This window comes from Dactylosporangium sp. NPDC006015, assembly GCF_040614215.1.
Taxonomy (GTDB): domain Bacteria; phylum Actinomycetota; class Actinomycetes; order Mycobacteriales; family Micromonosporaceae; genus Dactylosporangium; species Dactylosporangium maewongense.
On record NZ_JBEXUD010000013.1, the window covers coordinates 223,526 to 268,420 of the forward strand.

39 protein-coding genes (1 of these 39 running past the window's edge) are annotated in these 44,895 nt (G+C 73.3%); 16 read left to right on the forward strand and 23 right to left on the reverse strand.

Translation table 11 applies throughout. The features are described 5' to 3' along the window. Window positions 1-2,110: the 5' portion of a formate C-acetyltransferase gene (pflB, locus tag ABZ321_RS24830; protein WP_354895084.1), read on the reverse strand. The gene continues 155 nt to the left of window position 1, outside the view; only the first 2,110 of its 2,265 coding nucleotides appear in the window; it begins with the start codon at window positions 2,108-2,110; the stop codon falls past the left edge of the window. A gap of 233 nt (window positions 2,111-2,343) precedes the next feature. On the opposite strand from pflB, the gene ABZ321_RS24835 reads away from it, so the two are divergent. The 6 genes from ABZ321_RS24835 (at window position 2,344) to ABZ321_RS24860 (ending at window position 7,905) form a co-directional block, all read left to right on the forward strand. Beyond that, a complete protein-coding gene (locus ABZ321_RS24835) occupies window positions 2,344-3,117 on the forward strand; it encodes a thioredoxin domain-containing protein (RefSeq protein WP_354895087.1) in 774 nt (257 codons plus the stop codon). Further along, window positions 3,114-3,731: a vitamin K epoxide reductase family protein gene (locus ABZ321_RS24840; RefSeq protein WP_344505774.1), complete on the forward strand. Its 618-nt coding sequence runs from the start codon at window positions 3,114-3,116 to the stop codon at window positions 3,729-3,731. The genes ABZ321_RS24835 and ABZ321_RS24840 overlap by 4 nt, the downstream gene beginning before the upstream one ends. A 30-nt stretch (window positions 3,732-3,761) precedes the next feature. Continuing rightward, window positions 3,762-4,031, forward strand: coding sequence for a hypothetical protein (locus ABZ321_RS24845; RefSeq protein WP_354895090.1), 270 nt, complete (start codon window positions 3,762-3,764; stop codon window positions 4,029-4,031). Window positions 4,032-4,092: 61 nt separating this feature from the next. Then, on the forward strand, window positions 4,093-4,710 hold the full coding sequence (locus ABZ321_RS24850) for a CBS domain-containing protein (RefSeq protein ID WP_344505776.1): 618 nt from the start codon (window positions 4,093-4,095) through the stop codon (window positions 4,708-4,710). Between the two features lie 159 nt (window positions 4,711-4,869). After that, window positions 4,870-6,177 carry an RICIN domain-containing protein gene (locus ABZ321_RS24855; protein WP_354895094.1) on the forward strand — a complete coding sequence of 436 codons (1,308 nt, stop codon included), beginning with the start codon at window positions 4,870-4,872 and terminating at the stop codon, window positions 6,175-6,177. A gap of 186 nt (window positions 6,178-6,363) precedes the next feature. Beyond that, window positions 6,364-7,905, forward strand: coding sequence for a S8 family serine peptidase (locus ABZ321_RS24860; protein WP_354895097.1), 1,542 nt, complete (start codon window positions 6,364-6,366; stop codon window positions 7,903-7,905). 55 nt (window positions 7,906-7,960) lie between these two features. On the opposite strand, the gene ABZ321_RS24865 is transcribed toward ABZ321_RS24860, so the two are convergent. After that, window positions 7,961-8,656, reverse strand: a complete 696-nt coding sequence (locus tag ABZ321_RS24865; protein ID WP_344505779.1) for a CBS domain-containing protein — start codon at window positions 8,654-8,656, stop codon at window positions 7,961-7,963. A gap of 187 nt (window positions 8,657-8,843) precedes the next feature. Between ABZ321_RS24865 and ABZ321_RS24870 the strand changes: the two genes are divergently transcribed. From ABZ321_RS24870 to ABZ321_RS24885, 4 genes are all read left to right on the forward strand, one after another. Further along, window positions 8,844-9,290, forward strand: a complete 447-nt coding sequence (locus ABZ321_RS24870; protein ID WP_354895100.1) for a CBS domain-containing protein — start codon at window positions 8,844-8,846, stop codon at window positions 9,288-9,290. After that, the gene (gene ppdK / locus ABZ321_RS24875; protein ID WP_354895103.1) at window positions 9,271-11,934 is read left to right on the forward strand and encodes a pyruvate, phosphate dikinase; all 2,664 of its coding nucleotides are present in this window, start codon (window positions 9,271-9,273) and stop codon (window positions 11,932-11,934) included. The genes ABZ321_RS24870 and ppdK overlap by 20 nt, the downstream gene beginning before the upstream one ends. Before the next feature lie 10 nt (window positions 11,935-11,944). Further along, window positions 11,945-12,796: a universal stress protein gene (locus ABZ321_RS24880; RefSeq protein WP_344505782.1), complete on the forward strand. Its 852-nt coding sequence runs from the start codon at window positions 11,945-11,947 to the stop codon at window positions 12,794-12,796. Between the two features lie 84 nt (window positions 12,797-12,880). Beyond that, complete coding sequence (locus ABZ321_RS24885; RefSeq protein ID WP_354895106.1) at window positions 12,881-15,736, forward strand: cation-transporting P-type ATPase; 2,856 nt, start codon at window positions 12,881-12,883, stop codon at window positions 15,734-15,736. Between the two features lie 42 nt (window positions 15,737-15,778). Here ABZ321_RS24885 and ABZ321_RS24890 read toward each other — a convergent pair whose 3' ends face one another. Then, entirely contained in the window at window positions 15,779-16,258 is a 480-nt protein-coding gene (locus ABZ321_RS24890; RefSeq protein ID WP_344505784.1) for an ArsI/CadI family heavy metal resistance metalloenzyme, read from the reverse strand. Window positions 16,259-16,577: 319 nt separating this feature from the next. On the opposite strand from ABZ321_RS24890, the gene ABZ321_RS24895 reads away from it, so the two are divergent. Beyond that, on the forward strand, window positions 16,578-17,828 hold the full coding sequence (locus ABZ321_RS24895) for an MFS transporter (protein WP_354895109.1): 1,251 nt from the start codon (window positions 16,578-16,580) through the stop codon (window positions 17,826-17,828). 32 nt (window positions 17,829-17,860) lie between these two features. On the opposite strand, the gene ABZ321_RS24900 is transcribed toward ABZ321_RS24895, so the two are convergent. The 5 genes from ABZ321_RS24900 to ABZ321_RS24920 all read right to left on the reverse strand — a co-directional run bounded on the left by ABZ321_RS24900 (window position 17,861) and on the right by ABZ321_RS24920 (window position 24,402). Then, on the reverse strand, window positions 17,861-19,285 hold the full coding sequence (locus ABZ321_RS24900) for a hypothetical protein (RefSeq protein ID WP_354895112.1): 1,425 nt from the start codon (window positions 19,283-19,285) through the stop codon (window positions 17,861-17,863). Beyond that, window positions 19,282-19,779, reverse strand: a complete 498-nt coding sequence (locus tag ABZ321_RS24905; RefSeq protein ID WP_344505787.1) for a SigE family RNA polymerase sigma factor — start codon at window positions 19,777-19,779, stop codon at window positions 19,282-19,284. Before ABZ321_RS24905 ends, ABZ321_RS24900 begins: the two co-directional genes overlap by 4 nt. Before the next feature lie 129 nt (window positions 19,780-19,908). Further along, window positions 19,909-20,895 carry a nitroreductase gene (locus tag ABZ321_RS24910; RefSeq protein WP_344505788.1) on the reverse strand — a complete coding sequence of 329 codons (987 nt, stop codon included), beginning with the start codon at window positions 20,893-20,895 and terminating at the stop codon, window positions 19,909-19,911. After that, window positions 20,892-23,294, reverse strand: coding sequence for a phosphoketolase family protein (locus ABZ321_RS24915; protein WP_354895116.1), 2,403 nt, complete (start codon window positions 23,292-23,294; stop codon window positions 20,892-20,894). The genes ABZ321_RS24910 and ABZ321_RS24915 overlap by 4 nt, the downstream gene beginning before the upstream one ends. A gap of 124 nt (window positions 23,295-23,418) precedes the next feature. Then, window positions 23,419-24,402, reverse strand: coding sequence for a nitroreductase (locus ABZ321_RS24920; RefSeq protein ID WP_344505790.1), 984 nt, complete (start codon window positions 24,400-24,402; stop codon window positions 23,419-23,421). A gap of 155 nt (window positions 24,403-24,557) precedes the next feature. Here ABZ321_RS24920 and ABZ321_RS24925 point away from each other — a divergent pair, with 155 nt between their 5' ends. Next, window positions 24,558-24,731, forward strand: a complete 174-nt coding sequence (locus ABZ321_RS24925) for a hypothetical protein (RefSeq protein WP_354895119.1) — start codon at window positions 24,558-24,560, stop codon at window positions 24,729-24,731. Window positions 24,732-24,785: 54 nt separating this feature from the next. On the opposite strand, the gene adhE is transcribed toward ABZ321_RS24925, so the two are convergent. Genes adhE through ABZ321_RS24940 form a run of 3 tightly spaced genes read right to left on the reverse strand, consistent with a single transcriptional unit; the run spans window position 24,786 to window position 29,041 of the window. Further along, the gene (gene adhE / locus ABZ321_RS24930) at window positions 24,786-27,437 is read right to left on the reverse strand and encodes a bifunctional acetaldehyde-CoA/alcohol dehydrogenase (RefSeq protein WP_354895121.1); all 2,652 of its coding nucleotides are present in this window, start codon (window positions 27,435-27,437) and stop codon (window positions 24,786-24,788) included. Window positions 27,438-27,494: 57 nt separating this feature from the next. Next, window positions 27,495-28,352, reverse strand: a complete 858-nt coding sequence (locus ABZ321_RS24935; RefSeq protein ID WP_354895124.1) for a universal stress protein — start codon at window positions 28,350-28,352, stop codon at window positions 27,495-27,497. 5 nt (window positions 28,353-28,357) lie between these two features. After that, a complete protein-coding gene (locus ABZ321_RS24940; protein ID WP_354895127.1) occupies window positions 28,358-29,041 on the reverse strand; it encodes a CBS domain-containing protein in 684 nt (227 codons plus the stop codon). A 218-nt stretch (window positions 29,042-29,259) separates the two neighbouring features. Here ABZ321_RS24940 and ABZ321_RS24945 point away from each other — a divergent pair, with 218 nt between their 5' ends. Together ABZ321_RS24945 and ABZ321_RS24950 are read left to right on the forward strand one after the other, a co-directional pair. Beyond that, a complete protein-coding gene (locus ABZ321_RS24945; RefSeq protein ID WP_354895130.1) occupies window positions 29,260-30,471 on the forward strand; it encodes an HDOD domain-containing protein in 1,212 nt (403 codons plus the stop codon). A 42-nt stretch (window positions 30,472-30,513) separates the two neighbouring features. Next, window positions 30,514-31,014 (forward strand): hemerythrin domain-containing protein, encoded by a 501-nt coding sequence (locus ABZ321_RS24950; RefSeq protein ID WP_354895133.1) that lies wholly within the window; start codon window positions 30,514-30,516, stop codon window positions 31,012-31,014. 19 nt (window positions 31,015-31,033) lie between these two features. Here ABZ321_RS24950 and ABZ321_RS24955 read toward each other — a convergent pair whose 3' ends face one another. The 11 genes from ABZ321_RS24955 to epsC all read right to left on the reverse strand — a co-directional run bounded on the left by ABZ321_RS24955 (window position 31,034) and on the right by epsC (window position 43,410). Beyond that, a complete protein-coding gene (locus ABZ321_RS24955; protein ID WP_354895135.1) occupies window positions 31,034-31,606 on the reverse strand; it encodes a hypothetical protein in 573 nt (190 codons plus the stop codon). A 23-nt stretch (window positions 31,607-31,629) separates the two neighbouring features. Continuing rightward, window positions 31,630-32,769, reverse strand: a complete 1,140-nt coding sequence (locus tag ABZ321_RS24960) for a hypothetical protein (RefSeq protein ID WP_354895138.1) — start codon at window positions 32,767-32,769, stop codon at window positions 31,630-31,632. Then, the gene (locus ABZ321_RS24965; RefSeq protein WP_354895141.1) at window positions 32,756-33,307 is read right to left on the reverse strand and encodes a SigE family RNA polymerase sigma factor; all 552 of its coding nucleotides are present in this window, start codon (window positions 33,305-33,307) and stop codon (window positions 32,756-32,758) included. Before ABZ321_RS24965 ends, ABZ321_RS24960 begins: the two co-directional genes overlap by 14 nt. Before the next feature lie 58 nt (window positions 33,308-33,365). Beyond that, window positions 33,366-33,698 carry a LuxR family transcriptional regulator gene (locus ABZ321_RS24970; protein WP_344505799.1) on the reverse strand — a complete coding sequence of 111 codons (333 nt, stop codon included), beginning with the start codon at window positions 33,696-33,698 and terminating at the stop codon, window positions 33,366-33,368. A 12-nt stretch (window positions 33,699-33,710) separates the two neighbouring features. After that, window positions 33,711-34,943, reverse strand: a complete 1,233-nt coding sequence (locus ABZ321_RS24975) for an MFS transporter (protein WP_344505800.1) — start codon at window positions 34,941-34,943, stop codon at window positions 33,711-33,713. A 29-nt stretch (window positions 34,944-34,972) separates the two neighbouring features. After that, window positions 34,973-35,731 (reverse strand): respiratory nitrate reductase subunit gamma, encoded by a 759-nt coding sequence (narI, locus tag ABZ321_RS24980; RefSeq protein ID WP_354895145.1) that lies wholly within the window; start codon window positions 35,729-35,731, stop codon window positions 34,973-34,975. After that, the gene (gene narJ, locus ABZ321_RS24985) at window positions 35,728-36,348 is read right to left on the reverse strand and encodes a nitrate reductase molybdenum cofactor assembly chaperone (RefSeq protein WP_354895147.1); all 621 of its coding nucleotides are present in this window, start codon (window positions 36,346-36,348) and stop codon (window positions 35,728-35,730) included. Before narJ ends, narI begins: the two co-directional genes overlap by 4 nt. Beyond that, entirely contained in the window at window positions 36,345-37,991 is a 1,647-nt protein-coding gene (gene narH / locus ABZ321_RS24990; RefSeq protein ID WP_354895150.1) for a nitrate reductase subunit beta, read from the reverse strand. The genes narJ and narH overlap by 4 nt, the downstream gene beginning before the upstream one ends. A 31-nt stretch (window positions 37,992-38,022) precedes the next feature. After that, entirely contained in the window at window positions 38,023-41,685 is a 3,663-nt protein-coding gene (locus ABZ321_RS24995) for a nitrate reductase subunit alpha (protein ID WP_354895152.1), read from the reverse strand. A 235-nt stretch (window positions 41,686-41,920) separates the two neighbouring features. Beyond that, entirely contained in the window at window positions 41,921-42,892 is a 972-nt protein-coding gene (gene cysK / locus ABZ321_RS25000) for a cysteine synthase A (protein ID WP_354895155.1), read from the reverse strand. Beyond that, a complete protein-coding gene (gene epsC / locus ABZ321_RS25005) occupies window positions 42,889-43,410 on the reverse strand; it encodes a serine O-acetyltransferase EpsC (RefSeq protein ID WP_354895157.1) in 522 nt (173 codons plus the stop codon). The genes cysK and epsC overlap by 4 nt, the downstream gene beginning before the upstream one ends. 362 nt (window positions 43,411-43,772) lie before the next feature. On the opposite strand from epsC, the gene ABZ321_RS25010 reads away from it, so the two are divergent. After that, window positions 43,773-44,147 (forward strand): group 1 truncated hemoglobin, encoded by a 375-nt coding sequence (locus ABZ321_RS25010; RefSeq protein WP_344505806.1) that lies wholly within the window; start codon window positions 43,773-43,775, stop codon window positions 44,145-44,147. A gap of 85 nt (window positions 44,148-44,232) precedes the next feature. Here ABZ321_RS25010 and ABZ321_RS25015 read toward each other — a convergent pair whose 3' ends face one another. Further along, window positions 44,233-44,562 carry a DUF2249 domain-containing protein gene (locus tag ABZ321_RS25015; protein ID WP_354895160.1) on the reverse strand — a complete coding sequence of 110 codons (330 nt, stop codon included), beginning with the start codon at window positions 44,560-44,562 and terminating at the stop codon, window positions 44,233-44,235. Window positions 44,563-44,612: 50 nt separating this feature from the next. Here ABZ321_RS25015 and ABZ321_RS25020 point away from each other — a divergent pair. Beyond that, window positions 44,613-44,895, forward strand: a 283-nt coding sequence (locus ABZ321_RS25020) for a helix-turn-helix domain-containing protein (RefSeq protein WP_354895161.1), incomplete at its 3' end; no start/stop codon positions are given.

Here is a 44,895-nt window from a genome sequence, read left to right on the forward strand (position 1 = left end):
CGTTGACGTTGAGGTGGAACCCGCCGGCGCCCATGTAGGCGTCGAGGATGCGGGCCAGGTTCGTGACCCGTTCGGCGTCGGCGCGGCCGAGGCCGTCGGGGGTGACGGTGCTGGTGAGGGAGATGCCGTCGCGGGCCGCCGCGTAGGGCAGCTTCGCCACCGACAGGGCCGAGGCGACCATGCCGTGGGTGTCGCGGCCGTTCATCGGGTTGGCGCCGGGCGCGAACGGCTCACCGGCGCGGCGGCCGTCCGGCGTGTTGCCGGTGTGCTTGCCGTACACGACGTTGGAGGTGATGGTGAGCACCGACTGGGTGTGGATCGCGTCGCGGTAGCTGGGGTTGGCGCGGACCTTGTCCATGAACGTCTCGACCAGCCACACGGCGATGCTGTCGGCGCGGTCGTCGCCGTTGCCGTAGGCCGGGTAGTCGCCGTCCACCGTGTACTCGACGGCGAGGCCGGTGGCGTCGCGGACCGGCGTGACGCGGGCGTAGCGGATCGCGGCGAGGCTGTCGGCGGCGACGGAGAGCCCGGCGATGCCGCAGGCGAGGAACCGGCGCACCGGGTAGTCGTGCAGCGCCATCTCGATGCGCTCGTAGGCGTACTTGTCGTGCATGCAGTGGATGATGTTGAGCGCGTCGACGTACGTGCGGGCGAGCCAGTCGAGGGTGCGGTCGAACGCCGCGAGCACCTCGCCGTAGTCCAGGACCTCGCCGGTGAGCGGTGCGGTCGCGGGCGCGACCTGGACGCCGCTCATCTCGTCGCGGCCGCCGTTGATCGCGTACAGCAGGGCCTTGGCGACGTTGACGCGCGCGCCGAAGAACTGCATGTCCTTGCCGACCCGCATCGCCGACACGCAGCACGCGATCGCGGTGTCGTCGTCGCTGTGCCGCCGCAGCAGGTCGTCGTTCTCGTACTGGACGGCGCTGGTGTCCATCGACACCTTCGCGCAGAAGCGTTTGAACGGCTCGGGCAGCGCCGGCGACCACAGGACGGTCAGGTTCGGCTCGGGCGCCGGTCCCAGGTTGTACAGCGTCTGCAGGTACCGCAGCGACGTGCGGGTGACGAGGGTCCGGCCGCCGGCGCCCATCCCGCCGATCGACTCGGTGACCCAGGTCGGGTCGCCCGAGAACAGCTGGTCGTACTCGGGGGTGCGCAGGAAGCGGATGATGCGCAGCTTCATGACGAAGTCGTCGACGAGCTCCTGCGCGCCGCTCTCGGTGAGGACGCCCTCGTCGAGGTCGCGTTCGAGGTAGATGTCCAGGAACGTCGAGGTGCGCCCGAGCGACATCGCGGCGCCGTTCTGCTCCTTCGCGGCGGCGAGGTAGGCGAAGTACAGCCACTGCACGGCCTCCCGACCGGTGCGGGCGGGACCGGCGATGTCATACCCGTAGCTCGCGGCCATCGTCTTGAGCTCGTCGAGGGCGCGCAGCTGCTCGGCCAGCTCCTCGCGGTCGCGGATGACCTCGGCGGTCGACGGCCGGTCGTCCAGGGACGCCTTGTCGCGGCGCTTCTCGGCGATGAGGAAGTCGACGCCGTACAGCGGGACCCGGCGGTAGTCGCCGATGATGCGGCCGCGCCCGTACGCGTCGGGCAGGCCGGTGATGACGCCGGCCTTGCGCGCGGCGAGGATCTGCGGCGTGTACGCGTCGAACACGGCGGCGTTGTGCGTCTTGCGGAACCGGGTGAAGATCTCCTTCACGAGGGGGTCGAGCTCGTACCCGTAGGCCTTGAGCCCGTTCTCCACCATCCGCAACCCGCCGAAGGGCATGATCGCCCTGCGCAGCGGCGCGTCGGTCTGCAGGCCCACGATCAGCTCGTGCTCGCGGTCGATGTAGCCGGGCGCGAAGGCGGTGATCGACGCGGGCGTGCGCGGGTCGACGTCGTGGATGCCGCGCTCGCGCTCCTGCGGGAACATCGCGGTCAGCAGGCCCCACACGTGCGTGGTCCGCCGCGTCGGGCCGGCGAGGAACGTCTCGTCGCCCTCGTACGGGCGGACGTTGGCCCGCACGAACCCTGCCACGTCGACCTGGTCCCGCCACGATCCGCCACGGAAGCCGCGCCAGGCGGCGAGCCCGGCGGTGGTTTCGGCGGGGGCGCTGATGGTGGTCATCGGTTCCTCCTCGGCTCGGTTCCAGCCTTGTCCGCGGCGGACGGAGACGGCAGGGCCGTTGGTCCCGCCGCCTCCGGGACGCCCGTCACCGCGGCCGCCGTGCTCCCTGGACGAGGGCCGCCGGTCCCGGGCCGTCGGTCCCGGTCAGTACGGGTCTTCCGCCTCATCCGCCGCCTCGCGGTACGGGCGGAGGCTGACAGCGCGTACACGCATCCGACAGGGGGACCGCCGACATGGGGACACAGGCACGCACGCCGGCACGGCAGGCCCGGCAGGCACGGGAGGCACGGCAGGCGCGGGCGGAGGCGCTGCGGCGCACCCGGCGGCGGCACCGCAACCTGGGTGTCGCCGGCGGGGTCGTCATCGTCGCGCTGCTGGCCGCGATCGCGTTCGTCCTCGTCGACGCGGCCGGCGACGACGACGCGCCCGCACCGCCCGCCGCGCAGTCGACGGCGGCCCCGGCCGGCGCGACCGCCACCGGCGCGATCGTGACCGGGACGGGTCCGGTCACGGTGACGATCTACCTGGACTACCTCTGCCCGTACTGCGGGCGGTTCGAGCGGGCGAACAGCGGCGACCTGGAGCGTCTCGTCGCCGCCGGCACGATCCGCCTGGAGCTGCACCCGCTCGCGTTCCTCGACCGGGCGTCGCAGGGCACCCGGTACTCCACCCGCACCGCCAACGCCGTCGCCACCGTCGCCGACCGGAGCCCGGCGAAGGTGCTCGCGTTCAGCGCCGCGCTGTTCGAGCAGCAGCCCGCGGAGGGCGGCCCCGGCCTGACCGACCAGCGGATCGCGGCGATCGCCACCGGCGCGGGCGTCCCCGCCGACGTCGCGGCGTCGTTCACCGAACGCCGCTTCGAGCGCTGGGTCGCGACGTCCACCGACTGGGCGTTCCAGCACGGCGGCGTCACCGGCACGCCGACGGTCCTGGTCAACGGCAAGGTGTTCGAGGGCGACCTGTACACGGCCGGTCCGCTGGCCGCGGCCGTCGCGGCCGCGGCATGACCGCCCTGGAACGGGTCCGGCGGCTGCGGCACAGCAACGGCTGGATCTACGGCACGATGCTCGTGTCGGCCGTGCTGAGCCTGGTCGCGTCGTTCGTGCTGTCGGTCGACGCGGTCCGCCTCGCCGCCGACCCCGCCGCCGACCTGACCTGCGACATCAACGCCGTGCTGTCCTGCGGCACCGTCGGGCGGTCCTGGCAGGCGCAGCTGTTCGGCTTCCCGAACGCGTTCTTCGGCCTGGTCGCCGAGCCCGTCGTCATCACCGTCGCGGTCGCGAGCCTCGGCGGCGTGCGCTTCCCGCGCTGGTTCATGCTGGCGGCGCAGGTCGTCTACACCCTCGGCGTCGGGTTCGCCTACTGGCTGTTCTACCAGTCGTCGTACGTCATCGGCGCGCTGTGCCCGTGGTGCCTGCTGGTCACGGTGTCCACGACGCTGGTCTTCGCCACCCTGACGCACGTGAACCTCCGCGACGGCCACCTGCCGCTCCCCCGCCGCGCCGGACCGGCCCTGCGCGCCGCGATCGACGCCGACCTCGACGCCGTCGCCGTCACGATCTGGCTGCTCGTCCTCGCGCTGCTGGTCGTCGTGAAGTACGGCAGCGCACTGGTCGCCTGACCGAGCACCCGCCGAGGACGGAGCCGACCCATGGCACACACGCTGATCGTCACCGCCGTCGTCCTGATGGCGTACGGCGCCGCCGCCGCCACCGTGCTGACGATCTACCGCGCGGCCGACGTGAAGGCCCCGCGCCTGGCCCGCATGGAGTCCGACGCCGCCCGGCGCCTCGTCGCGGGTAGCCTCGACCAGGTCGGATACCGGCGGACCATGGCCGTCCTCGCCGCGCTGGACGACGTCGCCCATCCACTCACCGTCCCCGGACCGCCCCGTCAGGACGACGGCCCGGCGACCAGGTGACCTTCGGCCCGTGCGGCCGCAACGGCCACGGAGCAGCGTGGACCGTGAAGGGGGTAGGGCCATGAAAGACCTATGTGTCCGTGACGTGATGAACCCGTCGGTGGTGGTCGTGACGGCCGACTGCACCGATCGGCACGTCGCCGACGTCATCACCGAGTTCGGGGTGAGCGGCGTGCCGGTCGTCCGTGACGACGACCGGGTGATCGGGGTGATCTCCGAGGCGGATCTGCTGCCCCTGCTGCGCCCGGGCGCCGGCGACGCGCCGGCGGGCACCGCCGGCACGATGATGTCCACGCCGCCGGTCACGGTGACCGCCGGGTCGCGGGTGAGCGCCGCCGCCGGGCTGATGGAGCGGCACCGGGTGAAGCGGCTGCCGGTGCTCGACGACGACACCGGCACCCTCGTCGGGATCGTGACCCGCCGGGACCTGCTGCGCGGTGCGCTGCGCTCCGACGAGGCGATCGAACGGGAGCTCATGGACGAGCTGCTCATCCACGGGCTGTGCCTCGGGGACGACGGCGTCACCGCCGACGTCCACGACGGCACGGTGACCTTGTGCGGCGCCGCCGCGCGGCGGCGGGACGCCATGGTCGCGGCCAGGATCGCCGGCGGGCTCGACGGCGTGGTCTCCGTGGTCGACCACATCAGCGTGCCGGCCGCCCCGCAGCCCCGTGGATGACCGCCGACCGGACGGCGGACTGCCTGCCGGACGGCAAGGTCGTCCGGGTCCGGACGATCGCGGTCGCTGAAAGTTACAGCGGCGTTTGACTTCATCGATGCACTCCGATAGCTTCGCCGACACCCTTGGGAAAGCCCTTTCCCCGTGAGGAGTCGCGTCATGAAGCGTCGCTGGCGCATCAGTGTGCTCATCGGGACGGCGGTGACCACGCTGCTGGGCGTGGGCGTCGTCGTCGCCCTGCCGTCCGCGTCGGCGGCCACGGTCGACACGTCCGCCTGGTACGTGATCGTCAACCGCAACAGCGGCAAGGCGATGGACCTGTGGGAGTGGTCCACCGCCGACGGCGCCCCGGTCAACCAGCAGTGGACCCTCGCCCGCGTCGGCAGTGGCACGCCGACGACGTCGCCGCCGTCCGGCGGGTGCGGCACCGGCTCCTTCAACGCCGAGGCGGTGCTCAACGGCGGCACGTGGACGGCGCGCAACGGCGGCACCACCGCATACACGGGCACCGACATGCGCGCGGCCGTGCAGGCCGCCGTCAACAGCCTGACGGCCGGGCGGACCTCGAAGCAGCGCGTCGTCGTGCGCGGCTCCGGCACGATCAGCGCCGGCGCCCGCATCTCGCTGCCCAGCTACACCACGATCGACGTCTGCGGCACGATCAACGTCACCGGCACGGGCTCGGGCGACCAGGCGCCGATCTACTCGCGCGGCGCCACCGACGTCGAGGTGCAGCACCTCACGCTGACCGGCGCCCCGCTGTACGGCATCTTCATGCGCAACGTCACGAACGTCGTGCTCGGGCAGATCGACATGCGGCTGTCCGGCGGCCTCGGCGTGCGCATCGACAACCGCGGCGACACCAGCCAGTGGACCCGCAACGTCCGGATCGGCACGGTGTACGTGTCGGGCGCGAGCTCGCACGCGGTCGAGACGTACGGCGTCGACGGCATCACCATCGGCACGGTGACCGCGCGCAACGTCGGCGAGTCGGGCCTGCTGCTCAACCAGACCGTCAACGCGACGGTCGGCACCGTCGACGCGGAGAACGCCGGGACGGGCACCGGGTACGCGGCGTTCCGGATGGCCAACCGCAACGGGCGCATCGGCAGTTCGTACACCACGAACATCCGCGTCGGGACGGTCCGTGCGCGCGGCGGCGGCCGGGGCATCTTCTGCGTCTCGGAGAGCGGCGGCGCCGTCGTCGACCGGGTCGACATCGCCGACACCGGCAACAACGCCGTCCTGATCGAGAACTGCTACAACGTCACCGTCGCCACGAACGGCGGCACGATCAGCGGCGGCGGCGAGGTCCGGCTGGCCGAGCGGACCGAGTTCCCCGGCAACACCGACATCACGCTGCGCAACTTCACGCTGACGAACAACCGGATCGTCGAGAACCCGTGCACGGACCGGCTCACGATCTCCAACGTGACGCTGAACAACTCGACGATCACCCGCTGCTGAACCCCGCCCGGCGCCTGTCGGGTCATCGGTCGCCGCCGCGGCCGACCGGCCGATACGTCCGGCGGGCGGCTGACAGGCGCCGGGTGCGGTTCGGTGGCGCTCCCGGTCCGGGCCCTGCCGTCCGGCGGCTCCGGCCCGAATGATGGGGCGGGCCCGTCGATCACGGGCAGCCGGAAGGAGTGCAAGGTGCGCAACACACGCAGGCGGGGCAGGCAGGAGCTGCTGCGGGCGGCGGCCGCGGCGGCGGCGCTGCTGCCGGTGGTCATCGGCGGCACGGCCGGCGGCACCCAGTCGATCGCGTCGGCGGCGCACCGGGCATCGGACGCCTGGGCGTCGAACATCTGGATGGGCACGGCCGCCTCGGGCGCGGGCCTCTCGCTGGCCGACGTGCGCAAGACCATCGGCGCGGCCACCGGCACGGCCGCCGGCCTCACCGGCGCCGGGGTCGGTGTCGCGCTGATCGACACCGGCATCGCGCCGGTGCCCGGGATGCCCGCCGCGCAGATCATCAACGGGCCGGACCTGTCGTTCGAGTCGCAGTCGTCGAACCTGCGCTACCTCGACACGTACGGGCACGGCACGCACATGGCCGGCATCATCGTCGCCAACGACAGCACGACCGGCACCGTCGGCCTGGCCCCCAAGGTGAAGCTCACCTCCGTCAAGGTCGGCACGTCCAACGGCGCCGTGGACGCGTCGCAGATGATCGCCGCGATCGACTGGATGGTGGCGCACCGCAACGACGACCCCGCCAACCCGATCCGGGTCATCAACCTGTCCTACGGCACCGGCGGCACGCCGAACTACTGGACCGACCCGGTGGCCTTCGCCGCGGAGCAGGCCTGGAAGGCCGGCATCGTCGTCGTCGCCGCCGTCGGCAACGACGGCAAGCAGATGACCGACCCGGCCACCGACCAGTTCATCCTCAACGTCGGCTCGGCCGACACCCGCGGCACACTGTCCACATCGGACGACACCATCTCGACGTTCACCAGCCTGACGTACAACGGCCCGTCCAACCGCCGCACCGACCTGCTGGCACCCGGCCAGTCGATCCTGTCGCTCGCCGACCCCGGCTCCAACATCGACGTGTCCTACACCTCCGCCCGGGTCGGGACGACCCTGTTCCGCGGCAGCGGCACCTCCCAGGCGACCGCGGTCACCAGCTCCGCCGTCGCGCTGCTGCTGCAGGCCCGCCCGTCGCTCACGCCGGACCAGGTCAAGTACCTGCTGATGACCAACGGCGACGTCCTGACCAGCGGCAACGCGGCCGGTCTCGGATACCGCGAGCTCAACCTCGGCAAGGCCCTGGCCGCGCCGACGCCGAACGTGAAGCAGAACTTCACCTGGTCCAACGGGTCCGGCCCGATCGAGGACGCCCGCGGCGGCAGCCACGTCGTCCGCGACAACGTCGCCCTCACCGGTGAGGCCACCATCTGGGGCACCCTCAGCACCGGCGCCTGGGCGTCGCGCAGCGCGTCGCAGAGCTCGTGGTCGGGCGGGCAGTGGATGGGCCACCAGGTGACCGGCAGCGGCTGGACCGGGACGTCCTGGGCGTCGAAGACGTGGGCCGTCTCCGCCTGGTCCGGCACCCCGTGGGGCGCCGCCACCACCTGGTCCGACCCGGGCTGGTCGGGCCACTACTGGTCCGGGCACTACTGGTCCAGCGGCACGTGGAGCGGCCACTACTGGTCCAGCGAGGACTGGTCCACCGCCAGCTGGGACTGAACCCCGGCAACGAGGACGCCCAGGCGCTGCATGCCTGGGCGTCCTCGCGCATTCGTCAGAACATGACCGGGGCGCGGTAGGGCTTCGGCTGGTCGGCGGTGTCGTCCCGGTCGAACGACAGGTGGCTGACCACGTCGACGACGCCGTCGACGCGCTCGATCTGGCGGACGAGCGGCGCGACGAGCGAGCCGCGGTCCACCTCGCCGAGCAGGGTGACGACGCCGTCGTCGACCTCGACCCGCAGCTGCGACCGGTCGATGCCGACGAGGTCGTCGACGGCCTCGGTGAGGATCTCGCGGCGGATGTCCTCGTCGGTGCGCAAGAACACCTTCAGCAGGTCGCGGCGGGTGACCATGCCGATGAGGCGGCCCAGGTCGTCGACGACCGGCAGGCGCTTCAGCTCGTCGGTCTCCATGATGCGGGCGGCGGCGACCACGGACGTGGTGCTGAGCACGGTGACGGCCGGGGCGTTCATCAGCTCGCCCGCGGCGGTCGCGTGGGCCTTGCCGCGCGCCTGGCGGGTGTGCCGGCCCTCGAACAGCCGCGGGTGGTCGTCGTCGCCGGCGAACTCGATCTTCGGCACCAGGTCGGCCGACGACACGACGCCGACGACCCGGTCGTGCGCGTCGACCACCGGCACCGCGTTGATCTCGTGCGCCTCCAGGAGGTCGACGATCTCCTTGAACGGCGTGTCCTCCTGCACGGAAATCGCGCCGATCGTCATCACGTCGGCGACGTTCCAGCGTCCCATGGCCTGCCTCCTGCTCAATCCGTCGCTGTCTGCTGAGCCGAACGTATGGCCCGCCGGCACCCCGCGGCAGGGCACAACGGCACCTCCACGGGTGCCGTTCGACCGGCCCGTGCCACCGGGTCCAACGGCCCTGTCCGCGGCCGGAAACCGTGCCTAGCGTCGAGTCGGAATATCGTGGAGGTGCACCGTGACCGTGCCGACCATATGCGAGCGCGCCAGCCTGCAGCACCTCGTGGACGTCGTCGAGGCGTCCCGCGCGTCGCACATCGCGGTCGTCGACGAGTTCGGCCGGCTGCTCGGCGCCATCGACACCGCCGACCACCCCGACCTGTTCGGCGGCCTGTTCGGCGGCGAAGACGGTCCCCGCGTCGCGGGCACACCCCGGCACCGGCGCCGCCGGGACGCCAGGCGCCACGCGGCGGCCGGCGACCTCATGGCCGACGCCGTCGTGGTCGGCGAGGCCTGGTCGCCGGCGCGGGCCGCGCACACGCTCACCACCGCCGGAGCGGACGTCGCGTACGTCGTCGACGACCTCGGCTGCGTCCGGGGCACCGTCACCATCCGCCAGTGCCGACCGGCGCCGGCGGCGCACACCGTGCCGAAGGAGGCCGGCCGTGACCAAGTACGTGTATGACTTCGCGGAGGGCAGCAAGGAGCTCAAGGACCTGCTCGGCGGCAAGGGCGGCAACCTCGCCGAGATGGCGAACCTCGGGCTGCCCGTGCCGCCCGGCTTCACCGTCACGACCGACGCCTGCCGGGCGTACCTGCGCGGCGGCGACGAGCCGTTCGGCCTGGCCGACGAGATCGGCCTGCACCTGGAGCGGCTCGAACGGCAGGCCGGCCGGCGGCTCGGCGACCCGGACGATCCGCTGCTGGTGTCGGTGCGCTCCGGCGCGAAGTTCTCGATGCCGGGCATGATGGAGACCATCCTGAACGTCGGGCTGAGCGACGCGACCGTCGCCGGCCTCGCCGCGCAGACCGGCGGCGACGAGCGGTTCGCTTGGGACTCCTACCGGCGGCTGGTCCAGATGTTCGGCAGGACCGTGTGCGGGGTGCCCGGCGAGGCGTTCGAGCGCGCCCTCGACGACGCCAAACGCGCCGCGGGCACCACCGACGACCTGGGCCTTGACGCGGCCGCGCTGCGGGGGCTCGTCACGCGGTACCGCGAGATCTTCCGCGAGCACACCGGCCACGACTTCCCGCAGGACGCGCGGGAGCAGCTCGACCGGTCGATCCGCGCGGTCTTCGACTCGTGGAACGGCGAGCGGGCCGTGCTGTACCGCCGGCAGGAGCACATCCCGGCGGACCTCGGCACCGCCGTCAACATCGTCGCCATGGTCTTCGGCAACCTCGGCCCGGACTCCGGGACCGGCGTGGCGTTCACCCGCGACCCGGCCACCGGCGCGACCGGCGTCTACGGCGACTACCTCGCCAACGCCCAGGGCGAGGACGTCGTCGCCGGCATCCGCAACACCGTGCCGCTGCAGCAGCTCGCCGCCGTCGACAAGCACGCCTACGACGAGCTGATGGTCATCATGGCGAAGCTGGAGACGCACTACCGCGACCTGTGCGACATCGAGTTCACCATCGAGCGCGGCAAGCTGTGGATGCTGCAGACGCGCGTCGGCAAGCGGACCGCGGCGGCCGCGTTCGTCATCGCCACGCAGCTCGTCGACGAGGGCGTCATCGACCTCGACGAGGCGCTGCACCGGGTGACCGGCGCCCAGCTGGCGCAGCTGATGTTCCCGGCGTTCGACCTCTCCCGGGCGCCCGAGCGGCTGGCCCGGGGGGTCGCGGCGTCCCCGGGCGCCGCGGTCGGCGCGGTGGTCTTCGACGCGAAGCGGGCGGCGGCGCTGGCCGCGCGGGGCGAGCGGGTCATCCTGGTGCGCCGGGAGACCAACCCCGACGACCTGCCCGGCATGATCGCCGCGCAGGGGATCCTGACCAGCCGCGGCGGCAAGACCTCGCACGCGGCGGTGGTCGCCCGCGGCATGGGCAAGACGTGCGTGTGCGGCGCCGACCGCATCGATGTCCACGATGGACACTTCACAGCGGACGGCCGGACGGTGGCCGAGGGCGACATCGTGTCGATCGACGGCAGCGCCGGCACCGTGTACCTCGGCGCCGTGCCGGTGCAGGAGTCGCCGGTCGTCCGGTACTTCGAAGGCACCCTCTCCCCCGGCGCCGACCCGCTGGTCGCGGCCGTCGACCGGATCCTCACCCACGCCGACAAGGTCCGGCGCCTCGGCGTGCGGGCCAACGCCGACACCGCCGACGACGCCGCCCGCGCCCGCCGGTTCGGCGCCCAGGGCATCGGGCTGTGCCGCACCGAGCACATGTTCCTCGGCGAGCGGCGGCCGCTGGTCGAGCGGCTCATCCTCGCCGGCACCGACGACGAACGCGACAAGGCCCTCGCCGATCTGCTGCCCTTGCAGCGCGCCGACTTCGAGCGGCTGTTCGAGGCGATGAACGGGCTGCCGGTGACGATCCGGCTCATCGACCCGCCGCTGCACGAGTTCCTGCCGCCGCTGGACGAGCTGGCCGTGCGGGTCGCGCTCGAGGAGTCGCGCGGCGAGCCGGACGGGCACGACCAGGCGCTGCTCGACGCGGTCCACCGGATGCACGAGGAGAACCCGATGCTCGGCCTGCGCGGGGTCCGGCTCGGCCTGGTCGTGCCCGGACTGTTCGCGATGCAGATCCGCGCCGTGGCCGAGGCGACGCTCGCCTGCCGCGAACGCGGGGTCACGGTCCGGCCGGAGATCATGGTGCCGCTCGTGGGCGCCGTGCAGGAGCTGGAGGCCGTCCGCGAGGAGGCGCAACAGCTGCTGGGGGCGCTCGGCGTGCAGGCCCGGGTCGGCACGATGATCGAGGTGCCGCGCGCCGCACTTACCGCCGGCGAGATCGCCCGCGCGGCCGACTTCTTCTCCTTCGGTACCAACGACCTCACCCAGATGGGGTGGGGCTTCTCCCGCGACGACGTCGAGGGCGCGTTCTTCACCCGCTACCTGGAGCTGGGCATCTTCGGCGTCTCGCCGTTCGAGTCGATCGACCGCGACGGGGTCGGCAGGCTGGTCCGCATCGCCGTCGACGAGGGCCGCCGGACCCGGCCGGACCTGCACATCGGGGTCTGCGGCGAGCACGGCGGCGACCCCGCCTCCATCCACTTCTTCCACGACGCCGGGCTCGACTACGTCTCCTGCTCGCCCTTCCGGGTGCCGGTCGCCCGGCTCGAGGCGGGCCGCTGCGCGGTCGTCGCGACCGGTTCCGACTCACGGTAAGGGAGCTGAGATGAACATCCAACGAGTCGTCGTCGGGTACGACGGATCCGACGAGGCACGCAAGGCGGTCGACTGGGCCGCCGCCGAGGCCGCGCGGGCGCGGGCCCAGCTGCGGATCGTGCACGGCTACCAGGTCGTGTGGCCCGGCGTGTACTACGACGTCACGGCCGAGCTGATCGAGGCGGCGGAGCGGGCCGGCGAGCAGCTCGTCGCCGAGGCCGTCGCCCGTGTCCGCGACCGCCACGACGGGCTCGACGTCGTCGGCGTCGCCGTCCACGCGCCCGGCGCGGCGACGCTGCTCGACCTGGGCGAGGCCGCCGGCCTGCTGGTCGTCGGCAGCCGCGGCGCCGGAGGGGTCAGCAACCTGCTGCTGGGCTCGGTGAGCCAGCAGGTCGCCACGCACGCCCGCACGCCCGTCGCGGTCGTGCGCGGGCACTCCGACACGGTCACCGGCCCGGTCGTGGTCGGGGTCGACGGCTCGCCGTCGGCGGAGACGGCGCTGCGGCTGGCGTTCGAGGCGGCCGCCGCGCGAGGCACCGAGCTCGTGGCGGTCCGCGCCTTCGTGCCGCCGTCACCGGTGCTGGTCCCGCGCGAGGCGGCCGAGGCGGCGGAGCGGGCGGCGCTGGAGTCGTCGCTGGCCGGGTGGCGCGAGCGGTACCCCGGCGTGAAGGTCGAGGCGCTGCTGGCCGCCGGACGGGCCGCCAAGGTGCTCATCGGCGTGTCGCACACGGCACAGCTGGTGGTGGTCGGCAGCCGCGGGCACGGCGGGTTCGCCGGGCTGCTGCTGGGGTCGGTCGGGCAGCAGCTGATGCAGCACGCCGAGTGCCCGGTGCTGATCGCGCACGCGCCGTCGGCCACCTGAGCCGCTGGTCCTACGGCGAAGGTCCCGCCCTGCGCGGGACCTTCGCCGCTGGGCGGTGGGGGTGGACGGTGGGAGGGTCGAGGCATGACCACGACGTTGACGGACCCGGCCGGGCTCAGCGCCAGGGAGGTCACCGCGCTGCGGGAGCGGCACGGGCGCAATGAGCTTCCGGCCGCGCCGCCACCGTCCATCGTCGCGCGGATCGGCGTGCAGCTGCGGGACCCGCTGATCGTCGTGCTGCTGGTCGCCATGGTCGTGACCGCGGCCCTGCGGGACGTCAGCGACCTGGTCGTCATCGCGCTGGTGATCGTCCTCAACACCACCGTCGGCGTCGTGCAGGAGCTGCGCGCCGACCGGGCGGTGGCGGCGCTGCGCCGCATGGCCGCCCCGCACGCAAGGGTCCGCCGCGACGGCGCCGACGTCTCCGTCCCCGCCGCCGAGCTGGTGCCCGGCGACGTCGTGCGGGTCGAGGCCGGCGACATCGTCCCCGCCGACCTGCGGGTCGTCGAGGCGGTCCGGCTGGCCCTGGACGAGTCGGCGCTCACCGGCGAGTCGATGACGGTGGCCCGGTCCGCCGGCGACGAGCTGTCCGCGGGCACCGTCACCGCCACCGGCCGCGCCACCGGTGTCGTCGTGCGCACCGGCGAGCACAGCGCGCTGGGCCGCATCGCCGCCCTGGTCGCCGGGCAGCCACGGCGGCAGACGCCGCTGCAGCGCCGGCTCGTCGGGCTCGGCAAGGTCCTCGCCCTGACCGCGGTCGCGCTGTCCGGGGTGGTGTTCCTGGTCGGCGTGCTGCGCGGCCAGCCGGTCGCCGAGATGCTGCTGGCCGCGGTGAGCCTCACCGTCGCCGCAGTGCCCGAGTCGCTGCCGGCGGTCGTGACCCTGGCCCTGGCCCTCGGCGCGCACCGGATGGCACGGCGGTCGGCGATCGTGCGCCGGCTGCCCGCCGTGGAGACCCTCGGCTCCGTCACCGTCCTCGCCACCGACAAGACCGGCACGCTCACCGAAGGGCTGATGAGCGTCGAGCGGCTCCTGTTGCCCGACGGCGGCGAGATCACCCTGACCGGCACCGGCTACGCCCCTTCCGGGACCGCGACGCCCGAGCCGGGCGCCGCCGGGCTCGAGCTCGCCCGGGCGCTCGTGCTGTGCAACGACGCGGACCTCGACCACGCCCGACCTGAGTGGGCGCCGGTCGGCGACCCGATGGAGGCCGCCCTGCTCGCCGCCGCCGGACGGTGCGGCGTCGACCTGGCGGTGCGGCAGGAGTTCCCCCGCGTGGCCGAGGTCCCGTTCGATGCCGTGCGCCGCCGCATGACCACCGTCCACGCCGACCCTGCCGGCGGATACCTGGTCGTGTCCAAGGGCGCGCCCGACGTGCTGCTCGCCGCGTCGCCGGCACGCACCACCGGCGACCAGCCGCTCGCCGCCGAGGGCGACCGGGCATCTGCCACCGACGGCCACCAGGCGCTCGCCGTCGAGCGCTACCGGACGCTCGCCACCGACGGCCACCAGGCATTCGCCACCGAGGACCACCGGGCGCCTGCTACCGACGGCCGCCAGGCGCCTGCCGTCGACGACCACCAGGTGCTTGCCGCTGACAGCCACCAGGCGCTTGCCGTCGAGCGCTACCGGGCGCTTGCCGCCGAGGGCTACCGGGTGCTGGCCGTGGCGGGTGCGCACCGGGACTGCGTACCGACGCCGGAGGACGCCGAACGGGACCTGCGGCCGCTCGGTCTGGTCGCCCTCATCGACCCGGTGCGGAAGGCGGCGCCAGCGGCCGTGGCCGCGTTGCGGGACGCGGGTATCGAGGTCATCCTCATCACCGGGGACCATCCGGCGACGGCCGCGGCGATCGCCGAGCGGGTCGGCCTCGCCACCCCCGGCGCAAGGGTGGCACTCGGCACCGGCCCGAGCAGCCCGGCCCCCGACAACGACCCGACCGCCGCCACGCCACCTCACGACCCGGCCAACGTCGCGTCGCCCCACAGCCTGACCGGCACCACGCCGCCCCTCCGCCCGGACGGCGCAACGCCACCCCATGGCCTGGGCGTCGACGCGACGCAGAGCCGGGCGGGCGGTGCGGTGCCCGTCGTGTATGCGCGGACCAGTCCCGAGCAGAAGCTGACCATCATCGAAGGGCTCCAGCGCGGTGGTGCCGTCGTGGCCATGACCGGCGACGGTGTGAACGACGCACCGGCTCTGCGCCGGGCCGACATCGGGGTCGCGATGGGCCGTGGCGGCACCGAGGCCGCGCGCCAGGCCGCGGACCTCGTCCTCGCTGACGACAACCTCGCCACCGTCGCCACGGCGGTGCGTGAGGGGCGGCGTATCTACGCCAACATCCGCCGCTTCCTCGTGTACGCGCTGTCCGGCGGCGCCGCCGAGGTGCTCGTCATGCTCGCCGGGCCATGGCTGGGCATGCCCGTGCCGTTGCTGCCGGCGCAGATCCTGTGGATCAACATGATCACGCACGGGCTGCCGGGTGTCGCGCTGGGCGGCGAGCCTGCCGCACCCGACCTGATGCGGCGGCGGCCGCGCCGCCCGGACCAGGCGATCCTCGGTGGGCTGGCCGCGCCGATCGCCGTCACGAGCGCGCTGATCACGGCCACGGTCCTGGCCGCGGCGCTGTGGACGCGGCACGCCGGCGGTCCGTGGCAGAGCGTGCTGTTCCTGGTGCTCGGCCTCGCCCAGCTCGGCGTCGCCCTCGCCCTGCGGGCCCGTGGCGGCGGGCAGCGCAACTGGAGCCTGGACGCCGCCGCCGGCCTGTCCCTCGTCCTGCAGCTCGCCGCCGTCTGGCTCCCGCCGCTGCAGTCCCTGCTCGGCACGACGCCGCTGACCCTGACCCAGACGCTGGCCTGCGCTGCGGCGGCCGCCGTCCCGGGCCTGGTGACCTTCCTTCTCGGCCACCACTACGTCCGGCGGGCCGCTCCGACCGGATAACCGCTGTATCCGGCCGGACCGCCTGTCACGCCGGGCCGCCTGCTACGCCGGTCCGGCAGGCGCCACAACAGGCGACGGCACGACGGCGGGCGCGCTGTCGGACGGCTGGGTGCCGGTGCAGCAGGTCTCCACGACGATGGGCTTGTCCCCCACGTCGGAGTCTCCCTTGACCACGTACACCTCCCATGGCTCGTCGCCCGGGCCCCGCACCCAGACCTTGTCCTGCAACGCGTAGCAGCACTCGGTGTCGCCCTCGGCCAGGGTGATGAGTCCCGCCCCGGTCAGCCGGCCGGTCGCGGCGTCGACGGCCTCGGTGGTCTCGACCTCGACGCCGAGGTGATCCAGTGCGGTCGGCCGGCCGGGTTCGCCTTCCAGCAGGACGAGCTTCAGCGGGGGTTCCGCGATCGCGAAGTTCGCATAGCCGGGGCGGCGCTTGGCCGGTTCGGTGCCGAACAACTTCGAGTAGAACGCCACTGACGCTTCCAGGTCCGGGACCCGGAGCGCGAGCTGGACACGGGACATCGCACACCTCCACACGGTTGCTCAGGCCTACCTCCAAGCAGCATGCCCCACCGCGCCGCCGTTCGTATCGCGTTGCGCGCCGGGCCGTCGATGGTTACCGTTCGGTCTTCCGGCTGCCCCCAGGAGTTGAGATGCCCGGTCGTTCGAGCACGCGTTGACGTCTGGGCCGTGAGCGGCCCCGGTCATCGCGTGCTGCCTTCGGAAGCGCGGCACAGCGAGCACTCCCCGCCCTGAACCCGTTCATGCGTCTGCGGAACGGGCGGCGGGCCTTTGTACTCGGCAACCCGAGGGGTCTTCTGTGCCGTCCACGTCTTCCGCTGTGCCCGATTCCGCTCTCCGGCGGGACGCCGACTTCCGCAGGCTCTGGATGGGGCAGACCGCCTCGCAGCTCGGCGAGCACGCGAGCCTGGTGGTCCTGCCGCTGATCGCCGTGCTGACGCTGCATCTCGACGTCGGCGGGCTCGGTGCGCTCCGGGCCGTCGGGCAGGCGCCGTTGCTGCTGCTGTCGTTGTTCATCGGCGCCTGGGTGGACCGGTGGCGCGCCCGGAACGTCATGATGCTGGCGGACCTCGGCCGGGCGTTGGTGCTGGCCGGGGTCGCCGCGGCCGCCCTCGCCGGCGGCCTCGACCTGCCGATCCTCCTGGTCGCGGGGTTCGCGCTGGGGACGATGTCGGTGTTCTTCGACGTGGCGTACCAGGCGTTGCTCGTACGGATGCTGCGGCGCGACCAGTTGCTGCGCGGCAACAGCGCGCTCGAGGGCAGCCGGTCCGCGGCGCAGATCGGTGGTCCGGCGCTCGGCGGGGCGTTGGTGTCGCTGCCGCCGGCGTCGATCGCGGTGGTGGCCAACGGGTTGTTGTTCGCGCTGTCGTTCGGGTCGGTCTCGCGGATCCGGCACCGCGAGCCGGCCCCGGAGCGCGCCGGCCGTGCCCCGCACGTGTGGCGGGAGGTCAGGGAAGGCGTCCGCTTCGTCGCCGGTGAGGCGTCGCTGCGGGCCGTGTGCCTGGCCTCCGGTGCGTTCCAGTTCTCGTTCGCGGCCGTGATGACCGCGTATCTGGTCTACCTCACCGAAGACCTGCGCCTGCCGGGCGGCGCGGTCGGGCTGGTGCTCGCGGCGACCGGACCCGGGGCGCTCGCCGGGGCGCTGCTCGCCGCCCGCCTGCCCGGCAGGTTCGGCCACGGCGTGGTGCTGGTGGCCGCGGCGACGATCGGCAACGGCGCGCTGCTGCTCGTGCCGGCGGTGCAGGGCACCCCCGCGGTGACGGTGCCGGCGCTCGCCGCGATCAACCTCGTGGTCGGGGCGTTCGGACAGCTGGTCAACGTCACCGTCATGGCCATCCGGCAGGCCGTGACCCCGGACGGGATGCAGGGCCGCGCCGCCGCGACGATCACGTTCGCCGGCATGGGCCTGACCCCGCTGGGCTCGCTGCTCGGCGGCCTCCTCGCGGGAGAGCTGGGGCTACGCACCGCCATCCTCGTGGCGGGCGCCGGCATGATGGTGTCACCCCTGGTGATGGTCCTGTCCCCGCTCGTACGCCTCGGACGGGAGCTACCCGTGCCGCAGGACCGCTGAGCCGCGGCCGACAACGGTCCGAGACGCCGCCGCTACGGCCGGGCCGTGCGGCGGCGGCGACGGACCAGCCGGATGACGAGGGCGGCGATCAGCAGCACCGGTGACAGCACGCAGAGCGCGAGCACGCTTGCCTGCGCGATTACCGACCAGCGGGCGGGCAGCGCCGCCGGCGCTGGCACCGGGCCACCGAACCGCCCGTCGCGGAGCAGGTCCTGCGCGATGTCGATGGAGCTGACGTCGCCCGGCGGGTCCAGCACGACGCTCACGGTGCCGTCTGGTCGCAGCGCCAGCACGCGGACGTGCCGGGTCTCTGACCAGCCCGTATCGTCCGGTTCCAGCAGGATTTCGTCTTCGAGTTCGTATTGCACGACGATGAGGGTGTCGCCGTGCCAGCCGAGCGCTCGTACCGCCGGACCGGTCACCGTCGGCAGCGCCGGCCCTTCGCGGTCCGCGCCGGTGGCGGCGTCTACGTAGGAGACGCGCCATCGCCGGGCGGCGAGCCGATCGTGGTCGCACTTCTTTGTGTTCGTGCAGCCGTCGATGGTCAGCAGTGCCACGGCCGAACTGTCCGGTGTGTAGGCGCCCGCGCCGGCCAGCCGCCGGTCGCCGAGGTCGCGGGTCCACAGCCGCCGGCCGGCGGCGTCGTAGCCGCGCAACTCGGTGCCGCCCGCGGAGGGCCTCGTCGCGACGAACCCGTGGCCGTCCGGCGCGAACGCCGCCACCCACGCTGAGGCGACGGGGTCGCGCGCGAACACGTCGTCGACCGGGACCAGCGCGCCGCTGGCCAGGTCGACCAGGATGTACTGTGCCCGTCGGCGGTCGGTTCCTGGATCAAAGTCGTTGTTGTCGCCGTGCAGTACCAGGACGGCGCCGCTGTCCGGCCGCCACGCCGCGACCTCGAAGCAGCAGGCCGGCGGCCCGTCGCCGTAGCCGCGGCTGCGGCCGGTGCGCAGGTCGGTGACCACCAGCCACCCGGCCGGACCGCCGGTCAGCATGCTCTGCGCGACGAGGTTGCCGTCCGGAGACAGCCGCACATCCTGCCCGGCACGCAGCTTGTCGTCCGGATAGCGCAGCATACGGTAGGCGCCGTTATGGCCGACAACGGCGAGCTTGCCGCCCTCTTCCTCGAAGGGGTAGGGGTCGCTGCTCAGCCCCCAGCTGTAGCCGCCGAACAGCACCGTGGCCGGGCCGGGCGGCGCCATGCCGACCGTCGCCTGCCAGAAGTACGGCAGCTCGATGCCGGCGGGGACGGCCGGGTCGCCCTGGGCGGGCCGGGGCTCCAGGTGTACGCCGGGCAGGACGGCCACGGCCGCGCAGAGCAGCGCCACGACGACGGCCGCGACGACCCTGCTCCGGCGCCGCTGCCGCCGCCCGCGCCGCCACGGGTCGTCGGGCAGCCGGGCGGGCGGCATCCGCTCCCCCAGCTCACGCAGCGTGTCACGCAACGGCACGGTCATGACATCACCTCGGCCAGCTCGGGCGCTTTGACACGGAGGGCGGCGAGGGCGTCACGGGTCTGGCTCTTCACGGTCGACACCGAGCAGCGCAGCGCCTCGGCGGTCGCGGCCTCGGTCAGGTCCTCGAAGTACCGCAGGACCAGCACGGCCCGCTGCCGGGGCGCCAGCTTCGCCAGCGCGGCCTGGACCGCGAGCGCGGTCGTGACGGCGTCCGCCCGGTCCGGCACCGCGCGGTCCGGCAGCTGATCGCTCACGTGCACCTGCCGCCAGCGCCGCCGCCACAGCGACACGTGCTGGCTGACCATCACCCGCCGCACGTACGGGTCCGGGTCCCCGCCGGCCACCACCCGCTCCCAGTGCCGGGCGACCCGGACCAGCGTCACCTGCACGAGGTCCTCGGCGGCGTGCCGGTCACCGCACAGCAGGTAGGCCATGCGGGACAACGCCGCCAACCGGCCCGCCACGTACGCACGGAACGACTCCTCAGCCTCCACGACACCTCCCTACCGGGACACACGCCCGCAGTCCCGCGCGCGGACGGGTGCGTGGGGGGAGGCATCGTAACCACGACGAGCGGGCGGCGGGCCCGGACCGGCCCGCCGCCCATCGTGCCGGTAGTGCTGTCAGTCGAGGATCTCGACGACCTGCTCGACGGGCAGGCGCGGGGTGTGGGCCGGGCCGGCATGGTCGGGGTCCGTGGTGCCGAGGCGCAGGACCAGGTACGGGTAGCCGACCTCGCCCAGCATGCGCCGCAGCGCCTGGCGGGTGAAGTCGAGCTCGACGGGGCTGCTCAGCGGCAGGACCGCGGCGCCGTGCTCGGTCGCGGCGAGCCAGATCTCGCTGAGGGCCTCGCCGGCGCGGAGCCAGTCGGAGGGTTCGTCGCCGTCGCCGTACAGGACGGCGTAGGCGGCGGCCTCGTCGTGGCCGGAGCCGGCTGGGAGGTTGCCGCTGACGCCGAAGTCGCGTTCGGCGACCGTGGTGAGCGGCAGCTCGGCGGGGATCACGGTGTCGGGCAGGCCGGTGCCCGACGGGCGGTCGCCGCCGACCCACTCGGCCGTCTCGGCGCGCATCCGTTCGTCGTGCCGCTCCGCGTCGCCGGCGTGCTCGATGACGACGGCGAGCTGGAGGACCTGGTCGCGGGTGAGCAGGTGCAGGCGGGAGCCCTCCTGCCCGGCCGCGGCGACCAGCGCCTCGCGCACGGCCGCGGACACCGGCTCGTCGCTGACCACCCGCCGGTCGGTGCGCCGGACCTGCAGCAGCTGCAGGCGCCGCATCGCGCCGGGGTCGGCGGGCCCGGCCTGCGAGGCGTGCACGACCGCGAGCGGCGTCGCGTCGTCGGCCGTGGTGGACCCGTCGCCGGCGGATCGCGCGACGTCGTACGTCCAGCCGGAGGCGTCCAGGGCGACCCGCGCGTGGTGCAGCGCCGCGCCGCAGCTGACCAGCAGGAGGCGCCCCGCCGGGTCCTGCTCGCGCAGCTGACGGCCGGGCACGGCGTACAGCGACAAGGACGAGCCCTGCACGACCCAACGCCACGGCTGGGTGTTGTGCACGGAGGGCGCCAGCCGGGCGGTGTCCGCCGCCCGGGCCAGCGTTTCGGTCGCCGTGCTCATCCCTGTGCCGCCCAGTCGCCGAGGGTCCAGTCGCGGACCTCGGGCAGGTCCTCGAGGTGCTCCACGACGTAGGTCTCGTGCTCGGCGAGTTTCTGCTCGCACCACGCCTTCAGCTCGGCGGCGCCGCGCGGCAGCCGCTTCGCGTTGTTGATGGCGTCGATGACGAGGTGGAAGCGGGAGGCGCGGTTGCGGACGGTCATGTCGAACGGGGTCGTGGTGGTGCCCTCCTCGATGAAGCCGCGCACCCGGAACCGGTCGGCGTCGGGGCGGCCGTGGACGAGCTGGTGGATGGCGCCCGGGTAGCCGTGGAAGGCGAAGACGACGTCGACGTGGTCGGTGAACAGCTCGGTGAACCGGGTCGGGCTCATCCCGTGCGGGTGGTCCTTCGGGCGGGGCAGCGTCATGAGGTCCACGACGTTGACGACCCGGACCTTGAGCTTCGGCAGCCGCTCGCGGAGGATCTGCGCGGCGGCGACGGTCTCCATCGTGACGACGTCACCGGCGCAGGCCAGCACGATGTCGGGGTCGGTGGAGCCGTCGTCGGTGCCGGCCCAGTCCCAGATCCCCGCGCCCGCCGCGCAGTGCTCGATGGCCTGGTCCATGCTCAGCCACTGCAGCTGCGGCTGCTTGTCGATGACGATGAGGTTGATGTACGAGCGGGAGCGCAGGCAGTGGTCCGCGACGGACAGCAGCGTGTTGGCGTCCGGCGGCAGGTAGACGCGGGCCACGTCGCCGCGCTGGGTGAGCACGACCTGGATGAGCCCGGGGCCCTGGTGCGAGAAGCCGTTGTGGTCGTTGCGCCACGCGGTCGAGGTGAGCAGCACGTTCAGCGAGGGCACCTTCGCCCGCCAGTCGAGCCGTTTCGCCTCCTGCAGCCACTTGCCGTGCTGCACCGTCTGCGACGCGGAGACCATCGCGAACGCCTCGTACGTGGCGAACATGCCGTGCCGTCCGGTGAGGGTGTAGCCCTCCAGCCAGCCGTGGCAGTTGTGCTCGGAGAGCACCTCCATGACCCGCCCGTCGCGACCGATGGCGACGTCGGCGTCGGTGACCCGCTCCATGAAGGCGCGGTCGGAGACCTCGAAGACGGCGCCGAGCCGGTTGCTGTTGGTCTCGTCGGGGCAGAAGAGGCGGAAGCGGTCGGGGTTGCCGCTGTACACGTCGCGCAGCATCTCGCCGAGGCGCCGGGTCGACTCCGCGCGGGAGGCGCCGGGCTCGTCGACCTCGACCGCGTACTTGCGGAAGTCGGGGATGTCGAGGTCCCGGGTGAGCAGGCCGCCGTTGGCGTGCGGGCTGGCGCTCATCCGCAGGTCACCGCCGGGGGCGAGGCCGGACACGAGGGCGACGGGTGCCCCGGCGTCGTCGAACAGCTTCTCCGGCCGGTACGAACGCAGCCAACGCTCCAGGATCGCCAGGTGCTCCGGGTTGTCCTTGACGCCGGACAGCGGCACCTGGTGGGACCGCCACGTGCCGGTGACCTTGACGCCGTCGACCTCCTCGGGCCCGGTCCAGCCCTTCGGCGACCGGAGGATGATCATCGGCCAGCGCGGCCGGGTGCCGTCCCAGTCGGTGCTGCGGGCGGCGGTCTGGATGGCGTGGATCTTGCCCCACGCCTCGGCGAGGGTGGCGGCGAAGCGGTGGTGCATGCCGGGCAGGTCCGAGCCGCTGACCTCGAGGACCTCGTAGCCGTGGCCCTCCAGCAGCGAGCGCACCTCGGCGGGTTCCTTGCGGCCGAGCACCGTCGGGCCGGCGATCTTCGCGTCGTTGAGGTGCAGGATCGGCAGGACCGCGCCGTCGCGGGCCGGGTTGATGAACGAGACGCCCTTCCACGAGCCTTCGAGGGGGCCGGTCTCGGCCTCGCCGTCGCCGACGACCGCGACGGTCAGCAGGTCGGGGTTGTCCATGACGGAGCCGAACGCATGGACGAGGACGTAGCCGAGCTCGCCGCCCTCGTGGATGGAGCCGGGCGTGGTGACGGAGACGTGGCTGGGGATGCCGCCGGGGCTGGAGAACTGCCGGAACAGCCGCAGCAGGCCTTCCTCGTCCTGCGACACCGCCGGGTAGACCTCGCTGTAGGTGCCCTCCAGGTAGCCGGCGGCGACGAGCGCGGGGCCGCCGTGGCCGGGACCGGCGAGGTAGATCGCCTGCTGGCCGGTGAGCCGGATGAGCCGCGACACGTGCGCGTAGATCAGCGACAGGCCGGGGCTGGTGCCCCAGTGACCGAGCAGCCGGGGTTTGATGTCCTCGGGGGCGAGCGGGCGGCGCAGCAGCGGGTTGCCCTGCAGGTAGATCTGGCCGATGGTGAGGTAGTTGTTCGCTCGCCACCACGCGTCCAGCTGGGCGATCTCGTCGTCAGTGGGCCGGCCGAGGGCAGTGGTGCGGTCCGCGACAGTGGTCACCGGACGTCCTTTCTCCGATATGCGTGTTCAGGTTTGCGGTCGCAATGTCAACATTCCATCCCGGGCATATGAGGCCGAGGCTACGCGAGCTGCCGCGGCCGTGCATGCGGGACGCGTCAGAAGATCACGGTTGACCGGGCAGGCCGATGGTGTCGGTGCCGGAGCGGCGGACGGACGGCGGGACCGGTTCCAGGTCGTCGACGGGCACACCGACCCGCATCGCGATCGCCGGGTGACCGACGCCGCCGAGCAGCCGCCGCAGCGCCACCCGGACCGCCGGCACCTCGACGACCTCGCTGATCGGCGAGGCGGCCAGCCCGCGGGCGGTGAGGGTGAGCCAGACGTCGGAGAGTGCCTCGCCGGCGGCGACCCAGTTCGAGGGTTCCTCCTCCTCGACGGTGAGAATGACGTACGCGGTGCCGCGGTCCGACCCGGTGCCCGGTTCGAGTGCCGCCGGGCGCGCCAGGTTGAAGTCCCGGGGCGCGATGGTGCGGTGGGTGTCCGGGACGGTGCTGCGGGGCGAGACGCCGTCCCGGTCGTCCCGGTCGCGGGTCGTCCAGGCGAGCAGGTCCTCCCGGATCCGCGCGTCGCCGTGCTCCGCCTCCCCCGCGTGCGCGACCGCGGAGGCGAAGGCCGTCACCTGGTCGTCGCGCACCACGTGCAGGTGGGTGCCGTGCCGCTCGGCCGCGGCGCGCAGCTCGTCGAGCACGGCGTCGCCGGGGCGGGTGTCGCCGAACGGTCGGCGGTCCGTGCGGCGCTGGTAGATCGCCCGGTACAGGAAGGCGTCCGCAGTGCGCTGCCGTCCCTGACGGATCCGGGCGACCAGGTCCGGCCGGTCCGGGTCCGGCAGCCGGACGATGCCGGCGTCGTAGCCGGCGGCGAGCAGCGCCACGGTCGCATGGTGCAGCGCGGTGCCGCAGCTGAGCAGCAGGAGCCGGCCGTCGGGGTCGATGCCGTCCAGGCGGCGGGACCGGTCGGCCCACAGCTCGGCGTTGTTGCCGGCGAGCCGCCACCGCCACGGCTGGGTGTTCAGGATCGACGGAGCGCGCAGCGCCGCGATCGAGGCCTCGGCGACCTGGTCGATCTCGGCTCGCAGGTGCGGTGTCATGGCGGCCTCCCGTTCAGTGGGCTCACATCGACTCTCGCCCACGCCCGGGTTCCGTGGCAGGGCCGGTGGTCCCGTCCCGGCGGGACCCCCGGCCCTCACGGCCGTCAGCCGGTCATTGCACGAGCCGGAGGCTGGTGATGGGGTGGCAAACCGCGATGAGTGCGGCGGAGCTCAACCCCGGCGACGCCGCGCAGGCGCCGGCGCTCGTCCGCGACCGGCAGCAGCAGGTCCTCGCGGTCCCGCCGCTGCCCGGCTGGTTCTGGGCGCGCGCGCCTGCGGGCGATCGTCACCCGGTCCTGACCGTCACCGGACCGGCCGCGCCGGGCTGACGGCCTGAGGCGGTGGCGCCGGCAGACCGCCCGGCGCCACCGCCCGCGCTCCGGTCACTGGTGGGCGGTGCCGTAGTAGGCGGTCCGCATGATGGCGCGGAGGTCGTCCAGCATCGGCATGCGCGGGTTCGCCGGGGCGCACTGGTCCAGGTAGGCGTTCATCGCCTGCTGCGGCAGCGCGTCCAGGAACGTCTGCTCGTCGACGCCGACGGCCTGGAACGACGGCTCGATGCCGACCTCGGCGCGGAGGCGCTCCACGGCGGCGGCGTAGGACTCCACGCCCTCCTCGGGGGTGCCGGCCGGCAGCCCGAGCGCCTGGGCGATCTGCTGGAAGCGCTCCGGGGCCACGTACCGCTCGTACTTCGGCCAGGCGGTCAGCTTCGCCGGCACCGTGCCGTTGTGGCGGATGACGTGCGGTAGCAGGATCGCGTTGGTGCGCCCGTGGGCGATGTGGAACGTGGCGCCCAGGGTGTGGGCCAGGGCGTGCACCATGCCGAGGAACGCGTTGCCGAAGGCCATGCCGGCGATCGTCCCGGCGTTGTGCATCTTCTCCCGCGCGGTCGCGTCGGTGCGGCCCTGGTGCACCGCCGCCGGCAGGTACTGGAACACCAGCTTGATCGCGTGCAGGGCGAGGCCGTCGGTGTAGTCGTTGGCGTACACGGACACGAACGCCTCGGTGGCGTGGGTGAGGCAGTCGAAGCCGCTGTCGGCGGTGACGTTCGCCGGCAGGTCGGCCGTCAGCACCGGGTCGATGATCGCGACGCTCGGGGTGAGCGCGTAGTCGGCCAGGGGGTACTTCATGCCGGTCTTCGTGTCGGTGATGACGGCGAACGGGGTGATCTCCGCACCGGTGCCGGACGTGGTCGGCACGCAGACGAGCCGGGCCAGCCGGCCCAGGGCCGGGAACGTGAACGCCCGCTTGCGGATGTCGAAGAACTTCTCCCGCATGTCGGTGAACTCGGTGCCGGGGTTCTCGTACAGCAGCCACATCACCTTCGCCGCGTCCATCGGCGAGCCGCCGCCGAGCGCGATGATCGTGTCGGGGCGGAACGAGCCCATCAGCTCGGCGCCCCGCTCGACGGTCGCCATCGTCGGCTCCGGCTCGACGTCGTCCAGGATCTGCACGGTGACCGGGTTGGCGCTGCCGCGCAGGACGCCGCGGATGCGGTCGACGTAGCCGAGCCTGGTCATCGTCGGATCGGTGACGATCGTGACCCGGTGGACGTCGGGCATGTCCGCCAGGTACCGGATGGCGTTGGGCTCGAAGTAGATCTTCGGCGGGACCTTGAACCACTGCAGGTTGTTGGTGCGCCGGCCGATCCGCTTGATGTTGAGCAGGTTCACCGCCGAGACGTTGCCGGACACCGAGTTGCGGCCGTAGCTGCCGCAGCCGAGCGTCAGCGACGGCAGGAAGGCGTTGTAGACGTCGCCGATGCCGCCCTGCGACGACGGCGAGTTCCAGATGATCCTGACCGCCTTGACCCGCCGGCCGTAGGCCTCCGCGGTGGCGGCGCCGGCGGTGTGGATGACCGCGCTGTGCCCGAGCCCGTCGAGCTCGACCATCTGCTCGGCGAGGCGGAACCCCTCCTCCGTCGAGCCGGCGCGCAGCACGGCGAGGACGGGGCACAGCTTCTCCCGGGTCAGCGGCTCGTCGGGGCCGACCCCGCCGACCGGCACGAGGATGACCGAGGTGTCCGCCGGCACGTCGAAGCCCGCCCCGGCCGCGATCCACGCCGCGGAGCGGCCCACCACGTCGGGGTTGAGCCTGGCCCCGGCGCAGTTGGAGCCGGCGGCGGCACCGAAGATGAACCGCTCCAGCAGCTCCTTCTCCTGCGGGGTCGCGATGTGCGCGTGCAGCCGCTCGAACTGGGCGAGCGCCTGGTCGGCGATGGCGTCGTCGAGGATGACGGCCTGCTCGGAGGCGCAGATCATGCCGTTGTCGAAGGTCTTGGAGACCACGACGTCGTGCACGGCGCGCACCACGTCGGCGCTGCGTTCGATGTACGCGGGGACGTTGCCGGGCCCGACGCCGAGCGCTGGCTTGCCGGCCGAGTACGCCGCGCGGACCATGGCGCCGCCGCCGGTGGCGAGGATGACGGCCACCCCGGGGTGCCGCATGAGGGTCTGGGTCGCCTCGATGGACGGCGCCTCGATCCACTGGATGCAGTCGCGGGGCGCGCCGGCGGCGACGGCCGCGTCGCGGACCACCCTGGCGGCCTCGGCGCTGCACCGCTGGGCGGCGGGGTGGAACGCGAACACGACGGGGTTGCGGGTCTTCAGCGCGATCAGCGCCTTGAACACCGTCGTCGACGTGGGGTTGGTGACGGGCGTGACGGCGCAGACGACCCCGACCGGTTCGGCGATCTCGACGATACCGTTGATCTCGTCGCGGGCCACGATCCCGACGCTGCGCAGGCCGGCGAGGCTGTGCGCGATGTGCTCGGAGGCGAAGACGTTCTTGACCGCCTTGTCCTCGAAGACGCCGCGCCCGGTCTCCTCGATCGCGAGCTCGGCGAGGCGGCCGTGCTGGCTGAGCGCCGCGACGGAGGCCTTCTTGACGATGTGGTCGATCTGCTCCTGCCCCAGTGCCGCGTACGCGTCGAGCGCCCGCAGCGCCCTGGTCACCAGGCGGTCGACGGCCGGTGCTGTCCCTTCGACGGCCAGGACGGGCACGTCGAGCGGGGTGAGGGTCCCGGTCACCGTCATCACTTCCTTCCCGAGGGCGGCGCGGACCGCACGGCCCGCGCCTCCATCCTTCGGCGGTCAGGGCATCGATCCCAGTGCCCGACGTCCCGCCCGGGGATGACCAAGGTCCCGCCCACCGACGACGGCGACCGGGCACGACGCGTTGCGCACGAGCGTGCCGGTCCCCTCGCCGGCGCCCACGACGACGAGCGACGCGGCCCTCGCGGCGTCGAGCAGCCGGGCGGCGGGGTCGACGCCGTGCAGAGCGTCCAGCGCGACGGCGACGTCGGGGTGCACGGCGCGCCGGTCGGCGATGGCCCGGCTGAGCAGCAGCCGGGTGGCGGTGTCGTCGCGCGGGTCGTCGGGTCCGCTGACGGCGCACACCCTGACGCCCGTGCCGCGGCGCTGCGCCGTCTCGAACGCGTGGTGGATCGCCGCCGCCGACGGCGCGGCCGGGTCGAGCCCCAGCAGGACCGGGCCGTGCCCGGTGTCGCCGGCGCTCACGACGACGACGGGGCACGAGGCGTACGCCATCACGTGCGCGGTGACGGCGCCGACGTGGATCCGTCCGGCCCCGCCGCGCGCCGGGGGCCGGCCGTGCCCGCGCCGGCCGAGCACGACGACGTCGGCCGAGCGGGCCACCCGTACCAGCGCGGCGGCCGGCGCCCGTTGCACGACCGCCGCCTCGACGTGCACGCCGGGGTGGGCCGCCGCCAGTTCGTCGCGGACCGTGTCGAGCAGCCGCCACGCCTCTGTGTGGGCGTCGGCGGTGAGGTCGGGCGGCAGCAGGCCGGCGTACGCGACCCGGTCCAGCTGGGAGTGCACGAGCCGAACGACGCCCCGCCCGGCGGCGGCCTCGGCGGCGGCGTGGCGGGCCGCCGCCCAGCCGTCCGCGGAACCGTCGAACCCGGCGACGACCCTGATCCGTGTCGGCATGGCGGTCAGGCGTCGATGTGGCCGAGCCGGGCCGTCGTGTCGTCGAAGCCCCATTCGAGCTCGTCGTCGGTGACGCCGACGACGCCGTCGACGCGGTGGATCAGGCGGACGGCGATCTGGGCGCTGCTGCGCCGGTCGATCTTCCCGGCGAGGGTCACATGGCCGTCCGCGACGGCGACGTCGACCTCGACCGGGTCGATCCACATGATGCCGCGCAGCACCGACTCGATGATGTCGGTGCGGATGGCGGCGTCCTCCCGCAGGTACCGCCGCAGCAGGTCCCGGCGGGAGACGATGCCGACCAGGTTTCCGGCGTCGTCGACGACGGGGAGCCGCTTGACGTCGCGGAGCTCCATGAGCCGGGCGGCGTCGGTGAGGGTCGCGGTCGCGGTGACGGTGACCGCGGGTGCCGTCATCAGCGCCTCGGCGTGCTCGCCGGAGGCCTTCTCCTTCGCCAGGCGCTGCCGGCGGCGTTCGAAGAGGCCGGCGTGCGCGCCGGCGCCCCACTCCACCTTGTGCAGCAGGTCCGCCTCCGAGACGACGCCCAGCACCCGGCGGTCGCCGTCGACGACCGGCACGGCGCTGACCCCGAACTCGACGAGGAGGTCGACGATCTGCTTGTACCCGAGGTCGGGTGCGACGGTGACCACGCCGGTGCTCATCACATCACGTACCAGCAGCGCAGACATCGACCTGCTCCCTTCCGGACGACGGTGGTCTCCCCTCCACCCTCCGCCGGGTCCGGTCCCGGCACATGGGCCGAAAGTCCCCCGGTCGCGGGCCCACGGCCCCGACCGGTGGACGCCGGTCGGCGGCGCTGGTGGACGTTCGGCGGTCGCCGTCAGGTAGCAGGAAAGGTCACTATCGGTGACGCAGGGTGTTCTGCCGCACACGGATCGGGAAACGCATGTCCAACGTCATACCTGAGGTCGCGGACGTCCACGTGGGTCGCCAGGCCATCTACGACCGGCAGGGCGACGTCGCGGCGTACGAGCTGCTGTTCCGCGACGGGCCCCGGGCCGGCGCCGCGACGGACGGCGGGTCGTTCGCGACGAGCCAGGTGATGGTCGCCGCGTTCACCACCGTCGGCGTCGAGGAGCTCGCCGGCGGGCGGCCCTGCTTCATCAACCTCACCGCCGACTTCCTGCTCGGCGAGCTGCCGGTGCCGTTCGCCCCCGGGCACGCCGTCCTGGAGGTGCTCGAGACCGTCGACGTCGACGACCGGCTCGTCGAGGGCGTCGCCGCGCTGGTCGGCCGCGGGTACGTCATCGCCCTCGACGACTTCGTCCCCGGGTCGGGGCACGAGCGGCTCTTCGCCCTCGCGTCCTACGTGAAGGTCGACTTCCTGGGCACGACGGACGCGCAGCGCCGGGCGATCCTCGCCGCCCGGGCCGCGCACCCGCACCTGCGGTTCGTCGCCGAGCGGCTGGAGACCGCCGACGACGTGGCGGAGGCGAAGGCGCTCGGGTTCGAGCTGTTCCAGGGGTACGCGCTGAGCCGGCCAGCGGTCGTGTCGGCCCGGACGCTGAGCGCCTCCCGGCTGCGCTGCGTGCACCTGCTCGGCCTGCTGATGGCGCCCGACGTGGGGCTGGACCGGGTCGTGTCGATCGTGTCGGGCGACCCGGCGCTGAGCTACCGGATGCTGAAGGCGGTCAACGCCGCCGCGGCCGGCGCCGCGCACCGGGTGTCGTCGGTGCACGAGGCGGTCGTCATGCTCGGCACCGCCCAGATCCGCGACTGGGTGACGCTGATGCTCGTCGGCGACCTCACCGAGGCCGGCGAGGAGCAGACCGCCGACATCCTCGTCCACGCGCAGCTGTGCCGGCTGATCGCGGAGAGCACCGGCGTCGACGGCGACGAGGCGTTCACGGCGGGCCTGCTCGACGCCGTCGCGGGCCTGCTGGGCCTGCCGATCGAGGCCCTCGCCGGCTCGCTGCCCCTGGCCCCGGCGGTCCGCGACGGGCTGCTGCACGGCGCGGGCGCGCTCGGCGACGTGCTCGCCGCGGTCGGCGCCCACGAACGGGGCGCCCCGACCCGCGGCGGCGGCAACCTCCTCATCAAGCACCTGGCGGCCCTCGCGTGGGCGACGAGGACGACGCAGGCCGTCCGCTCCACCTGATCCGGGACCAAGGTCCCTGGTCAGGAGGGTGACAGCGGACGGATGCTCGGAAGCGTGTGCGAATACTGCGGCTGCCAGACCCTGGCGGCGATCGACGAGCTGACCCGCGAGCACGACACGGTGGTGAACCTGATCGGCGAGGTCCGCGCGGCCCGCGCCGCCGCCGACACCGGCGGGATGGCGGACCTGGCCCGGCGGATCGCCGCGGTGCTCGGCCCGCACACCGAGGTCGAGGAGAAGGGGCTGTTCCCGCTGCTGGCGGGCGAGTTCCCGGACCAGGTCGCCGCCCTGGAGGCGGAGCACGACGCGATCGAGGCGGTGCTCGGGCAGGCCGCCGCCGACACGCCCACCGACCCCGCGTGGCCCGACCGGTTCGTGCGGATCCTCGACGTGCTGCGCGACCACATCCTCAAGGAGCAGGACGGCGTGTTCCCGGCCGCGCTGATCAGCCTCAGCGGCGCCGACTGGGACGCCGTCGACGCGGTCCGCGCCCGCGTCGGCTCCCCTACGGCCTCCCCATCAGGTGGTCCAGGACCGCGTTGAGGCCGGCCCGGGTGTGGTTTCAGGCGGACGCCGGGTGGTATTGCATGCCCTCGGGGCCGGGCGCGAGGACGGCGGCGTACCTCTGGTCGGCCGTGATGTCGACGTCGTCGACCTCGAACCCGATCAGGGCACGGTCGAACGGCACATCGGCGTGCACGGCGACGGCCACGTCGGCCAGCCACCGGTCGAGCGGGGCCCGCCAGGCCAGCGACTCGACCCCGCTGCGCTGGTCGAAGGGGTAACCGCCGATCCGGCGGTCGACCCGCCCCAGCGCACTCAGCGGTAGGTACAGCTCCAGGTCGTCGTCGCCGTCGTCATACCGGCACACGTACGCGCCGCAGACCACCCGGTCGCCGGACGGCAGCGTCAGCGACCCCCGCAGGTGCCCGTGCTCGATCAACGCGGCGGCACCGATCTCGACGTCGAGCGTGCCGGAGCCCGGCCGGCACCCCTGGACGCCCGCGGCGTGCCACAGCGACCGCACGGCCCGGTCGAGCCTGCCGTCGTCGGCCGGGCCGAGGAGCAGGGACAGCTCGTAGAACCCGCCCGTCCAGTTCTCCTCGTCACGCACGTCGTCCGCGGCAGCCCTCACCCCGGCATTCTCCACCGTCCGCTCTACGGCTTGCCCAGCAGGCGGTCGAGGACGGCGTTGAGGGCCGGCGACGGCGGGGCGCCCTCGAAGTCGAAGGTCACCACCGGGCAGGCGTCGCGGGTGACCCGCACCTCGCGGGTCTCGCCGAGCACGTCGCGCAGCACGAGGACGTCGACCGTCCCCGGCGGCGCCGAACAGTGCAGGTACGGGATCTCACCGGCGGTCGCCTCCGCCGCCGCGTTCACCGCCGTGGCCGCGTCACCGGCGGCGCCCCGGTCGGTGACCTGGCGGGTGCGGTCCCACGCGTCCCCGTCGCCGCGCACGTACCGGCAGGCGGTGACGACGGCGAGCGGCGCCGACAGGTAGCGGCGGTCGGCGCCGTAGGTGACGGTCCAGAAGTCGGCGACGGGGTCCGGGCTGAACCTGCCGTCGGCGGGCCCGGTCGTGAGCCGCTGCGCGCAGCCAGCGGCGGGCACGTCACCCGGCCGCGCCGCCGCGAGCTCCTGCGCCACGAACCGGCGGTCGAACGCCTCGACCGCCCGGTCGCCCTGATACCGGGTGACCGTCCCGCGCCGCACGAACCCGCACGCGCTCGCGAACTCGACCGTCGCGCGGCTGCCGTCGCCGTACTCCAGGGTGAGGTACCCGCCGCCGAGGCCCACGGTGAAGCACGGGTCGATGTCGCTGGTCGGGAGGGTGTTCAGCGCGGTGACCAGGCCGCCGACGTCGCGGGTCAGCACGAGCCGCCGCGGCGGGCCGGGCCGCCGCACGTGCAGCTCCGGGACCTCGAGGTACCGGCAGAACACGGCACGGACCGCGCCGGCCCGGGCGAGGTCGCCGGCCGCGCTGGACGGCAGGTCCCCGTTGCCCCCGCCGAACCGCGCCGGCGGCGCCGCCGGGCAGTCACCGGCGCCGGGCCGGCCAGGAACCGCCGTGTCCGGTCCGGCCGGCACGCTGGGACCGGGCCTGGCGGTGGCGAAGGCGGCCGCCCCGCCGATCAGCACGGCGGCCACGGCCACCGCGGCCAGCACCCCGGTGAGCCGCCGCCGGCGCCGCACCTTCCGGCCGACCGCCGCGAGCCGGTCCGGCGGCGTCGCGAGCTCCGGCACGAGACCGTCGAGGAGCCGGCCGATGGCCCGGCCGTCACCGTCAGGACGCGTCATGGTGCCCCACTCCCCCGTCGATTCCCTCGTCGATGAGCAGCGCCCGCACCGCGTCGTCCTCGCGCAGCGCCCGCAGCGCCCGGAAGGCCAGGGTCTTCACCGTGCCCTCGGTGCAGCCCAGCAGCTCCGCCGTCTCCGCGACGGTGCGGTCCTCCACGTAGCGCAGCACGACCACGGCCCGCTGCCGGCCGGTGAGCCGGGCGAGCGCGCGCCGCACCCCGTCCCGCCCGGCCGACTCGGCGGCGACGTCCTCGCCGCTGGCCCGCTCCGGCGGCGCCGCGCTCGGCAGCTCGCCCCGCCAGCGCCGCTGCCACCAGCTGGAGTAGGTGGTGTAGAGGACCCGCCGCACGTACGCCTCGGGGCTGCCGCCGACCGCGATCCTGTCCCAGTGCTGCCAGCTGCGCGCGAGCGCCGTCTGCAGGAGGTCCTCGGCCCGCCCGGCGTCGCCGGTCAGCAGCCACGCCGCCCGCAGCAGCACGTGCGACCGCGCCGCCACGAACTCGGCGAAGCCTTCCGGTGGTGCGGGTGTTCGCGTCATCCGGCCCTCCCGCCGAGTAAACCGGATGGCCGGCACCGGCGGTTGACAGCCGGGTGGCTCAGTGCGGCTTGGCGACGGTGAGGAGGACGGCGGCGTCGTCGAGGGCCTCGAGGGTGTGCCGGGCGTCCGGGATGGCGAGCAGGTCGCCGGCGGCGGCCTCAACGGCGTCGGTGGCGGTGGCGAGCCGGACCCGGCCGTGCAGCACGTGCAGGGTGGCCTCGCCGGGGTTCTCGTGCTCGTCGAGCTTGCGGCCGGCGGCCAGGGCGATGAGCGTCTGGTGCAGTGTGCGCTCGTGACCGCCGTACAGGGTCTGGGCGCTGCGGCCGCTGGAGGCGGTGCGGGCGGTCGCCAGGTGCTGTTCGACGAGTGCGGGCAGCGATGACGAGGACATGTCGGGTTCCTTTCAGGTGGTGCGGCGGGCCAGGGTGCTCATCTTGACGGCGGTGTAGACGGCGGCGGCGAGGGCGACGTCCGACAGCAGCATCAGGCCGATGGCGTAGGAGCCTTCCACGCCGTACACCCAGCCCATGACGAGTGGCGGGACGAACCCGCCGAGGCCGCCTGCCGCGCCGACGACGCCGGTGACGGCGCCGACCTTGTCGGCGGGGGCGACCTTGCCGACGAGGGCGAAGACGGCGCCGGCGGCCGCGCCGAGCAGGGCCGCCAGGCCGAGGAACGCGATGGTGGCCACCGGCATCAGGGCCGGCTGGAACGCCTGCACGACGGCGAAGAGCGCGGTGCCGGTGAAGCACCAGACGAGGACCGGCACGGGGTGGAACCGGTCGGAGAGCCAGCCGCCGGTGGGCCGGGCGATCACGGCGAGGACGACGAACCCGGCGGTGCGCAGCGCGGCGTCGTCGGCGGTGAGCCCGTAGACGGTCTTCAGGTAGGCGGGCAGGTACACGCTGAAGGCGACGAACCCGCCGAAGCCGACCGCGTAGAGGAAGCACAGCTGCCAGGTGACGCCGAGCCGGCTCACGGCCAGGACGCGGGAGACCGCAGAGCCGGCCGGTGGCTGCCGGCCCGGCGCGTCCCGCATCAGCAGGAAGGCGAGCACCGCGTAGACGGCGAGGACGGCGGCCACGATGAGGAACGGCGTGTCCGCACCGTACGCGTCGGCGAGCTTGACGGTGCTGAAGTTGGCGATGGCGGTGCCGCCGGTCCCGATGCCGAACACGCCGAGCGCGAAGCCTTTGCGGGCCGGCGGGTACCAGCCGGAGACGAGCGGGACGCCGACGGCGAAGGTGGTGCCGCCGAGGCCGAGGAAGAACCCGGTGACGATGAGCGCCGGGTAGGACGACACGACGGTCAGGGTCAGCACGGGCACGATGGTGGCGAGGCTGACGAGCGGGAACATGACGCGCGCGCCGTACCGGTCGGTGAGGGCGCCGACCGGGATGCGGCCGAGCGATCCGACGACGACGGGCACGGCGACGAGCAGCGACTGGGCGGCGAAGCTCAGCCCGAGGCGCTCCTTGACGCCGGGCCCGAGCGGGCCGAGCAGCGCCCAGGCCCAGAAGTTCACGGTGAACCCGATCGTCGCCAGGATCAGGTTCCGCCCGGCGCCGGGCGGGGTCACCGCCGGCGCCGGTGGTGCGGCCGCCTTCTTGGTGGCGGGTCTGCCGGTTCTCGCCATCTCATACCTCGGCGGTGGTCGGGCCGGCGTTACCGCCGGCGGGCGGAGGCGTCGTCGGTGGTGGGCAGCTTCGGCGGGCCCTCCCAGCCGGGGCGGGCGGGCCGCAGCCCGGGCCTGGCGTCGCGGCTGCGGTACACCACGTAGGGGCGGGTGAGGTAGCCGACGGGGGCACTGAACGCGTGCACGAGCCGGGTGAAGGGCCAGAACGCGAACAGCGCGAACGCCATGATGATGTGGACCTGGAACGACGTCGGCACGCCCGCCATGAGGTCCGGGTCGGGCTGGAAGACGAACAGCGACCGGAACCAGGGGGAGATCGTCTCGCGGTAGTCGTAGCCGTCGCCGGCGATGTTCGCCTTCACGGTGGCGAGCAGGCCGAGGACGATGACGGCGGCGAGCACCAGGTACATGCCCTTGTCGTTCTTCGTGGTGGCGGCGAAGACCGGCCCGGTGAGCCGGCGGCGGGCGATGAGGATCGCCATGCCGATCAGGGTGCAGAGGCCGGCGACGGTACCGATGAACACGGCCGACAGGTGGTAGGCGTGCTCGGTGATCCCGACCGCCTCCGTCCACGCCTTCGGCACCACCAGACCGCCGACGTGCCCGATGAGGACCATCAGGACGCCGAAGTGGAACAGCGGGCTGCCCCAGCGCAGGACGGCGGTCTCGTACAGCTGCGACGAGCGGGTCGTCCAGCCGAACTTGTCGTAGCGGTAGCGCCAGATCAGGCCGCCGACGAGGATCGCGACGGCGACGTACGGATACACGACCCAGAGCAGGACGTTCATCGGCGGCCTCCGGTGGTGTCGACGAGTCCGAACGGTTCGAGGCCGACCTGCTCGACGGGCGGGCCGGTGCGGGCGAGCCGGACGGCGGCGGCGAGGTCACCGGGCTGGGCCGGTGGCAGCATCGCGCGGACCGCCTCGATCGCGTGCCTGTACACGGAGCCGTCGAGGGCCCCGCTCAGCAGGTCGAGGCCGATCCGGTTCTCCCGCAGCAGCCGCCAGCCGTGGTCGGCAGCGGGATCGGGCGCGGCGGCGAGGTCGAGGACGGCGGGCAGGTAGTCGGGCAGCTCCCCGTCGACCAGCTCCAGACCGGCGGCCTTGTACCCGGCGGCGAACAGGACCAGAGCCTCGCCGCGCCGGCGGGTGTCGCCGCAGGTGTAGTACGTCAGGTGCAGGCAGCACCGGCGCCGGAAGTCGAACAGCTCCACGTACTCGGCGGCGAGCCGGCCCGGATCGGTCGCGGCCCGGTGGTCGGCGACGCGTCGCAGTGGCGAGGCGACCGCGGGTGGGAGCCCGTCCAGAGCGGCGACGATCGTCGGTACCGCCGCCAACACGGAGACGTCGGGGTAGCGCAGCAGCAGGGACGCCGCGCGGGCGGCGACGGGACGCCAAGCGGTCACGGGGCACCGCCGTCGGTCTTCGGTGGGAACAGGCCGTCCGGGGTGCCTTTGCCGTCCCAGTTTAGCAGGTTCACCCGGGTCTCCTTGTCCGAGGGCGCGGCGCCGGTGTCGGCGGTCTGCCGGTTGCGCAGCATGTGGAAGTTCTCGATCGCGATCGGCGCCGGCGTGCCGGACGACTCGCCGAACGGCCCGTCCTCCAGGCTGCATTCGGTGCCGAGCCGTTCGAGCCGGTGCGCGTCCTCGATCAGCTCGGGGTGGGCGGCCGGGATGACGTACCGCTCCTCGTACTTGGCGATCGCCAGCAGGCGGTACATGTCGTCCATCTGTGTGCCGGTCATGCCGACGGTGGCGGCGATCGACTCGTCGCGCTCCTCGCCGAGGTTGATCCGCCGCTGGTAGGCGCGCATCGCGGCGAGCCGGCGCAGCACGGCGGTGACCGGTGCGGGGTCGCCGGCGGTGAACAGCCCGGCGAGGTAGTCGACGGGGATGCGCAGCGCGTCGACGGCGCCGAACAGGTTCCCGACTTCCTCGCCGTCGTGGCCGGTCCCGGTGAGCGCGTCGACGACCGGCGACAGCGGCGGGATGTACCAGACCATCGGCATGGTGCGGTACTCCGGGTGCAGCGGCAGCGCCACCTCGTACTTCATGATGAGGTCCCAGATCGGGGAGCGTTGCGCCGCGGCGATCCAGTCCTCGGGGATGCCGGAGGCGCGGGCCGCGGCGGCGACCTGCGGGTCGTTCGGGTCCAGGAACACCGACCGTTGCGCGGCGTAGAGCTCGCGCTCGTCCTTGACGGCGGCGGCCTTGCCGACCCGGTCCGCGTCGTACAGCATCAGGCCGATGTAGCGCAGCCGCCCGACGCACGTCTCGGAGCAGATGGTCGGCTGGCCGATCTCGATCCGCGGGAAGCAGAACGTGCACTTCTCGGCCTTGCCGGTGCGGTGGTTGAAGTAGACCTTCTTGTACGGGCAGCCGGTGACGCACATCCGCCAGCCGCGGCACCGGTCCTGGTCGACGAGCACGATGCCGTCCTCGGCCCGCTTGTAGATCGCGCCGGACGGGCACGACGCGGCGCACGACGGGTTGAGGCAGTGCTCGCAGATGCGCGGCAGGAAGAACAGGAACGCCTTCTCGTACTCCTGGCGGACCTGGTCGGACAGCTGCGCGAGGATCGGGTCGCCGGCGGCGACCTCGTTGCCGCCGGCGAGGGAGTCGTCCCAGTTCGCCGACCAGGTGACCTTCGTGTCCCGGCCGGTGAGCAGCGACTTGGGGCGGGCGACGGGGGTGTCGTCGCCGGCGGGCGCGGTGAGCAGGTGCTCGTAGTCGTAGGTCCACGGCTCGTAGTAGTCCTGCATGGACGGCAGCTTGGGGTTGGCGAAGATGCTGAGCAGCTTCTTCACCCGGCCGCCGGCGCGGGGCTTGAGCCGCCCGGTCCTGGTGCGGGTCCACCCACCTTCCCAGCGTTGCTGGTTCTCGTACGTGCGCGGGTACCCCTGCCCGGGGCGGGACTCGACGTTGTTGAACCAGACGTACTCGACGCCGGACCGGTTGGTCCACGCCTGCTTGCAGGTGACGGAGCAGGTGTGGCAGCCGATGCACTTGTCGAGGTTCATCACCATCGCCATCTGGGCCATCAGTCTCATTGGCGCTCCTCGCAAGCGACGATCGGCGGCATCAGTACTCGACCTCCTGGGACCGGCGGCGGATGACGGTGACCTCGTCGCGCTGGTTCCCGGTGGGGCCGAGGTAGTTGAACGCGAACGACAGCTGCGCGTAGCCGCCGATGATGTGGCTCGGTTTGATCAGCAGCCGGGTGAGCGAGTTGTGGATGCCGCCGCGGCGGCCGTTCGTCTCGGCCTTCGGCACGTCGATGACGCGTTCCTGGGCGTGGTACATGTACACGGTGCCCTCGGGCATCTTGTGGGTGACGACGGCACGGCAGACGACGACGCCGTTGCGGTTGACCGCTTCGATCCACTCGTTGTCGGTGACGCCGATCTTCGCGGCGTCGGCCTCCGACATCCACATCGTTGGCCCGCCGCGCGACAGCGTGAGCATGATGAGGTTGTCCTGGTACTCGGAGTGGATCGACCACTTCGAGTGCGGGGTCAGGTAGCGCACGGTCAGCTCCAGCTCCCCGGTGCGCCCGAGCCGCGGCTCGCCGAAGAGCTTGTGCATGTCCAGCGGCGGGCGGAAGACCGGCAGTTCCTCGCCGAGCTCCTGCATCCAGTCGTGGTCGAGGTAGAAGTGCTGCCGGCCGGTGAGCGTGTGCCAGGGTTTGCGGCGTTCGACGTTGATGGTGAAGGGCGAGTAGCGCCGCCCGCCGTGCTCGCTGCCGGACCATTCGGGGCTGGTGATCACCGGTACCGGCCGGGACTGCGCGTCGGCGAACCGGATCTGCTTGCCCTCGTGCTCGCGGGCGAGGTCCGCGAGGCGTTGCCCGGTGCGCCGCTCGAGGAACTCGAATCCTTCGGTGGCGACGCGGCCGTTGGTGGTGCCGGACAGGGCGAGGATCGCCTCGCACGCGCGGATGTCGGTGTCGAGGCGCGGGCGGCCGTCGGCGACGCCCCCGCGGACGGTGCCGTTGATCTTCTTCAGGAACTCGATCTCGGGTTTCACGTCGACGGTGACGGCCTTGGTGGTGGTGCCGAGCCGGTCCAGCAGCGGTCCGAGCGAGGCCATCTTGTCGGCGACCGCGCCGTAGTCGCGTTCGACGACGATGAACTTCGGCATCGTGCGGCCCGGCACGGCGGCGGTCTCGCCGGCCTTCCAGTCCCGCACGATCCCGCCGGGGGTGGCGAGCGCGTCGGGCGTGTCGTGCTGCAGGGGTGCGGCGACGATGTCCTTGCGGACGCCGAGGTGCGGGCCGGCGAGGTCGGAGAACGCCTTGGCGATGCCGTGGAACGCGGTGAAGTCCGTCCTGGTCTGCCACGGCGGGTTGATCGCCGGCGTGAACGCGTGGATGAACGGGTGCATGTCGGTGGTGTTGAGGTCGTGCTTCTCGTACCAGGTGGCGGCGGGCAGCACGACGTCGGAGAACAGGGTGGTCGACGTCATCCGGAAGTCCAGCGACAGCAGCAGGTCGAGCTTGCCCTCGGGCGCCTCGTCGTGCCAGACGACGTCCCGTGGCCGCTTGTCCGGTGGCGCCTCGGCGGCGCGCAGCGACGCGTCGGTGCCGAGGAGGTGCCGCAGGAAGTACTCGTTGCCCTTCGCCGACGAGCCGAGGAGGTTGGCCCGCCAGACGGTGAGGACGCGGGGCCAGTTCTGCGGCGCGTCGGGGTCGGCGCCGGCGAACCCGAGCCGGCCGTCGACGAGCTCCTGGGCGACGTGCGCGGCCGGGTTCTCCGGGTTCGCGGCGAGGGCCTCGTCGGCCACGTCCAGCGGGTTGCGGTCGAAGTTCGGCATCGACGGCATCCAGCCGAGCCGGGCCGACTGCGCGAGGAGGTCGGCGGTGTGCCGGCCGGCGAACGCGCCCTTCGCGAGGGGTGAGGTGAGCACGTCGGCGGTGTACTGGTCGTAGCGCCACTGGTCGGTGTGCAGGTACCAGAACGCGGTGCCGATCATCTGCCGCGGCGGCCGGGACCAGTCCAGGCCGAACGCCAGGTGCGCCCAGCCGGTGACGGGCCGGCACTTCTCCTGCCCGACGTAGTGCGCCCAGCCTCCGCCGTTCACACCCTGGCAGCCGGTGAGCGTCGTCAGCGTCAGCATCGCCCGGTACGTGGCGTCGGAGTGGAACCAGTGGTTGGTGCCGGCGCCCATGAGGATCATCGAACGGCCGCCGGAGCGTTCGGCGTTGTCGGCGAACTCCCGCGCGATCCTCGCGACCTGCGCTGCCGGCACGCCGGTGATCGGCTCCTGCCACGCCGGGGTGTACGGCTCGGCCGGGTCGTCGTAGCCGGCGGGCCACTGCCCGGGCAGTCCGGGGCGGGCCACGCCGTACTGGGCGAGCATCAGGTCGTACACGGTGGTGACGAGCCGGCCGCCGACGGTGGCGGTCGGCACGCCGCGGCGCAGCAGCTCGGGCGTGTCGTTGTCGAAGCGGGGCAGCACGACCTCGACGGCGTCGCCGCCCTCGCAGCTCAGCCTGGGCGTGATCGCGCCGAGGTCGAGGTTCCACCGGCCGACGCCGGCGTCGCTGAACCGGTGGCCGAGCGAACCGTTCGGCACGGCCGGCGCGCCGGTCGTGGTGTCCCACAGCGCCGGGCGGAACGCGGCCTCGGGGTCGGTCTCCCCGAGGTCGGCGGCGGTGATGAACTTCCCGGGCCGGTAGCCCTGCTCGCACGGCTCCAGTGCGACCAGGTACGGCAGGTCGGTGTACCGGCTGACGTAGTCGGCGAACCGGGGGACGGTCCGTTCGACGAAGCACTCCTTGAGCACGACGTGCCCCATCGCCATGGCGAGGGCGCCGTCGGTGCCGGGCTGGGCGGGCATCCACTCGTCGGCGAACTTCACGTTGTCCGCGTAGTCCGGGGACACGACGACGACCTTCTGCCCGCGGTAGCGGGCCTCGGCCATCCAGTGCGCGTCGGGGGTGCGGGTGACCGGGACGTTGGAGCCCCACATCATCAGGTAGGACGCGTCCCACCAGTCGCCGGACTCGGGCACGTCGGTCTGGTCGCCGAACATCTGCGGCGACGCGACGGGCAGGTCGGCGTACCAGTCGTAGAACGACAGCATCGTGCCGCCGATCAGCGACAGGAACCGCGCCCCGACCGCGTGCGACACCATCGACATCGCGGGGATCGGCGAGAACCCGGCGACGCGGTCCGGCCCGTACTGCTTGATGGCGTGCACGTGCGCGGCGGCGACGAGCTCCTGCGCCTCGTCCCACGAGACCCGCACGAGCCCGCCCTTGCCGCGCGCCCGCTGGTAGGCGCGGCGGCGCTGCGGGTCGGCCTGGATGTCGGCCCACGCCGCGACCGGGTCGCCGAGGCGGGCCTTCGCCTCCCGGTACATCTCGACCAGGATCCCGCGCGCATACGGGTAGCGGACCCGGGTCGGCGAGTACGTGTACCAGGAGAACGCGGCGCCGCGCGGGCAGCCGCGGGGCTCGTACTCCGGCCGGTCCGCGCCGACGCTCGGGTAGTCGGTCTGCTGCTGCTCCCAGGTGATGATGCCGTCCTTGACGTACACCTTCCACGAGCACGAGCCGGTGCAGTTGACGCCGTGCGTGGAGCGGACGACCTTGTCGTAGGACCACCGGTCCCGGTAGAAGCTGTCCGCCTCCCGCCCGCCGATCTGGTGCAGCGTCCGCCCGTCGGTGGAGACCTCCGCCCGGCGCACCAGCCCGCCGACGCCCAGCAGCGCCCTGCCCGCTTTTTCGGTCGCGCTCGTCATCGCCACGTTCCTCCGTATATGACCTTGAGAATCAGATTCGTCCTATTCGTGCCGACGGGCAAGCCGAACGCGTGATCCCATGCCATCTGACCGCACCGAAATCCCGGGCGACCGTGCCGAAGGTCCCGAGTTGATCGGGACCATCAGACCGAAGCGGGCGCGCGGGACCCCCGCCCCGGCGGACGGCACGCCGCCCCTGCTACCCGGCCGGGTCCGTGCCACACCCGGCGAACGGTCACCGGCCAGGCGTGGCAGGGGCCCGCGCCGGCCGTGGCGCCGCGGGGGCAGCGGCGGCCTCGAACAGCGGCGTGCTCAGGTACCGCTCACCGGTGTCGGGCAGGATGACCACGACGGTGCCGCCGGCGAGCTCCGGGCGCCGGGCCACCGTGTGCGCCGCGTGCAGCGCGGCGCCGCCGGACACCCCCACTAGCACGCCCTCGGTCCGGGCGAGCCGGCGGGCGGCGGCGCGGGCCCGTTCGACGTCGACCCGCAGCACCTCGTCGTAGACGTCCGGGTCGAGCACGCCAGGCACGAAGCCAGCGCCGATGCCCTGGATCCCGTGCGGCCCCGCGGTCCCGCCGGACAGCACCGGGGACTCGGCTGGCTCCACGGCGACCACCCGCAGCCCGGGGCGCCTGCCCTTGAGCACCTGGCCGACGCCGGTGATCGTCCCGCCGGTGCCGACACCGGCGACGACGGCGTCGAGGTCCCCGCCGGTGTCGTCCCAGATCTCCAGCGCGGTGGTGCGGCGGTGCGCGTCGGCGTTCGCGGGGTTGTCGAACTGCCTGGGCAGGAACGCCCGCTGCTCAGCGGCGAGCCGCTCGGCCCGCCGGACGGCGCCGGGCATGCCCTCCGCGGCCGGGGTCAGCACCAGCCGTGCGCCGTACGCGGCGAGGAGCGTGCGCCGCTCGACGCTCATGCTCTCCGGCATGCACAGCGTCAGCCGGTAGCCCCTGGCGGCGGCGACCACGGCGAGCCCGATGCCCGTGTTGCCGCTGGTCGCTTCGACGATCGACGCGCCGGGTGCCAGTACACCGGCCGCCTCCGCAGCCTCGATCATCGCCACGGCGATGCGGTCCTTGACGCTGCCGCCCGGGTTGGCGGACTCCAGCTTGGCGACCAGCCGGGCCGGCAGTCCCTCCCCGAAACGGGCGAGGTGGACCATCGGCGTGCGGCCGACCAGCGCGGTGACGTCCGGATAGATCATGGGCTCTCCCGCAGGGGCTCGGAGGTGGGTGACCGCAGCCGGGTGCCCGCGGGCACGTCGCTGACGACCAGGCAGTGGGCGCCGACGCTGGCGTCGTCGCCGATACGGACCGGGCCGAGGACGGTGGCGCCGACGCCGAGCACGACCCGGTCGCCGACGTTCGGATGCCGGGCGCTGCCCTTGTCGTCGGCCCACCAGCCGCGGCCGCCGAGCGTGACCCGGTGATACATCGTCACGTCGTCGCCGACGCGGGCGGTCTCACCGATGACCACGCCGGCGCCGTGGTCGATGAACAGGCGCCGGCCGATCCGCGCGCCCGGGTGGATCTCCACGCCGGTCAGCAGCCTGGCGAGCTGGGAGATCGCGCGGGGCAGCAGCGGCAGCCCCCGGCGGTGCAGCCAGTGGCTCAGCCGGTGCGTCCACACCGCCCACAACCCGGGGTAGAGCAGCACCTCCAGCACCCGGATGCCATACAGCGCGGGGTCACGGCGGATCGCCGCACGGATGTCGTCGAGCACGTCGGTCTTCCTTCGCGAACGGCCGGCCAGGGACACCTCAGGCCGGGCGACACCGCCCGCGCCACGCGCTCTTTCCGCTCATAGCCGTGGACGGTACGGCGGAGAATCCGCGCCGTTCAGGGCCGAACGTCCCGGCTGCACCCAGGCGACCCGGACCGGCGCCACGAACGTTCGCCGAGTCCTGGCCACGATCGGCATGTGGAAACTCTATCTATGTGATTCCCGGTTTACTTGTGTAGTGTCTGAGCACCTATTCAAAGGTCTCGCTACCGTGACTATCCGATCGCTGGGCGCTGCCCTACGGCCGGCCGCATGATCACCGGCGCCGCACCCCGCGCGGCGCCCGGAAGGCAGGAGGCGACATGAGCATCTACGACACCATCGGCGGAGCGGCAGCGGTCCAGGCCGCCGTCGAGCAGTTCTACGCCCGCGTCCTCACGGATCCCCGCCTCGAGAGCTTCTTCACCGGCGTCGACGTCCAGCGGCTCAAGACGCACCAGCGGGCGTTCATCACCGCGGCGCTCGGCGGCCCGCAGATCTTCGCCGGCCGCGACATGGCCGCCGCGCACGCCGGGCTGGGAATCACCGACGCCGACTTCGACGCGGTCGTGGCCCACCTGGCCGGCACGCTGACCGACCTCGGCGTGGCCGACGATCAGGTGGCCCAGATCGGCGCGGCACTGGCCCCGCTGCGTGGACAGATCGTCACGACGACGGACTCAGTCGTCGCTCCGTAGCCGCATCGGGCACGGTGGCGACGACGAAGTCCGAGCGGGTCCTCAGCGCACTCGCGAGCGCCACCTGATCGCGTGCCGGGACCTGTCAGGCGGGGACCGGCGTGCGGTGCAGCCGGATCTGCCAGGTGTCGGGGCCGGACTGCAGCCATTTAGCGGCGAACCGCCCGGCGTAGCGCCGGTCGATCTCGGCCAGGAGCGGTCGCGGGGCGTGCGGGGCGACGAGGACGAGGGCACCGTCCTCGGGCAGCGCGTCCAGCGCGTCGAGGACCCGGCCGTGGCGCTCGCCGTGCGGCAGGTCACGGACGTCGAGGCGCGGGTCGATGGACAGCAGCGGCGCGTCACCGGCGCCGCCGGCGGCATCCCCGCCGCAGCCGCAGCTCCCTCCGCAGCCCTGCGTCGCTTCGTCGTGTGACATGGAACCCTCCACTGGTTTTGAGGTCGTTTGACGTTATAACGTTAAGCACCATGGAAACCCCTTCGGTAGGGCCTTCCGGCGAGACGATCGACACGCCGCAGCACCGGGCGCTCGGCTCGGCCAGCCGGGTGTCGATCCTGCAGCTGGTCCGCGCCGCCGGCGGCGGCCTCACCGCCGCGGACGTCGTCGCCGAGACCGGCCTGCACCTGTCCACGGTCCGGGCCCACCTCGACCGGCTCGCCGAGACCGGGCTGCTGGTCAAGGCCCGCGCCAGCGGCGGGCAGCCGGGCCGGCCCGCCTGGCGCTACCGGGTCCGCGGTCGCCGCCCGGTAG

What these genes read in the sequence shown, in the direction of transcription:
- ABZ321_RS24935 (WP_354895124.1), bottom strand. Translation starts at nt 28,352, where the DNA reads ATGCCGACACGGATCAGGGTCGTCGCCGGGTTCGACGGTTCCGCGGAC.
- ABZ321_RS24865 (WP_344505779.1), bottom strand. Translation starts at nt 8,656, where the DNA reads ATGGGACGCTGGAACGTCGCCGACGTGATGACGATCGGCGCGATTTCC.
- ABZ321_RS25015 (WP_354895160.1), bottom strand. Translation starts at nt 44,562, where the DNA reads ATGTCACACGACGAAGCGACGCAGGGCTGCGGAGGGAGCTGCGGCTGC.
- ABZ321_RS24900 (WP_354895112.1), bottom strand. Translation starts at nt 19,285, where the DNA reads ATGACCGTGCCGTTGCGTGACACGCTGCGTGAGCTGGGGGAGCGGATG.
- ABZ321_RS24910 (WP_344505788.1), bottom strand. Translation starts at nt 20,895, where the DNA reads ATGAGCACGGCGACCGAAACGCTGGCCCGGGCGGCGGACACCGCCCGG.
- ABZ321_RS24945 (WP_354895130.1), top strand. Translation starts at nt 29,260, where the DNA reads ATGTCCAACGTCATACCTGAGGTCGCGGACGTCCACGTGGGTCGCCAG.
- cysK (WP_354895155.1), bottom strand. Translation starts at nt 42,892, where the DNA reads ATGATCTATCCGGACGTCACCGCGCTGGTCGGCCGCACGCCGATGGTC.
- ABZ321_RS24855 (WP_354895094.1), top strand. Translation starts at nt 4,870, where the DNA reads ATGAAGCGTCGCTGGCGCATCAGTGTGCTCATCGGGACGGCGGTGACC.
- ABZ321_RS24995 (WP_354895152.1), bottom strand. Translation starts at nt 41,685, where the DNA reads ATGACGAGCGCGACCGAAAAAGCGGGCAGGGCGCTGCTGGGCGTCGGC.
- ABZ321_RS24920 (WP_344505790.1), bottom strand. Translation starts at nt 24,402, where the DNA reads ATGACACCGCACCTGCGAGCCGAGATCGACCAGGTCGCCGAGGCCTCG.
- ABZ321_RS24975 (WP_344505800.1), bottom strand. Translation starts at nt 34,943, where the DNA reads ATGGCGAGAACCGGCAGACCCGCCACCAAGAAGGCGGCCGCACCACCG.
- ABZ321_RS24890 (WP_344505784.1), bottom strand. Translation starts at nt 16,258, where the DNA reads ATGTCCCGTGTCCAGCTCGCGCTCCGGGTCCCGGACCTGGAAGCGTCA.
- ABZ321_RS24850 (WP_344505776.1), top strand. Translation starts at nt 4,093, where the DNA reads ATGAAAGACCTATGTGTCCGTGACGTGATGAACCCGTCGGTGGTGGTC.
- narH (WP_354895150.1), bottom strand. Translation starts at nt 37,991, where the DNA reads ATGAGACTGATGGCCCAGATGGCGATGGTGATGAACCTCGACAAGTGC.
- ABZ321_RS24960 (WP_354895138.1), bottom strand. Translation starts at nt 32,769, where the DNA reads ATGACGCGTCCTGACGGTGACGGCCGGGCCATCGGCCGGCTCCTCGAC.
- ABZ321_RS24970 (WP_344505799.1), bottom strand. Translation starts at nt 33,698, where the DNA reads ATGTCCTCGTCATCGCTGCCCGCACTCGTCGAACAGCACCTGGCGACC.
- ABZ321_RS24880 (WP_344505782.1), top strand. Translation starts at nt 11,945, where the DNA reads ATGAACATCCAACGAGTCGTCGTCGGGTACGACGGATCCGACGAGGCA.
- ABZ321_RS25010 (WP_344505806.1), top strand. Translation starts at nt 43,773, where the DNA reads ATGAGCATCTACGACACCATCGGCGGAGCGGCAGCGGTCCAGGCCGCC.
- ABZ321_RS24940 (WP_354895127.1), bottom strand. Translation starts at nt 29,041, where the DNA reads ATGTCTGCGCTGCTGGTACGTGATGTGATGAGCACCGGCGTGGTCACC.
- ABZ321_RS24835 (WP_354895087.1), top strand. Translation starts at nt 2,344, where the DNA reads ATGGGGACACAGGCACGCACGCCGGCACGGCAGGCCCGGCAGGCACGG.
- ABZ321_RS24950 (WP_354895133.1), top strand. Translation starts at nt 30,514, where the DNA reads ATGCTCGGAAGCGTGTGCGAATACTGCGGCTGCCAGACCCTGGCGGCG.
- ABZ321_RS24885 (WP_354895106.1), top strand. Translation starts at nt 12,881, where the DNA reads ATGACCACGACGTTGACGGACCCGGCCGGGCTCAGCGCCAGGGAGGTC.
- narI (WP_354895145.1), bottom strand. Translation starts at nt 35,731, where the DNA reads ATGAACGTCCTGCTCTGGGTCGTGTATCCGTACGTCGCCGTCGCGATC.
- ABZ321_RS24965 (WP_354895141.1), bottom strand. Translation starts at nt 33,307, where the DNA reads ATGACGCGAACACCCGCACCACCGGAAGGCTTCGCCGAGTTCGTGGCG.
- ABZ321_RS24925 (WP_354895119.1), top strand. Translation starts at nt 24,558, where the DNA reads ATGAGTGCGGCGGAGCTCAACCCCGGCGACGCCGCGCAGGCGCCGGCG.
- ABZ321_RS24840 (WP_344505774.1), top strand. Translation starts at nt 3,114, where the DNA reads ATGACCGCCCTGGAACGGGTCCGGCGGCTGCGGCACAGCAACGGCTGG.
- adhE (WP_354895121.1), bottom strand. Translation starts at nt 27,437, where the DNA reads ATGACGGTGACCGGGACCCTCACCCCGCTCGACGTGCCCGTCCTGGCC.
- ABZ321_RS24845 (WP_354895090.1), top strand. Translation starts at nt 3,762, where the DNA reads ATGGCACACACGCTGATCGTCACCGCCGTCGTCCTGATGGCGTACGGC.